Origin of the sequence: Tistrella bauzanensis, assembly GCF_014636235.1 — a bacterium.
GTDB classification, from domain to species: domain Bacteria; phylum Pseudomonadota; class Alphaproteobacteria; order Tistrellales; family Tistrellaceae; genus Tistrella; species Tistrella bauzanensis.
In genome coordinates this window covers 1-53,685 of sequence record NZ_BMDZ01000038.1, presented here as the reverse complement: position 1 = coordinate 53,685, position 53,685 = coordinate 1, and the positions used below count along the sequence as shown (strand labels likewise).

Here is a 53,685-nt window from a genome sequence, read left to right as displayed (position 1 = left end):
CCCCGTCTGCGAGGCTGCATAGCCTCATCAACCAGCGACGTCCGCCGAGCCCTTTTCAACATCGGGCGGGACATCCCCTATATGGCGGAGAGGCATGAATGTGCCGCTGCAGAACATGCCCTCCCGCTCAAGCATTTTGAAGGTCGGCGATATTCACGCCCTGCGCACGGAATGATGCTTCCACGTCAGCAAAGAATGCCGCGGCCCCAGGCTCCACAGCCGATGGCAGGACCGCCGTCACCTTTGCCGACGTTGTCCGCTTCAAACTGACCAGCGCAGTACTATAGAATGACACGAACTCACCGGCATCCAGGCTGCCAACCAGATCTTCAATGGGCATCGTTCGCGGCAACTCCTGAACATCGAATCCCAGCGCCGAAGAAACCATTGCCACGCGCGACAAGCCCTTGGGATGAGGTTTATAGAACACGGTCTGCGGCGCCTGTCGACGAAGATACGCCATGGCATGGTCCCGCAATCTGCGTTCCGCATTCCCCCCCAGCAATTCAGATACTTCCTGATCGAGAAAGACGATGCGTCGAGGATCGCCCGCCGGCGCCGGATCGGCGGATATGGCATCAAGAACAACAACGGCGCCAGCACGAGTGACGAGGCCCTTCTCACTGAATGTGAAGGTGGCATCATACGGGACACGCTCGAAGGCCGTGATGTGATTGAGGTATAGATACGGCCGGTAGGGCACGCCGTAGCGCAATCCGACGAACGTCTTCGCCAGATTCTTCAGTGTCTCGGCCGCCGCCGGCCGTCGGGCCGCATAGTTGATCATTCCATCGGGCAGCAATGCGAGCCAGGCATGCCTTCTGCGAGGTAGGAAGAAACTGGCGGCGAAATGCATGACGTGGGGTACAAATACCGCGCAGTTTCGCTGAACGAGAGGATGGCGTCGCAAGAAATCGCGAAACTGTCGCAGACCCGCGCTATACGACGCCTGGTCTCGTCCCGGAAAACACTCGACATGCACCCCTTCGGCGACCGGAAGATATCTCGGCTCACCCCCACCGAACCACATGACATAGGCAGGGGTCCCAGGTCGACGCATAGGCAAGAGGATGGCGGTTGCCTTGAGCGATTCAAACCCTGTGCAGACATAGACATGTGCATTAACGTCATCAGGGATGCTGCGGAAATCGTTCACGCCTCATTCTCCTCCGAGATCAAACGTGCCCGCCAGCAATTGATCCGCCATTCCGCGATCATTCTAAGAACAAAGGCCTGTACAAACATAGTAAGAGCAGATGACCACAACAGCCCCGACACACCTTCGTCGATCAGCAGAATCAGCAGAGACAAATATGCTCCAATGCCACAGAGAGACGTCAGTATCAGCCACCAGGTTTCTTTCAGCCCGCCGAACAACCAGACGCTGTGGTTTAACAGCGCAGCGGCTAAACAATACACCAACGCCGGAAGCAGCCAAACGAGCTCCATGTGATAACCAAGAGGCAACAGATTCTCTTTGAACACAACCACGATCGCGCCGACGGCGAATGCAACGCCGACAATCGCGAAGTTTCGGCGGGCAATCGTCTTCATGATCTTGAGGGCGTCGTCCACACGATCAGATGCGAATGCCTCTAGAAATGGGATGCGGTGGCTCTCTGAGTAGGCGTTGACCATCACGCCCAACACGACCATGCCATAGGAGACCAACGTATAGCCGGCCGACATCGCATCAGGCAACGTCACGCCGCCGACCCATCGCCCCCCCTGCCCGATGACCCAGATCGAGACCACATAGATCATTGTTCCGGCCGAATACGCGAAACCCGACCTCAGATGCACCATCCGCACCTTGCCGTGCTTGATCCCGTAGCGGTAGAGGGACCATGTCACCGCAGCGGCCAGAAACTGAGCGGCAAGATATGCGTAGACCAGGGCCTGCATATTATCAGACAGAACGCCCTGGAGGACGACGTATCCCAGCAAAAGACCGGCGCCGGAGACGGTCGATGACAACGCGTACAGGTGGTTGCGGTCTCTTGTGCGGGCAAGAATACTTCCTCCTTGCATCGCGACTAGCAACAGTGCGCAGGCAAGAATTTCCACCTGAAGCCCCAGATCGCCCTCGGTCATGGGATCTGTGACGCCTGAGGCTTGCAGGAAGAGAAGTAACGCACCACCTCCGACAAGAATACCAATCGCACCGGCAAGAATATTTGTAATAAAAGCGGATGCCTTACCCTCATCGGTCGCGTGATCAAAATAGATTCGCCCGATGGCAAGATGCAGGTTCATCGTAAGAATGGGAACAGCGATCGCAATCGTACTTGTAAACAGACCAAACCGGGTGAACTCGGAAGAAGACATGGTCGCAACAACGAACGGCAACAGAATGACGTTGCCAAGTCTTTGAGCGATGGTGCCACCGACAATCATCAACGTCCTGTTGAAGGCCATCTCACATGTCCCGGCGAGGCGAATGTGCAACCACTCCCGTGCCCCGGATCGTCACGGGGCGCGAGATTCCCGGTATGACAGTCCGCTTGTCGGCCATGCGGCTACGCGTTCTCTCAAGGCTTGCGATGACAGTTATCCAAATCACGCTGTAAAACGCTTCATTGATTGTACTATAAAACATAGAGGAAAGAACGAGTCCGCCCAAGAAAGCGAATACGTCGAACCTCTTCAGATACAAACTCAGGATTGTATAATATAAAATGACCATCAAAATTATTAGGAATGCGACAATATTAAGCTCGACGAAGATGGAAGCCCAGACCGAATGCGTTGGCATATAACCTACATAGAGATTCTGCAACAGAGACTTGTATTGAATGACATAAACCACCCCTCCGGTATCAAGAATAGAGTGCTGAAAATTACCGAGACCGACGCCGAAGAGCATGTTCCAGACGTTGAAGACCTTGACCTCAGCGGCGAGTCGGATCAGCATCACATGAGATGCGAAAGAGTTATCCTCCATCAGGGCGCTCAGTCGCCCAAGCCGCTGGAAGAAGGAACTATCAATCTCATCGAATCCACCGGTCACCCATGCCAGAAATATCAACATACTCCCGGGCAACAACAACAGCAGGATGGACAAAATACGTGACTGTCTAGATCCAACCACTACTCCGAGATTCAAACGAATAAGCTGATAGAGAATGACCCCGATCATGGGGAAGAAGAGCGCCCCCAAGCGTGAAAGCGTGGTCGTCGACATAAAGAGAGCGATGCCCATGATCACAAATGCGCCCACGCTTATGGCCCATCGACGCAGCTTCCCCCACTGCTCTTCTGAAGAGCGCTCCACACATAAATCGAGCCCACAACCCAGGATGAATAGAAAAAGACCAATGTAGACACTGAAATGAGACTTATCATCAAAGAAAAATGAATATCGAAAATCCACAAACATTGCAGGGCTATTAAGAAAGAACAAAAAATAGTGAGCCATCGACATGAGAAGACACACGCTCATGCCAATAATGCAATACATTATATATCGCGAATATCGAAAATATGGCGATCTAGCCAGAACAATATAAAAAGCGAGGCAGATAAACATCCCAGCATAATACGCGTTAAAGACAAGCTCGCTGATGCCAGCGGCAAAAAAGCAGGAGATGACGACGCTTAAGAGGAGAACAACGAGCACTCTTTCGACTTTGGGGGCACGAAATATCTGCAACCAAAATGGAAGTATAAGCCACGCCATTATCACGATGATTGGGATCGTCAAAGGCGCTTCCGACACGAACCCCGTCAGGGGATTGACGAAGAGGATAAGCGGCGGCAGAAGATGCAGAAGCTTCAGCATCCGTGGATATTTTGCCTCGAACATCTTCGTGTCGCGACCGTCTACCATCACTTATCTCCGAAGGACTTTTGAATCTCTGCTCGACAAATTTTGATGAACTGAAGCGAATAGTAGGTAAAGACACCAACCATGATCGAGATGATCAGCATGATTACCGGAGACATGTTGACGGCTTCACGCGGGGCATAAACCTGATCGATGACCCGAAGACCATAGGACAAATCGGCCCGAACAATCACTTCCCTGGTCATGAGTCGAACTAGCTGACCAGAAATAGCATTCGAAACCTGGGCCGTAGCCAGATGCTCCAGGTCTGTGGCCAATGCATCCATTTGGCCTTTAATCAAAGTGACCTCATTACTCCGACGCCAGTCGGTATAGTAATTCAAGATCTCCTTAATGATCCTGATGCCCGTCTCCCGATCCGACGTGGTCAGAGCGAATTTGACAATGCCACCCTGATCCAATGTATCCAGACTAACTGATTTCATGATGAAGTTGCGAACATCTTCAATTTGAACTGGTTCTAACTGGGCCTTCAACACTCGGGCCGCAAGCCGGCCGTGTCGCCACTTATCGACTTCATCCTGAACAAAATCGGATTGGAGCAGATGCTCTGCGATCGAGATTCCATTGACCACTTCGAAGAACTCGGTGATCCGCTTACTCTGTCCACTACCAAACAATGGCATCGCCGCTTGCTGCTGCAGTTCGCTGCCGGGCTGTTCAACGGAAACGATCGTGGAGGCCGTGTATATATCGTAGGGTAATCTTGACATAAAAATACCCGCAAAGCAAATAATACCTAGAAAAATAGACACTATGAAATTGAGATTGCGGCGGATCATCCGGATACTCCAAACCTTGCACGAATTTCGGGTTCAAACGAAGAAATTAGGCGCGGCCGAATTCATCGGCAATCCGCACGATGTCATCCTCGCCAAGATAACCGCCGGACTGCACTTCGATCAGATGCAGCGGAATCTTGCCGGGGTTACCCAGACGGTGAACGGCGCCCTGCGGAATATAGGTCGACTGGTTCTCGTTCAGCAGGAAGGTCTTGTCGTCGCAGGTCACCTCGGCCGTGCCGCTGACCACGATCCAGTGTTCGGCGCGGTGGTGATGCATCTGCAACGACAGCTTCCGGCCCGGCTTGACCACGATCCGCTTCACCTGGAACCGCTCGCCCAGATCGATGCCCTGATAGCTGCCCCAGGGGCGATAGGTGAGCGATCCGGTCTCGGCTTCGGGCCGTCGCGCCGCGCGCAGCCGCTCGACGATCGTCTTCACGGCCTGCGCCTGGTGCTTTGGCGCCACCAGCACGGCATCGTTGGTGGCAACGACGATCAGGTCGCGGACGCCGATCGCTGCCACCAATGGACCTTCGCTGCGCAGATAGCTGTCGGCCACATCCTCGGCAACCACATCGCCGAAGGTGACGGTGCCATGGGCGTCCTTGTCGCCGATCGACCACAGCGCGTCCCAGGCACCGACATCCGACCACCCCAGATCGGCCGGCACCACGGCGCCACGGCTGGTCTTCTCCATCACGCCGACATCGATCGACAGATCCGGGGCGCCGGCAAAGATCTCGCGCGGCAGGCGGACGAAATCCAGATCGGCGGTGCGGCCGGCATAGGCGGCGGCCACGGCCTCGGCAACCGCCGGGGCATTCGCCTCCAGTTCGGACAGCACGATCTTGGCCGGAAACAGGAACATGCCACTGTTCCAATAGAAACGACCCTCGGCCAGATAGCGCTCCGCCGTCTCGCGCCCGGGTTTCTCGTGGAAGCGGCGGATGCGCGCGGCACGCCCGTCCAGCGCATCGCCGGCCTCGATATAGCCATAGCCGCTCTCGGGGCGGGTCGGCTGAATGCCGAAGGTCACCAGATCGCCGGCGGTCGCCCGCACGGCCGCTGCCGCCACCGCATCACGGAAGGCCGCGACGTCGCCGATCACATGATCCGACGGCAACACCAGGATCAGGGCATCCGGATCATGGGCCAGCGCCGCATGGGCCGCCGCCGCCACCGCCGGGGCGGTGTTGCGCCCCACCGGCTCCAGCAGGATCGCCGCCGGCTCGATGCCCGCCGCGCGTGCCTGTTCGGCCACCAGGAAGCGGTGGTCCTCGTTGCACACCAGGATCGGTGCGCCGAAACCTGCCTCCGGGTCGACCCGCTTCAGCGTGGCCTGCAGCATGGTATCGGTGCCGGCAAGCGCCAGGAACTGCTTGGGCAGCGCCTTGCGCGACAGCGGCCACAGGCGGGTGCCGCCGCCGCCGCACAGGATCACAGGCGTAATGATGCTGGTGGTCATGGGGATGATGTCTCGCATCTCTGCCGGCGCGGGCCGGCCGTCAGGGGCGGCTGTGGCGATGGACGTCGCGGCCGGTCAGGCCGCGAATGCCTTCTCCAGGCGTTCCAGAGCGATCCAGAAGCCTTCGCCGTCGTTCTTGTGACCCTGCCAGATTTCAGGGATGAAACTGGCGCCGGGCTGGGTGCGGTCCAGCACGTGCCCGAAGGCGCGGAAGTCGATATCGCCATCCCCCACCTGCAGTCCCTCGCCGTCGACGCCCTTGCTGTCGGCGATGTGCATATGGGCGGTCACCGCGGCCACCGCCTCGCAGAAGCCCTCGAACGACCATTTGTAGTGGTTGCAGGCCAGCTTCGAATGCGAGATATCGAGGCAGATCCGCATGTTCTCGGCGGCACAGAAGCTGTTGATGGTCTCGGCATCCACGAACAGATTGTGGAAGCTCTGCCCGCCGAAATGCCACGGGAAGGGTGGCATGGTCTGCGGGATGATCTCAACCCCGTCGCGGGCAAGCAGCTTCAGGCTGTCCGACAGCCGCTCGTACAGGGCGGTGCATTCACGTGGATGCAGATGCCGGTCGGTGGTGAAACCACCGACATTGGTCACGATCAGCGGATCGGTCGGCTGGTCGAAATAGTCGCGCAGGCGCCGGGTCACGTCGATCACCCGCTGCATCTCCTTCACGGAATGCGCGCGGTACTCGGCATCGTCGGAAACAAGATTCATGGTGTGATCGTTGGCGAACAGCTCGGGCGCATGCACCACATAGCCGATCGGATAGCGACCCTCCAGATACTTGGCCAGCTCGATGTCCAGATCCTTGTAGCTGAGGTGGAATTCCACCAGCGACAGGTTTGTCTTGTCCAGCAGGCGCTGGAAATCGTGATAGCGCACCGGCACGCCCCAGGGGCGCTTGAAGGCATAGGGCCGGGGCTCGATCGCGCCGTCCGCCAGATCGCTCGGATAGAAGAAATCGCCGGCCGGAACTTCACGGCGCATGGTCCGGCCGACCAGATCGGCCAGCCGGTTGGGCTGGATGCCCTTGCCGGGGCTCTTGACATCAACCATGTCGGCCGTGATCACCGTGCCGATAGCGATCTGCTGTTTCGCGACCAGGCTCTTGGCCAGGATCTCGCGGTTCATCAGCTCGCCCTGCGACAACTGGCGCGACCCGCCCTCGCCCATCGCTTCCTCGACCTGACGGATACCGTCGACCAGGCGGCGGAACTCGTCGGGCAGCAGGCTGACCTTGTGGTCGTTGCCTTCAAGACCCTTGTCGACCGTGAAATGCTTCTCGACCACTTTGGCACCCAGCGCGATCGCCGCCATCGAGACGTTGATGTCGCGCTCATGGCCAGAATAGCCAACGACGCAATCGCCGATCTCGGCCAACCGCTTCATATAGCGCAGGTTCACGTCCTTGAACGGCGCCGGATAGGTCGAATTGCAGTGCAGCAGCACGAAGGGCGCACCCAGGCGGTGCAGCAGGCCTGACGACTGCTTGATCTCGGCATCTGTCGACATGCCGGTCGACACGATCAGCGGCTTGCCGGTGGCAGCCAGTGCCGTCAGCAGGTCCAGATTGGTCATGTCGGCCGAGGCGACCTTGAAGCCTTCCAGGCCGTAACTGTTCAGCAGCTCGACGCTCTCATGATCCCAGGGCGTGCACAGTGGCGTCATGCCGCGGGCACGGACGTGATCGAAAGCGCGGAACAGATCGTCGTTCGACAGCGAGAACTTGGCCAGCAGGTCCAGTGTGTACTGCGAGCCCAGATCCTCGGCGGCATCGTTGTTGTTGCCGGCATTGCGGTACAGCTTGTCGAGCTGGCGCATCTGGAATTTGGCGCTGTCGGCGCCGGCATCGGCCGCCAGGTCGATCAGCCGTCTGGCCAGGCTCAGATCGCCCTGATGGTTGTTGCCGATCTCGGCAATGATATAGGCCGGATGATCGGGGCCGATCTCGCGATCGCCGATCCGGACGACCGCTGCACCCACGCGGGCGACGGCGATGATCCGCCCCTGGTCGTCGACCAGCGGCAGGGCCGTGATCCGCTCCGACAATTCGGCCGCGATCCGTTCAGGCGCCGCATCGCGCGGCAGCGACCGGAAGGTCCGGTTCATGGCCTCAGATACGGGCCGCTCCAGGTCGATGGCCGGCTGCTCGACCACCCAGCGGCGGAAGTCGCCGTCGGTCAGAACGCCTTCCAGCCGTCCGGCTTCGGACACGGCGAACACGATGCCGTGCTTGTTCTCGCTGATCTTGCGAAGCGCGGTGGCGATCGTCTCCTCGACGAAGGTGAGGTAGGGAACGATCTTGGTTTCGATGATCATCGGTGTCCGATCGGCTCTAGCTGGGGGTCGGCGGTACATGGGGGCGGTCCCGCCGGACCGTCGTCAACATCACGGGAGCGCGCGCCCTGCCCCCATTGGCCCTGATGATACCGCCACTTACCGCGTCTGCGTAAGCAGCGTCTCGATCACGACCATATCGACTTCGCTGTCGATCTCATAGGCCGTCTCTTCCGCCATCTCGTGCAAAGCGATCTTGCCACCCAGGCGGTTGTTCCGGGTGCGCAGGATTTCTGGCGGGAACAGATAGATCGACCCGTTTTCGACATATTGCGGCGTCATATCCTGTCGCCGCGGCCGGTTGGCGGGATCATAATTGATTGCTGTGGCACCGGTGTCACCGCGCTTCCACAAGAAGCGGTGCGACACCACCACCGACAGCAGACTGTCCGCGCCATCGGCACGCAGGGTCGTGATGGCCCGATCGATGTCATCGGCCGCCCGGATCGGTGAGGTGCACTGCAGGAACACCACCAGATCGACCGGCCCGTCGCGGACCTCGATCTCGTCCACCGCATGGATCAGGGCCGCTTCCGAGCTGGCGGTGTCCGAGGCCAGTGCATCGGGACGCCGCACCACCTTCGCACCGAACCGCTCCGAGACGGCGGCGATCTCGTCGTCATCGGTGGACACATAGACCGCGTCGACCAGGCCACTGTTCAGCGCCTGTTCGATGGAATGCGCGATCAGCGGCTTGCCTGCCACCATGCGCACGTTCTTGCGCGGGATGCCCTTCGATCCCCCGCGTGCGGGGATGATCGCTACCGTCGAACCCATGTCTGTCTCCGGGAAGGGCCGCCCGAAAGGCGGCCCGCTTCAAATATCGTCAGCCGGCGGTACGCGGGCTGGCCGTGCCCCATTCGCGGCCCTCGCGCAGATCGAAGGCCTCGCTGGTCCAATAGAAATCCTGCCCGCTGATCCTGGGGATCCACGAGCGCGGCAGCCGGTGGGCGTTAAAGCCGATCTTGTAGCCCAGATATTTGGCACCAGTCTGAAGGATCGCATAGGGAACAAGCTGTGGCTTTTCGCGCATCAGCTTGCCCAGCATCGCCTTCACATAGCTGCCGCCGCGCTTCTCGTCGCGCACACCGTCAAGCAGCAGATCCTTCTGGCGCCGGCGCTCATAGCCCACATCGAACATGCGCCGGAATTCCTGTTCCAGGCTGTAGGTGTGCGAATGATGCACCACCGCCTCGGCGACATAGGCGATGCGGTGACCGCGCCTCAGCATCTTGGCGGCGTTGATCGCATCTTCCATGGTCAATGTCGGGCCGATGCCGCCGATCGCCTCCAGCGCCGGGTTGGACCAGGCCGCACAGCTGTCGGAGCAGAAATAGAGGAAGCTGCCCCATTTCGCCTTCTCATCATAGCTGCGGATGTGGCTCTCGGGGGGGTAGTTGAAGTCGCGTGCAAAGCCTTCGAAGAAGCCGGCACCATGATGTGGGATCTGACGGGCATAGGTCACCGCCGCGCGGCCGTCGATGATCGGCTGGACAAGATGGCCGATCATGTCGGGCGATGTCGCATAGGCGTCGGGCGTGATCATCACCACAATGTCGGTGCCCAGTGCCTGACGCGCACGTTCACGGGTCATGCCATGATTGAATGACCGGCGCGGCACCACCAGGGTTTCGGCGCCCATCTCTTCCGCCATTTCCACCGTTCCGTCATTGGACGACGAGTTCATCACAAGAACCCGCGGCTTCAGGGGCGAAGCCAGCAGCGGTGGCAGGCAGTGCGGCAGCATCTTCTTGGCGGTATAGGTGATCACGGCGACGCCGATGGTCGGGGCACGGCCCTCGGCGATCCAGGGGGCCGCTTCGCGGATCACGGTCTCAGGCAGGCTCTGGCTCATGGCCGGTCTCCCTCTGTGGCAGCCCCGCGGCGAGGCAGGTTCAGGCGCTCGGCATAAAAATCGGCAATCGCATCCCAGGCGGCGGCCTCGTCCCACCCCAGCCGGTCGGCATCCACCCGATCCGTGTTGATCCGGATCGGCGGTTCCGGAAAATCGGTCTGACGGGCCAGATCCAGCGGGCACGCGATCAAAAGCCGGGCCTGCATCTCGCGCGCGAATCTGCGGGCGAAGTCGCCCTGACTTTCGACATAGCCACTCGGGCGGCTGACATGGAAGCCCCCGTCCACGGGGATCCGGCCGACGAAGTCGGCATAGGCCGCCGCCAGCAGCGCCGCATGGATGTTGTCGCGGACATAGGCCGGTGTCGCCACGCCGGGCCGCCTGCCTTCGGCCCAGCTGCGCATCAGATAGGCGGTGAAGCGCGGCTCCTCCAACGGCCCGAAGGGGTTGGGGATCACCACCTTGCCAAGCGTGACGCCTTCCCGGGCCGCATAATAGGCATAGAGGTCGGCCGTCAGCCCCTTGGACAGACCGTATGGGCTGAACGCGGTCGCCGGCTGGGTGCCGGCCCCTTCGCGCTGCTCGAACACCGACCCGGTCAATACCAGCCGCAGGCAGCCCGCAGCCTTCATTGTCCTCAACGTGCCGACCAGCCCGCGGGCATTGTCGGCCAGCGCCCGCACCGGATCGAAGTCGGGGCTCTTATAGTCGCGGACATCGGCCGCATGGTGGCACAGCACATCAAAGGGGTGGCCAGCGGCGGCGGCTTCAGCGAACAGCGAGCGGAAGCGGTCGGTGCCGAATGTCACCCGCTCGATCAGCGCAAGATGCGGCACCAACGCCTCAAGCCGCCGGACCCGCAGCTCACGCAGCGGATCGGCGGCATAATCGGCCCGGGCACGATACAGCGTCGCGGTCACGTGGTGGCCCGCCGCAACCAGCGCCTCGGCATACCAGAGACCGGTGAAGGAACTGGCGCCCGTCAGCAGGATGCGCATGGCCGGACGTCCTTAGCGGAGGTGAAGGTCTGGATCGAAATCAGGATGGCCCTGATCGCGCGCCGACACCACCGTTGGTTCAATCGGCCAGCCGACGGCGAAGCGCGGATCGTTCCAGCGCACGCCACGTTCCCGCGCCTTGTCGTAGAAATCCGACACCATATAGACCAGTTCGGTATCGTCCCGCAGCGTGATGAAGCCATGGGCAAAGCCACGGGGCACATACATCGCGCGCCGGTTCTCGGCGGTGATCTCGGCGCCGAACCATTGACCGAAGGTCGGCTGATCCTCACGCAGATCCAGAATGACATCCCAGGCGGCGCCACGGATGCAGCGCACCACCTTCACCTCGGCCGAGGGGGCCAGCTGATAATGCAGGCCGCGCAGCGTGCCCTTGTTGGCGCTGTAGCTGTCGTTCATCTGCACAAAGCGGGTTTCAAGCCCCGCCTTGCCGAACTCGGTTTCACAGAACATGCGGCTGAAGAAGCCACGTTCGTCGCCAATCGGCTCAAGATCGATGACGAAGCCACCAGGGATCGGTGCGGGGGTGAACTTCATGCGGCCTCCGGTGCATTGGCAACGCGTGCAGCCTGCTCGTAAGCGGCAATCTGCTCAAGTGTCAGATCCCAGACATCGGCGCCGCCGGCCCAGGCCTTGTACCAGCCGACCGTCTCGCGCATCGTGTCCTCGAAGCGCCAGGCCGGCCACCAGCCCAGAATATTGTTCGCCTTGTCGCAATTCAGGCGCAGCAGATGCGCCTCGTGCTTGGCGGCGCCATCGGTGGCCGGAGCCACTTCCACGGCGCCCTTCCCCCAATGCTTCACCACCGCTTCCGCCAGACGGACGACTGGCTGGCAGTCGCGCGCGGACGGTCCGAAATTCCAGCCCTCGCCGGTCCCGATCTGCGGCGCGCCGGTCATCAGCTTCGCCGCGATCATCATGTAGCCGCCGAGCGGTTCCAGGACATGCTGCCAGGGGCGCACGGCGGTCGGGTTGCGCAGGAACACCGGCTCGCCACGCTCGATCGCGCGGATGCAGTCGGGGATGATCCGGTCCGCCGCCCAATCACCACCACCCACGACATTGCCCGCGCGCACCGATGCCGACTTGATGCCAAGCGGGGTCAGGAAGGACTGGGCATAGGCGTGGAAGACCAGTTCGGCGGCACCTTTCGACGCGCTGTACGGATCGCGGCCACCCATGGCATCGCTTTCGCGATAGCCCCAGATCCACTCTTTATTGTCATAGGCCTTGTCGGAGGTGATGTTGATCACCGCCTGAACGCCACCGACGCGGCGGACCGCATCCAGCACGTGGACCGTGCCCATGACATTGGTGTCGAAGGTCTCGATCGGCTCGTCATACGAGTAGCGAACCAGAGCCTGTGCCGCCAGATGGAAGACGACCTCGGGCTTCGCCGTGGCAACCGCGTCGTAAACCGCCGCTGGATCACGCAGATCGCCGACGATGTGGCGCATGCGGCCTTCCAGCCCCAGCAGGTCGAAATGACAGGGGCTGGTCGCCGGCGGCAGCGCGAAGCCGGTCACCTCGGCACCAAGCTTCAACAGCCAGGCGCACAGCCAGCTGCCCTTGAAGCCGGTATGACCGGTCACCAGCACCCGGCGGCCGGCAAAAACGTTCTTGAACGGCAGTTCGCTGCTCATATCGCTTCCATCGCCTGCAAGCCGGCCAACGGCGGCGCGCCACCCTTGGCCGATACGCGGATTGCGGCCGTCCGGTCAGGTCGGACGGCCGCAATGCCGATCACTTGTCGTCGCTATACGCCCAAGGCGCCTTGCCCTGTTCCCACAGCGCGGTCAGGTGTTCGCGGTCGCGCTGGGTGTCCATGCACTGCCAGAAGCCTGGGTGCTTGTACACATGCAGCCCGCCATCCGCGGCCAGCTTCGACAGCGGGGCCTGCTCCAGCACCAGCGCCGGGTCGTGCGACAGGTAATCGCGAAAGCCGCGATTGAAGAAGAAGAAGCCGCCATTGATCCAGGCATGGGTGATCTCGGGCTTCTCGGCAAAGGCGAGCAGCCTGTCTTCATCCATCCGGAATTCACCGAAACGCGAGGGCGGGTTGACGCCCAGCACGGTACCGGTTTTGCCATGTGCCTGATGAAAGGCCAGTTCCGCGGCAAGGTCGACATCGGTCACGCCATCGCCATAGGTCACGGCGAAGGTGCCCGCATCGCCAATATAGCGATCGAAGGCCATGGCGATACGCGCGCCCGTCATCGTCTTCTCGCCGGTGTAGGCGAGCGTCACTTCCCAATCACAATCATGATTGATCTGATGGTAAGTGACGCTGTTGTCGACGAGGTGGACCGTCGCGTCGCTGTTCATGGAATAGAAGTTCAGGAAGTAATTGCGAATCACCTCCGACTTGTAACCCATGCAGAGGACGAATTTCTTGAAGCCGAAATGCGAATAGGTCCGCATGATGTGCCAGATGATGGGCTTGTCGCCCACTGGCACCATCGGCTTGGGACGAAATTCGGTTTCTTCCTTGATGCGCGTGCCAAGCCCGCCACAGAGGATGAAAACAGGAACCGAAGAAGGAGTCATGATAGCGGTCTTGTCGCCTCTTGCAGGCCGCGATACAGGCCACCCACGCCACCCGGCGTCGGGCACAGCCGCATCAGCGGTCGTTCGCTCCGATCGTACCTGATCCGTATACCATGGCATCGCCGATGTCACAAGCGGCCTACGCATATCGCATGCGCGGGATGTCATTGATATTACGGAGAGTTCCACCCCACCCCGTCGAAGGGGGAGGAATTGCACCGACCACCGTCGATGCTCAGACGCGTGGCTGGCGTCAGCATATGATTGAGAATGTGTTAATGCCAGCCTTAACCGCTCTCAGTCCATCAATCCCGGCCAATTGCGCGCCACACCGTTGACGTCATAGCTGTCGACGCGCCCAATCAATGCGCTGGATCGGTTCAACTGCTGACCGCCGTCTCTGGTCACCGGGCGATAGGTGATACCGAAGCGGGTCTTGGTTGGCTTGGTGGCATAAAGATCCAGCGGCACGCTCAGGAAGAAGCCTTTGTCGAAGCTGCCTTCACCGAACTCCTCGGCCGAAACATCTGTCACCGTTGCGAACACACCGGCCCGGATTCCGCTTTCGAACTCCCGCGCCAATTCAAAAGTGGCGCCCCAGTCTTTGGCGAGATACCGGCCGGCGCGGACCGAGCCGTGGAGATCCCAGAACGGCAGGTCGTAGTATGCGCCCAGATGTCCCGTCACAGTGCTATAGTCGCTGAAGCCGAGCATGCCGTCAAAATCGCGTTGTTTGACCCAGTTGACATCAAGGCCGAATGCCCAGGGCGACCCGACAGATTTATAGAGAACCTCACCGCCGACACCACCGAACATTTCTTCCAGGAGCCCGGCATAGGCCGTCGCGTATATTCCCGGCGCCACAGTTCCATAATAGGCACCTTGGAGGCGACCGATCCAGGTCTCACCCTGCTTGAGGTATTCTTTAATATCGCTTCGCACGCGTGGCAGTTGGCTATCTGATTCGAGCGTCAATTCGTCATAGTTATTAACGATGTTCAAACCAACATAGCCGTCAATTTCAGTATTGGGTGTGGGGCGAACCGATGCGAGCGCACGCAGATACACCTGATACAGGAAGAAGTTGTCAGGACCACCAACCTGTTGGCGCAGTCGCGGCGCAATCGACCAGTCAAAGGCCGGAAAGCGGTCGCCATTGACAATCGCGTCATCGCCCGGCGGCCTCGCCTGCCGTATGTCGATCTGATGCCACAACTCGTCAAGAGTGCTCTGATCCTTCGACAGGCGCTCCAGATGGGTCCGCAGAACAGTCAGCTCCGCGACGTCCAGCCCATCCTCACCAAGAACAAGCGTAAACCGCTCAACTTCTGGGGGCATAACCTGCGTTGCGACGCGGGCCGCGCGCCCGGCAGACGTGATGAAATTCCGGAAGGGCATGTTGCCGATATGAATGCGGACCGTATCGCCGGCAATCTCCATACGATCGAGCACGACGTCGTTCTTGGCCGCAGCCGTAAACAGACGCAGGGCAATCTCTTTCTGATCCTGGTGCGTTTGAACATGTGCCATATGCACGCCTGCCGACGCCTGTGCGGCGATGTCCTGCGCATCCACAGTGGTCGTGTCTAGCTGCAGATCCTCGGCCGCCATGTCCTTTCGGGGCAGCCGCCAGCTCATCACGCGGCGACCAGACTGCCCAAGAAGCCTCACCTCCACGATGTCCACCGTGGTGGGAACAGCACGGGCAGCCTGCGCCGCAACAAGCAGTGCATCATTCATCTCCCAGCCTGGCATGCCACCGGTCAGATCAATTTCGGCATGTGTCTCGGAAACGTCGAAGCGACGCACCTCCAGGGCGCGGTCAGCCGCCGCAGCGCGCACACTTGCCTCCGCAAGCTCGGGCAACCAAGCAGCCTCCGCTGGGCGCGGCTCGATGGGCAACGCATCCGGACGTCCCTGAGGTCCATTGCGACCCCGAATCGCAATTTCAGGCGGAACCCCCTTGTCAAGCAGCGGGTTAAAGCCGTTGTTGAAGTCGGCGAAAAGGGAGACGCGAGCCATCGCCGTATCGCCCCGCTCAAAACCGGCTGAAAGCTGGACCCAGCTCGACGGTTGATAGGTGATGCCGACGTTGAACGGCGATTTCGGCGTAAGATCTGACGCAGCCGGATCGTCCTTATAATTGTTTGAATCGTATTCAATTATAAAGAGCAGGTCATCATTGATAAGCGGGATGTCTTCCCATCGATAGCTAAGGCTGCCAAACAGCGCCATGGGCCCCGAAAAAAAAGCCGTTCCCAGGCCGCCGGCCGCGTCAGCACCGTCGCCGCGATTCTTGAACCGATCGATGAACTGCCCCAGCGGATTGTCGAAGTGCGCGCGCGACCCCAGGGCGCCGAAACCCAAGCCTGCCGTCACGTCGACATTGCCGAAGCGCTTGCTGGCCACGATGTATTCACTGCCAAACAGATTTGTGCCGCCCAAGTCCCGTGCGCCGATTGCGATTTCGGGCCAGTTCTCACCTTCTTCACTGAGACGGATTTTTACGTCGACACTTCGGTCTTTATAGTCCTGGTCAGAGAAGCCGGCCACATTGCTATAGGCGCGATCGGTAATCCGGGTATAGCGGAACGTACCTTCCAGCCATGGCAGCGCCTGGAGGTTGATGAAATAGCGGTGGTACGGCGAGGCAATGGAGATCCCCGCAAGGAACTGGCCATCTTTACCGAATCTGGCCGTGGGGGTCTGTAGTGCGCCGACACCGCCATAGTCAGACACATTGGGCAAGACGCTCCGCTCCCAGGGCCGGTACTCACCCGGCGCCTGTTGCGCGAAGCTGGCAGACACCGTCGTACCGACCCCGACGGCAGCCAGTATGACTCCGGCTGCCGTCTTACACCTACGCCACCCGTTCACCAGGTTGTCCGCCTCAGTCTCTGCTCACGACACTGAGCGACGCCGCCGTGAGGGCGAGGCCACTCAAAATGCGCGTTACGTCACCGGTCACGGCCAGGAAGTCAAACGGAGCCAAATCACGTGGAATGACGATCATCGCGCCGGGCGGGATACTCGCATCAGTCGTGCCCCATGAATTGAGTGCCAACATTTCGGCAGCCCCATTGGGTAGAACGACGAAGGCACGGCCCTCGTCAGCATCCATCGAAGATCCACCGGCCGACTTAATGTAATCTTCGGGCTTCCGACCACTGATAAACTGTTGCGCGCCGGGATTCAGAACCTCGCCCACAACGAGGACGAAGTTTGGCCGCTTGGGAATGACGATCTCGTCTCCGCCTTCCAGCACGGTGTCGAGTTCCGGCCGCGCTCCCAATACCGCGGGATCAGCCTCAACAACCACCCGTCCGTAGGGCTCGACCGACGAAATATCCGTCACGAGTTCCCGCATGACACCCATCGCATCAGCGACACCCGCAGAGGATGAACGCTGCGCCTGGCGGGCCAGCAAAGAAACGATGCCACGCTGCAACTCATCAGCCGTACGACGATTGGCCTGGCGCTCCAGACTGCGCACGCGGTCCCGGGTAAAGATGGCGCCGAACGGATAGGCCTCTGCCGTAAGCCCTCCCGCCCTTATCAACAGGTCCGACAAGCGGTCACCGCGACGAATATCGTATGAGCCGGGCCGAAGCACTTCGCCCCGCAGGACCACCACGCCACTCTCGCGTGTCGTCACCCGCGTCGCGACGCGAACCATATCGCCCGGCCGGACCACGACGCTGTCGAGGCTGATCTTGGTCAGATCCAGAACTTCACGGCGGATGTCGGTGGTCGTTGCGCCGACGGATGCATCGTAGCGCGTGACCTCGACCTGCGAGATGTCCGCCGACCGCCCAAGACCACCGGCGGCATTCAACAGCAGACGCAGCGGCACCGGATGCACGATCGGATAGAGACCGGGACGACGAACGTCGCCCGTGATCGCCGATACGTTTTCAAGCATCAGTGGCAAAAGGGCCGGATACTGATCGATAACCGGGGGGCAATCAACCCTCGACGGCGCATTGGCGGGCGTGCCGCTCTGGGCCAGGAACTGGCGCGCACTCACGAAGCTGTCGGCCCGTGTCCGACGCGCCACGCCTTGAAGATAGTTGATCGCGCCGCAGGACGACACGCCCCCTCCGGCCAACGCTTCGGCAATTGGCGAAGACGAGAGGAAAGAAACATCGCCCGCCCCCAAAACGATGAACCGGTCACCGGAATTGAGTGTCATGTCGCTGACATCGCTAAGAACCCCAACCAGATCAACAGGTATCAAGGTCGGCAGCAATGTGGTCGGATCACGGGTCTGGACCACGGCAAACGGCAGATAGGGCGACCCACTCAGGAGATCGAGATTGGTCAGCAGCGACTTCAGGCTGCCCCGGCTATCCAGAGCACGGGCACCAGGCGTTGATACGGCACCTTCCACGACAATCGTTCCGCCAACGACGTTGCGGTCGATGAACACCTGAAGGATTTCACCCCGCTGCAGCGTGCCATTGCGACCACTGACCGTGGAGACAGACTGCACACCTTCATTGTCGAAGGCGACATGCATTATACGGTTGCCTGCAGGCCGAAGCGGCCCGCCCGCCATGTTCATCGCCGCCGACATGGGCATGCTCGACCGCCCGGGCGCCGTTTCAAAAATACCCGGACGGGCAACATCACCATCGACGGCAACCGTCGGTCCCAGGAGAGGAACCACGATACGGTCGCCTTCGCGAAGCACGGTTGTTCCCGCACCTGCCGCGCCTTCCAGATAGCTGTAGAGATCGATCGGGATTCGTTCGCCATCCGCCCGCACCAGATCGACACGCCGCAACGAGCCCGAGCGCCTGATGCCACCCGCGGCGTTCAGTGCGTCGACCACTGTCGCGAAACTGTTGACGGAACGGGTTCCCGGCCGCACCACCTCGCCCAGCACCGCAACACTGATCGATCGAATGCTGCCCACCGAGATGTAGACACTGGTGCCGACCATGCTGCGTTCGGTGATCTCATTCACGCGACTCCGCAGGTCGCCGACGGTCGTGCCGACCGCCTTGATCGGCGGCGTCTCAGGCAGAACGATGTCGCCGTCACGATTGACCACGACACTGACCGTGCGGGAAATCTGGCCGCGATACGTCACGACCAGTTCGTCACCAATGCCCAGAACATAGTCCGGGCTGATTTCACCCGACGTCAGCGGAGCACGACTGCCTTGCCCGAACACGCGGTATCCATACTGCGAGATCGCGCGACCGGTTCGAAGCGCGTAATCGCGCTCGATCGAAGACGGATCGCCAAACATCCCCAGGCGCTGCTCGTCCTGCTCGGAGACCTTCTTACGCTCATCATCATCGTCATCGTCGTCGGCACGATCAGGGGCGTCAGGATCAAGCGCAGTGTCGGCGCTGCCGTCTCGCACATCGACATTATTCTGCAGCGTCTGGGTCGCGGCTTCAATCTGACTTTGCAGATCAAGCAGGGTCTGCGCCCTCGCATTCGGTGCATCCACCAGAAGAACTGCCGCCAACCCCAGCGTCAGAGCCAGGCCGACCAGACGTCGGGCAGCACTGCGTGATCTCACACGGAGGGATTCGCGGAGCGAAGCGTTATCGAGGATCATGCTGCGTCCCGTAGCCTGTTCGATGCGATGCTCTTGCTTAAGAGCCCCACGCAATCTGGTATGCGGGCGAAGCGCGTAGCAATGCGCGACGGTACGCCCGGACACATAGCCCTCGTGGAGCGATCCACACCCTACCACAAGCCGGCCGATCGGCAATGCTCGAAAAACACCGTCATTGTGCAGCGCAAAATGCGCCACATTGGACACGTTTTTGCACGCCCGGGGCGGGGCTCAAAGTGTCCAGTACGCGGGATTCGGACCGACCGCCATCCCCCGCCAGACACCCTTTATATCTGCAATAAGGCCAGGGCATTTGATCATGCCCGCAATGTGATCAAGAGAGCGGTGCAGGAAGACCTGATGTCCCACCGCAAGCACCAGCAGATCATACCGCGCCGGGCTGTTCTCAGGCCATGCCACGACGTCAAGTCCATATTGCCGGCACAGATCCAACCGATCTGCCAGTGGATCGTGCAGATCCACCTGAAATCCGTGCCGGCTAAGCCGCGCCGCCAGCTGCGGAACCTTGGAGTTCCGCAGGTCCGGCACATTTTCCTTGAAGGTGACCCCCAGAATCAACGCCCGCGGTCGCACCACATCGGGCGCCACCTCGCGGAACCGGAACGCGATACGGTCGGCCAGCTCGTCCGCCATATGATCGTTCAACCGACGGCCTGCCAGGATGACGTCGGGCTCATGGCCGACCGCCTGCGACAGGTGGCTGAGGTAATAGGGGTCGACGCCGATGCAGTGGCCGCCCACCAGCCCCGGCTTGAAGTCGAGGAAATTCCATTTGGTGCGCGCCGCATCCAGCACGTCATGCACCGACAGGCCGATGCGCTCGAAGATCAGGGCGATCTCGTTGACGAAGGCGATGTTGATGTCGCGCTGCGCATTCTCGATCGCCTTCGCCGCCTCGGCCACCCGGATCGATGGCGTCACATGAACCTGGCCGCCATTGAGCGCACCGTAAAGCCGCGCCAGCGCATCGGTGAGCGCCGGTGTCTGGCCCGCGACCACTTTGACGATCGTATCCAGCCGATGCAGACGGTCACCGGGATTGATCCGCTCCGGCGCATAGCCCAGCAGCAGGTCACGGCCGACGACCAGTCCGGATGCCACCGCGAGCGCCGGACCGCAGACATCCTCGGTGACGCCGGGATAGACCGTGCTCTCGAACACCACCACGCTGCCCGGCCGCAGCCGCGGGCCGATCGTGGCGCAGGCGGACAGCAAGGGGCCGAGATCGGGCCGCCGGTCGCCGGTGATCGGCGTTGGCACGCACACGATCACCACCCCTGCGCCGGCAAGCGCATCGGGATCGGATGCCGGCCGGAACCCGGCGGCAAGTGCCGCCGAAAGCCCGCCGCCATCCACTTCGCCGGTGTCATCGCGGCCGGCGGCGATCCGCCCGACACGCGCGGCATCGATATCGAAGCCGATCACCCGGCGGCCGCTTGCGGCGAGCGCCACCGCCAGCGGCAGACCGACATAACCAAGTCCGACCACGGCGAGAACCGCATCATCAATACCGGCTGTGAAGGGCGGCGCCAGGAATGGGTCGATACCGGCAGCAGGCGACATGGAGGTGCATCCGTTCAGCATGAAATCCGGTGCGCGGCACGCTTCGGCGCGCCTGCGGCGATCAGAGCCCGTGGTAATCGCGATACCAGTCCACGAAACGCGGGATGCCGGTCGCGATCGGTGTCGTCGGGCTGAAGCCCAGCAGGTCGTGCGCCGGTGCGATGTCGGCATAGGTGGCCGGCACGTCGCCTGGCTGCATGGGCTCCAGGATCTTCACGGCGTCGCGGCCGAGTGCTGCCTCGATCGCCCTGATGAAATCGCCGAGCGCCACCGGCGCATTGTTGCCCAGGTTGAACACCCGGTGACTGACCGCGCCGGGCGCGCCGCCTGCCGCGGGTGGCGCGTCCAGTGCGGCGACGACACCATTGGTGATGTCGTCGATATAGGTGAAATCGCGCTGCATCCGGCCCTGGTTGAACACCCGGATCGGCTGGCCGGACAGGATGGCACGGGTGAAGATCCAAGCCGACATATCCGGCCGCCCCCAGGGGCCATACACGGTGAAGAAGCGCAAGCCCGTCAGCGGCAGCCCATAAAGATGGGCATAGGTATAGGCCATCAGTTCCCCTGCCCGCTTGGTGGCTGCATAAAGCGACAGCGGCGTGTCCACCCGGTCGGCCTCGGAAAACGGCAGATCCTGGTTGGCACCATAGACCGACGAGGAGCTGGCATAGACCATGTGCCTGAGGCCGGGCAGATGACGCGCCAGTTCCAGCAGGCACAGATGGCCTTCGACATTGGCGCGGGTATAGCTGTGCGGGGCTTCAATCGAATAGCGCACGCCGGCCTGCGCCGCCAGGTGCACGATCCGGTCGATCCGGGGCATATGGCCGGCCAGGGCCTGCACCGCCTGCCTGTCGGCGATATCGATCCGGCGGAAACTGAAGCCGCGCCTGCCCTCCAGCCGGGCCAGCCGCGCCCGTTTCAATGCCGGATCGTAGTAGTCGTTCAGGTCGTCTATCCCCAGAACGGCCTCGCCGCGGTCGAGCAGAGACAGGGCGACATGCGATCCGATAAATCCGGCAACACCGGTAACGAGGACGGTCATGGTCAGCGGATCCGCGATGCGATGAGGAACGAGGCGTGGGTGAAGGTAGCTGCGCCGCGCGCGGATGTGAAGCATTGCCCGGGAAAGGTTTCAGGTCCGCGCCATGGCGCTTGACGCAAGTGGCCGGACAGATAGGCTCTGCGCGGATACCGAGCCTCCGCCCAACGCCGCCGCATCCGGAGACAGTCGTCATCATGCAGCCCCCGGCTCCCGATATCTCCTCCGGCGCCCCGACCCGGCCCCCCGCACCATCGCGCCGCGCGCAGGCCGCTTGCGATGCCATGCGGCTGGCGGCACGGATACTGGTCGTTCTGATGCCGGTCCTGCTGGTCGTCGGGCGTGCGCCGGCCGATATCGCACTCAGTCTGGTGGTGCTGCTGTTTCTTGTCGCCATGGCCATCGCGCGCGACGCGGCACCGTTCCGGACGCCATGGATGAAGGTGGCGCTCGTGTTCTGGGTGTGGCTGCTGGCCAGCGCGCCTTTTGCCCTGGCCGATATCGGCAGCGCCTTCGGCGTGTCGGCAAGCTTCATCCGCTTTCCGCTGTTCGCGGCCGCGCTCAGCTATTGGCTGATCGACGACGTGACGTGGCGCCAGCGGCTGCTGCTGTGCCTGGGCGTGGTATTGGGCGCATCCGCGGTCTGGGCGGTGATTGAATGGATCGATATCGCCCTGTTGATCAATGACGGGCGGCCGGTGATCCGGCTGACCGGGCCGTTCGAGGATAACAAGGTCGGTATCTTCATCCTGAAACTGATGTTCCCGGTGCTGGGATTTCTGGCCTGGCGGGCGCTGCTGCCGGCCGACCGGCTCGCCGACGGTCCGGCACGGGCATCGACGCGCGGCACCGGTCTGGTTCTTGGATACGCCGCACTGTTGCTGGTGGCGATCCTGCTGTCGGGCGAACGGATGGCGCTGCTGATGGCGCTGGCCGGCATGCTGATCATGGGCCTGCTGGTGCGCGCGCGCCTGTTGCGGCGTCTGACGCTGGCACTGCTTGCCGCCGCCGTCGTCCTGGGCGGGCTGACGGCCGTGCTGGCGCCGCGTCTGTATGACCGGCAGATCGCCTCGACGGTGGAGACCGTGTCGGCGATCGGTGACAGCATTCACGGCCGATACTGGCAGTCGGGGCTGGATGTCGGGGCATTGGCGCCGTGGACCGGTGTCGGCGGCAAGAACTTCCGGCTGCTATGTCCAGAGATCAAGGCTGCGGAGATCGCAGCGTTCGAAGATCCGCAGGAGATTCAGTTCTGTGCCACCCATCCGCACAACATCTATATCGAGGCCTATACCGAACACGGCATTCCCGGCCTCATTCTGTTCTGCATGATGATCATTGCCCTCATTCTGGCCCTGCGCGGCGCCGGCCGCGATGATCGTGTCACTGGCGCCGCTATAGGCGTGCTGTTGACATTGTGGCCGCTGGCCACCCATGGCAGCTTCTACAACAATTGGAATGGCGCGGTTTTCTGGCTCGCCACGGGCCTGATGCTCGCCCTGCGCAATGCGGCGGCAATCGAACGGAAAGGACGGCCGGCATGACGATCAAGACGCAACTTCGCGTAATGGTGACAGGCGGTGCCGGGTTCATCGGATCCCACCTGTGTGCCCGGCTGCTGAATGACGGCCATGACGTGCTGTGCGTCGACAACTATTACACCGGGCGGCGCGCCAATATCGCGCCGCTGTTGAACAATCTACGGTTCGAGGCGATGCGCCACGACGTGACCTTCCCGCTGTTCGTCGAGGTCGACCGCATCTTCAACCTCGCCTGCCCGGCATCGCCGGTGCACTATCAGTTCGACCCGGTGCAGACCACCAAGACATCCGTGCATGGCGCGATCAACGTGCTGGGCCTGGCCAAGCGCACGCATGCCCGCGTCCTGCAGGCATCGACCTCCGAGGTCTATGGCGATCCGGAGGTCCATCCGCAGCGTGAGGATTATCGCGGCAGCGTCAACACCATCGGCCCGCGCGCCTGTTACGACGAAGGCAAGCGCTGCGCCGAGACCCTGTTCTTCGACTATCACCGCCAGCATGGCCTGGAAATCAAGGTCGCCCGGATCTTCAACACCTATGGCCCCCGGATGCTGCCGAATGACGGGCGGGTGGTGTCGAATTTCATCGTTCAGGCATTGGCTGGTGAAGACATCACCATCTATGGCGACGGCCAGCAGACACGCAGCTTCTGCTTCGTCGACGATCTGGTGGACGGATTGATCCGGCTGATGGACAGCCCGGCCGACGTCACCGGGCCGATGAACCTGGGCAATCCGCACGAGATCACCATTCTGGAGCTGGCGGAACGGGTGATCGCGATGACCGGTTCGTCATCGCGGCTGATCCGCAAGCCGCTGCCGGCCGATGATCCGGTCCGGCGGTGCCCCGATATCGGCTTTGCCGAGCGCACGCTTGGCTGGCGCCCACAGGTGCCTCTGGAACAGGGGCTGGACAAGGCGATCGGCTATTTCCGAAGCCTCATGGCCGGCTGACACCGGCATCACGTCGCATCGCGGTCGCTGCGGTGTAGTGTGGTGTGATGGAAAAGGGCACGCGAAAAAGGGGCTGCCGTCGCAGATCGACGGCAGCCCCTTTTTCGCGGCAGATCGCCTGGACGGTCAGTACGCGCCGCTGTTCGGCGAGAAGACCACACGCACCGTCTGGACCAGCAGCTTCAGGTCCAGAAGCAGCGACCAGTTTTCAAGATAGGTGCGATTGAACGAGATCCGCGACCCGTAATCGCTGTCGGTCCGACCGTTCACCTGCCACATGCCGGTGATGCCCGGGCGCATCGAGGTGTACTCCACCAGGCTGGCACCCCAGCGCGAGGTCTCATGCAGCGCCATCGGCCGGGGACCGACCAGGCTCATATCGCCACGCAGCACGTTCCACAGCTGCGGAAGCTCATCCAGGCTGGTCTTGCGCAGCACACGGCCGATGCGGGTGATGCGCGGGTCATTGCGCAGCTTTTCGAACTGCTCCCATTCCGCGCGTGCCTCAGCGTCCCGCGCCAGCAGATCCTTCAGCAGCTTGTCGGCATTCGGCACCATCGAGCGGAATTTATAGCACTTGAAATGGTTGCCGCGAAAACCCAGCCGCTCGTGGCCGTAGAAGATCGGCCCCTTGGTCATTGCGACAAAAATGCCAAGGATGAGGAAAAACGGCGACAAAAGAACCAGCAGCACCGAAGCGCCGACAATGTCGAAAAGCCGCTTGAGAATGCGTGCACCGACCGTCGTGGCCGGCACCACGCCGCGTTCAAGGCTTGCCTCGAACACATGGCTGGTGTTGACGTCCGTCATGATGCTGCTGCCCACTTGACGTTTCTGCCCACCCGGCCGCCAGTGTGTCGCACGGACAATATAGGTCCATGCGTCCAGACAGGGGTGCATTCGGTCGGGGCGACGCCAGCCGCCGCGCTGTCAAAGCAGCATGTTCTGGTCGGCCGGGCGTCGCTTCAGGTTTAAGTTTATACCTTGCCCATCTTCTGCCGCCAACCCGCTTTCCGCACTGCACAAATCCCCCGAACAGGGGGCGTTTCTGCGACGGTCCGTGGTAGAGGTGGCAAGAATGATGGCCGGTCATGACGTTAGCAGATCGTTAACCATGTTCCAAGGCGCCCACTGCGCAACTTGCGGGGCGAAATTTCATCCACACCGTGTGCTTGCGGCCACACTCCCGTCTCCCGTCATCCGTTTTTGGATTGGAGGCGGGCATCTGGAATGCTAATCATGGGGCCGGCTTCATCGACAACGGCCTGAAGGGCGGGAGCAGACGCCTCCTATGCGGATTCTTGTTTTCGGCGGCAACAGCCTGCTGGCGCGGGCCTTTTCGGACATCGCGCGGGAACAGGTCGAGCTCAGGGTCGCCGGCCATGCCGAGATCGATCGCCCCGACCTGCTCGACGGTGTGGATGTGGTGGTGAACTTTGCCCGCCACCCCGATGATATGCGGCTGCCGCACGACCCGGCCCGCGATGTCGACGTCCGACTGGCGGTTCGCGTCGCAGAGACATCGGCACGCTTCGTCATGCTCAGTTCCCGCAAGGTCTATGATCAGGCGGCCCAATGGGGTGCTGCCGAGACATCACCTCTGGCGGGCCTGGACATCTATGGCCGGAACAAGGTCGCGGCCGAAGCCGCCGTGGCCGCGCTGATTGCGCCCGAACGCCTGCTGGTGCTGCGGATCGGCAACGTCATCGGGCCTGAACGTATTCCCGGACGGCGCAGTTTCATGGGGTTCATGCTGAACACGCTTGCCGAGACCGGTGAAATCGTGTTCGACATGAGTCCGTTCGTGGCCCGTGACTTCGTCACCGCCGGGCATTTCGCCCGGCAGCTTCTGGCCGCGATCACGAACGGCTTGTCCGGCATCTACAATCTGTCGTCGGGTGTCGGGCTGATGTGCGGTGAACTTGCGCTCGCCGTCATCCGCGGTCATGGCCGCGGTCAGCTGCGGATCATCGATCCGCGCCATGCCGACGCATTCCATCTGGACGTATCGCGTCTGGTTCAGACCACCGGCCTTCGAGAGACGGCCGACGACATCATCACCTACTGCCACAATCTGGGAAGGGCTCTGGGATAATGCCGAAGATCGTCATCACCGGCGGCGCAGGCTTCATCGGGTCACACATCACCGACCACATCTGCGAGCAGTTCCCGGATTACGACGTGGTCGTCTTCGACAAGATGACCTATGCCGCCGACATCCGAAACATTCAGCATCTGGTCGCGAACGAGCGCATCGAGCTGGTCGTGGGTGACATCTGCGACTTCGACCTGGCCTGCCGGGTCGTCGACGGTGCCGACTACGTCGTGCATGCCGCAGCCGAAAGCCATGTCGACAATTCGTTCGGCAATTCGCTGCTGTTCACCATGACCAACGTCTATGGCACCCATGCGATGATGGAGGCCTGCCGCCGCATGGGCGTCAAGCGCATCGTCCATGTGTCGACCGACGAGGTCTATGGCGAGGTTCTGGACGGTGCCGCCGACGAAAGCACGGTGCTGAACCCCACCAACCCCTATTCGGCATCGAAGGCCGGCGCCGAGATGATCATCTCGGGCTATCTGCATTCCTACCGGATGCCGATCGTGACCGTCCGCGGCAACAACATCTATGGCATCCGCCAGTACCCTGAAAAGATCATTCCGCGCTTCTCGCTGCTGCTGGAATGCGGCAAGAAGCTGACCATTCACGGTGCCGGCAACAACCGCCGTCATTTCCTGGCCGCCGAAGATTTCGCCGCCGCCATCGTCCTGCTGATGCGCAAGGGCGAGATCGGCGAGATCTACAACATCGGGTCGGAAGACGAATTCGAGAACATCATCGTCGCTGGTATGATCGCACAAACTTTCGGCTATGCGCTGGATGATGTGGTCGAATACGTCCCCGACCGGCCGTTCAACGACCGGCGCTATGCCATCGACAGCCGCAAGATCCGCGAACTGGGCTGGGCGCCCGAGCGGCATCTTCTGGACGATCTGCCGCGCGTGGTGGGCTGGTATCGCGAGAACGCGCCGCGGTTCCGCCGTCTGATGGCGACGTTCGAAGGCCATGGCAGCGACATCGACCTCGATCTGCGCGCCATCACCCACAGCGCCTGATCTGGCGCGAAGGGCGGATAACCCGACCGACAGCAGAAATGCCGCCCCCGATTCGTCGGTTGGGCGGCATTTCTTTGAGCAAAAAATACATTAATATGTTGTATGAAATAAAATTTCACCTTTTATTTATTAAAATAATATTGATTCACATAAAAATTTGGGTCTTCATGATGGAAAGAACACAAAATTTGACGGTTGCGGTTTCTGCCCTGCATGACCCAGAGAGGTTCTTCCATGCCTGCAACGGTTTCCGTCATCGCCACCCATTGGCGCCGCTTTGCCCCGTCGCCAGCCAGGCTGCTCGGCGCCCTGGCCTTGTCGGCCCTCGTATCGGCTCCGACCGCGATCATCACGCCCGCATCCGCGGCCGAGGTCACCCTGCTGAACGTGAGTTACGACCCGACCCGTGAATTGTACAAGGACGTCAACGCCCGGTTCGCTGCCGTCTGGAAACAGCAGACGGGCGACACGCTGACCATCCGCCAGAGCCATGGTGGATCGGGCAAGCAGGCACGCAGCGTCATCGACGGGCTGGAAGCGGATGTCGTCACCCTGGCGCTGGCCTATGACATCGACGCCATCGCCGACCATAGCGGCGCTCTGAAGGCGGACTGGCAGTCGGCCCTGCCCGACAACAGCGCGCCTTACACCTCGACGATCGTATTCCTCGTCCGCAAGGGCAATCCAAAGGCGGTCCGGGACTGGAACGATCTGGTCAGGCCCGGCCTTCAGGTGATCACACCCAATCCGAAGACCTCGGGCGGCGCGCGCTGGAACTACCTGGCTGCCTGGGCCTATGCGCTCGATCAGGGCAAGGATGCGGCCGGCGCCAAGGCCTTCGTACAGGCGCTGTTCGCCAACGTGCCGGTCCTCGACAGCGGCGCGCGCGGGTCCACCACCACCTTCGTGCAGCGCGGTATCGGAGACGTGCTGCTTGCCTGGGAGAACGAGGCCCTGCTGGCCGTGAACGAACTGGGCCCCGATGCCTTCGACATCGTCGTGCCGTCGCTGTCGATTCTGGCGGAGCCGCCGGTTGCGGTGGTCGACAAAGTGGTCGATGCCCATGGCACGCGTGCCGTAGCCGAGGCCTATCTCAGATTTCTCTACACGCCTGAGGGGCAGGAACTTGCTGCCCGGCACTATTACCGGCCCCGCGACGCCACCGTCGCCGGCCGCCATGCCGACCGCTATCCCGATATCCGGCTGGTGACGATCGACGATGTGTTCGGCGGCTGGCGCAAGGCTCAGGCCGAGCATTTCAACGATGGCGGCATCTTCGACCAGATCGTCACCGGGAAATGATCCTGATGCGCAAAATCGGTCCGCCCAACCGGCCCACACCGCAGAACCGGTCCGCATCACGCAGCCAGGCCGGGCCGCTGCCGGGCTTCGGGCCGGCACTCGGCCTGACGGTGTTCTGGCTGTCGGCGATCATTCTGATCCCGCTGTCCGCAGTCTTTCTGCGGGCGGCGGGACTCAGCCTCGACGAGATCGCCGCGCGCGCCTTCTCGGGCCGTGCGCTCGCGGCCTATCGGCTCAGCTTCGGCGGATCGCTGGCCGCGGCGATGATATCGAGCCTTCTGGGGCTCGTGGTCGCCTGGGTGCTGGTGCGCTATGACTTTCCTGGCAAACGGCTGGCCGATGCCATCGTCGACCTGCCTTTCGCGCTGCCGACCGCCGTCGCCGGCATTGCACTCACCGCGCTCACGGCACCAAACGGATGGATCGGCGCGCCATTGGCGGCGCTCGGCCTGCATATCGCCTTCACACCCGCAGGCGTGATCGTCGCCATGGTGTTCATCGGCCTGCCCTTCGTGGTCCGCACCATCCAGCCCGTGCTCGAAGATCTGGATCGCGAGATTGAAGAGGCGGCGGCATCGCTGGGCGCCGGGCGCTGGCAGACACTGCGGCGGGTGATCATGCCGGTCCTGGCGCCGGCGATCAGCGCGGGGTTCGCCCTGGCATTCGCGCGTGGCGTCGGTGAATACGGCTCCGTGATTTTCATCGCCGGCAACATGCCCGGCATCAGCGAGATCGCCCCCTTGCTGATCGTCATCAGCCTGGAACAATATGATTATGCTGGCGCCAGTGCGATTGCGGCCGTGATGCTGGTCGCCTCGTTCATTCTGCTGCTGCTGGTGAACGGCCTGGACGCGCGCCGCCGCAACGCCATGGAAAGGTAGAACCCCATGGCCCTTTTCCGATCATCCCCCCATCCCGGCGTCCGCATCACCGAGTCTCCCGCGGCCCGCGTGGCGCTGACCATAACCGGCCTGCTCATCCTGGCACTGTTCCTGGTCTTGCCGCTGATCAGCGTTTTTGCGCAGGCCCTGGCGAAAGGCGCCATGCCGTTTCTGGAGGCGCTGCGCGAACCCGACGCCTTGGCGGCCATCCGTCTGACGCTGCTCGTCGCGGCCATTGCCGTACCGGCCAATCTCGTCTTTGGTATCGCCGCGGCCTGGGCCATCACCCGTTTCCGCTTTCCTGGCCGCAGCCTGCTGATGTCGCTGATCGACCTGCCCTTCTCGGTGTCGCCGGTCATCTCGGGGCTGGTCTGGGTGCTGCTGTTCGGCGCCCATGGCTGGCTTGGCCCCTGGGCCGCAGATCACGGCCTGAAGATCATCTTCGCGGTCCCCGGGCTGGTGCTGGCCACGATCTTCGTGACCTTCCCCTTCGTGGCCCGCGAACTGATCCCGCTGATGCTGGCCCAGGGCCCCGACGAGGAGGAAGCGGCGCTCACTCTGGGGGCGGGCTGGTTCACCATCATGCGCCGGGTGACCCTGCCCAATGTCCGCAACGGCCTGCTGGCCGGCGTTCTGTTGTGCAATGCGCGTGCGATGGGGGAATTCGGCGCGGTATCGGTGGTGTCCGGACATATCCGCGGCCTCACCAATACCATGCCTCTGCATGTCGAAATTCTGTACAACGAGTATGACTATGTCGGCGCCTTCGCGGTCGCCTCGCTGCTTGCGGTGCTGGCACTCGTGACACTGATCGCCAAAACCCTGCTGGCGCACGGCCGCGCTGGCGCCTGACGAATGCCGCAACGGCACCGCCCGCACGGCCATGACCCCGTGCGGGCGGCAGGATTGCCGTCGGAGTCGGAGGTGGCGCGGGTCAGACCCGGTTGTTGGTCAGGATCACCGCCGAACTGGCTTCGACCTCGCGGCGGTCGAGCAGATCGGCACAACCACCACGGTGAAAGCAGATATCGCGGCAACAAAGGTCGATATGAGATTTCGCATAATTCGAGATCTCCTTCCTGTGCTGTTGGTGGTTTGGCCCGCGGCGCTCATCGCCTCCGGCTCTGTCGGGCGAACGCATGTCTGCCGCGACGGTTCCAAGGCGGGCGAACAAAAAATGCCCCGGCCTGCGAACCGGCCGGGGCATCGCCATGGCGACCATGCCAGGGCTGTCTGATCGTCTCAGAGCACCCGGCTGATCGCGAAGGTCCGCTCGATATAGCTCATCACCAGTTGCACCGCGTCATCGATTCCGAGCGCGCCGGTATCGACCGTCAGCTCAGGCGCCTCCGGCGCCTCATAAGGCGCATCAATGCCGGTGAAGTCGCGGATCTCGCCGCGCCGCGCCTTGGCATATAGCCCCTTCGGGTCGCGGCCCTCGCAGACATCCAGCCCCGCGCGGATATGCACTTCATGGAAACCGGCGCCGGCGGCGACACGCGCCCGGTCGCGGTCGGCGCGATAGGGTGAGATGAAGGCGGTGACCACCAGGAATCCGGCTTCGGCGAACAAGGCCGCGACCTCGCCGACCCGGCGGATATTCTCGGTGCGGTCCTCGGGGCTGAAGCCCAGATTGGCGTTCAGCCCATGGCGGACATTGTCGCCATCCAGCACGAAGACCTGATAGCCCTTGGCGAACAGCCGCTGTTCCAACTCGATCGCCAGCGTCGACTTGCCCGCCCCCGACAGACCGGTCAGCCACAGCACGCCACCGGTATGACCATTGCGGCGCGCGCGGGCATCGGGCGTCACCCGATGTTCCACCGCCGTGATGTTGGTGGATTTGCGGGTCACGGCATCGCGCTGGTCCGGATAGCCGTCCATCGAGATGATGCCGCCACCGACCGTGTCGTAATCCTCGATCAGAACGAAGCGACCGGTGTTCGGCAACTGGTTGAAGGCATCCAGCGCCAGCAGGCCGCGCGACCGCAGCACCACCTCGGCAACCGCATTGCGCTCCACCTGCACCGGGACCGTGCCATCATCGGCGCCCGACAGGCTGCCGGCATCGATGACCTTCTCGATCCGGTCCACCGTCACCCGGACCTGGCGGGTGGCAAGCTTCATCACATAGCTGCTGCCCACCGCGAGCGGCGTCCGGCCCAGCCAGAACAGCCGGGCCCGGAACACGTCGGTCAGCACCGGCGGCTGGTCCACATGGCTGATCACGTCGCCGCGCTCGATGAAGATCTGGTCGTCGAAGGTGATGCCGACGCTGCGGCCGGTGCCGGCCACCACCGGCTGCGTACCGCGCCCCCAATGCTCGATGCTCCGCACCCGCACGGTCTTGTTGGATGGCGATACCATCACCGTATCGCCCACCGCCAGACGGCCGCTTTCGATCCGGCCGGCGATGATCCGGCGCTCGTCGAATTTATAGACATCCTGCACCGGCAGGCGCAGTGCGCGATCGTCCAGCACCGGGGCGGGCGTGAAACCGTCCAGCGCGCCGATCACCGTCGGCCCGTCATACCACGGCATCGTATCGGTGGCGCGGTCGACGATATTGCCGCCCTCGCGCGCCGCCACCGGCACGAAATGGGTCGCGGTCACGCCGATACCAGACAGATAGGCGCTGTATTCGGCGACCACCGCGTCATAGCGGGCCTGATCGAAGCCAACCAGATCCATCTTGTTGACCACCACGGCGATCTGCCGCAGACCCAGAAGATGCAGCAGATAGCCATGGCGGCGCGATTGTTCGCGCACACCTTCGGCGGCATCGATCACCAGCACGGCCGCTTCGGCGGCGGCGGCACCGGTGATCATGTTCTTCAGGAATTCCTTATGGCCCGGCGCATCGATGATCACATAGTCGCGCCGCGCCGATTTGAACCAGATCTGGGCTGAATCGATGGTGATGCCCTGGTCGCGCTCGGCCTTCAGCGCGTCCATCACGAACGACCATTCGAACGGCATGCCACGGCGTTCGCTCATCGCGCGGATCGACTCGACCCGCCCCTCGGGCAGCGAACCGCTGTCATTCAGCAGGCGGCCGACCAGGGTCGACTTGCCATGATCGACATGGCCGACGATCACGATCCGCATCAGCGCGCGTTCGACGGCGGCCGTATCGGATGCGGATGACGGGTCGGGGGCGGCGATCTGGTCCTGGATCGGAGCAGTCTGTGCAGTCATCGTGAAAACATCCCGTCCCGGATCACATATAGCCTTCGGCGCGCAGGCGCTCGAAGGCATCTTCGGATTCCTTGTCCTGAGCGCGACCGGCGCGTTCGGACGTGCGGCTGCCCTCAAGCTCGGTCACGATCTCGGCGACAGTGGCGGCCCGGCTGGTGATTGGCAGCGTGCACGGCGCGCAGCCCAGCGAGCGATAGCGCTGGCCGTGCCCGTTCGCGAAATACAGGCTGACCACCGGGATCTCCTCACGCTGGATATAGCGCCAGATATCGACCTCGGTCCAATGGAGCAGCGGGTGAATGCGCACCGAGGTTCCGGCCGGAAATTCGGTCTTGAATTGGTCCCAGAACTCCGGCGGCTGATCCTTGACGTTCCAGGCATTGTCCTGGCCACGCGGGCTGAACACCCGTTCCTTGGCGCGGGTGCCTTCCTCGTCGCGGCGGATGCCGGCGATCACTCCGGTGAAGCCGTGGGTGTCGAGCAGCGCCTTCAGACCATCGGTCTTCAGGGCCGAGCAGCATGTCACCCGGCCACGCGTGTGGTTCATGCCCGCATCCAGCGCCGCGCGGTTCTGCCCGACGATCAGGTTCAACCCCCATTCCGCTGCCATGCGGTCGCGGAATTCGATCATCTCGGGGATCTTGTATGATGTATCGACATGCAGCACGGGAAACGGCACATGGCCGAAAAAGGCCTTGCGGGCCAGCCATACCATGACGTTGCTGTCCTTGCCGATCGACCACAGCATTGCCAGCTTGTCGATGCGGTTGAACGCCTCGCGCAGGATATAGACGCTCTGCGCCTCAAGACGGTCGAGATGGTCCATGGATCAATCGCTCCTCAGGCCCTGGCTGGCGCGCCCTTACTGGCGCATGAGTGGGCAGGCGGGCTGGGTTCAGGATGCCGATGGCCGACAGAAAACATGATCCACACCGATTGTCCAGACACTAAACGGATATTATTTTAATTAACGATCATTATTTGTGTTATTTGCGCCAGCCCGGTTGCTGCAATGCCGTGCCGATTGTTGTAGCTTTGCCCGGCTGACCGATGACAAAGGGGCCGCATTCGCGATGACATTCGCCCGTTTCCGTTTCACCGCCATATTGCTGCCAGCCCTTCTGCTCGGCGCCTGCACTGACACCACCGACCTTCCGGCGCCCTTCGACACGCTGAACGCGGTGTTCTTTCCGCCATCGGCGCCAACGGCCCAGGAAATCGATGTCGACAAGCTGCCGGTCGCGGCCATCCTGGTCGGCTTCGGCAGGGGCTCGGCGCGGGTGGCCTATGCCGGAACCCGCGACGGCACGCTGATCTGGCGGGCGGCCGACCGTGCGGAAATCCATACCCGGCAGGGCGTGCTGGTGCGCACCGTCGGCCTGCCCGACAACCTGCGCATCGTGCGGATCGATGGCCTGCCGGACGGGGCCTCGGCGCCCGTGCCCGCGGCTGCGGGCGCGCGGCCTTACGTCCGGATCTTCGACCTGCCGAACCGCCGGCTCTATGGTGCGCGCGCCGATTGCAGCCTGGCCGAGGTGGGGCAGGAGCCGTTGCAGATCGGTCCGTACCGCTTCGACACCGTGGTCTATGACGAGACCTGCACGGTCGAGGCAATGCGCTGGCAGTATACCAACCGCTATTGGTACGAGCCGGACAGCACCCGCGTCTGGCGCAGCATTCAGCATATCTCGCCCGAGATGGGCGATATGGACATCACTCTGCTGCGCTCCGCCCCCATTCCCTGACCTCACGCATCCCCCTGACCCCCACGCAACCCCCTGACTCCCACGCAACCAAAGTCGCCCACACAACCAAAAAGGGCGGCCCCGTTTCCGGGACCGCCCTTCCTGTCGGCCGACAGACGTTCGATCAGCGGGTGCTGGTCGAGGTCGAGGTCGAGGTCGAGGTCGACGAACCGCTGTCGTCGTCGTCCGAGGCGATGATTGCAATCGCCACGGCCGCGGCGGCACCGCCGCCGACGGCCAGGCCGGTGAGCTCGTCGTCGAACAGGTAGCCGGCTTCGTCGTCATTGCTGCTCGACGCAGGCGGCGGGGTCTGGGCGCTGGCAACGCTCGCCATGCCCGCCAGGGCGAGCACGACAGCGAGAGCGCTGATCATGGTCTTGATCATGGTATGATCTCCGATATTCCCCATGGGGTAGGTGCTAGCGTTAACAGTTATACGGCACGCAGGTGCCGTCGGGCAACCCCGATACCGTGACGCAATAGGTATGCTGCGCTGCAATGCGTACTCTGTCCACCCCTGGTATCTGGTATACAACGACGGATGGCACGAATTGGTGGCGTGGTTGGCATCATGGCAACAGATGCGGTAAAGCGCCGCTTGTCGCAGCAAGAAGTAAGGCATGGCGAAGCCGATTCCAGACCTTGACGGAAACAATCTGAACCTGCGCAGCAGAGTCCGGGGGTATCAGCCGATGTGCGGAATGACTTTCATGTCGAACAACAGGAGCAGAAGATGATCGTCGTGACCGGCGGAGCCGGGTTCATCGGTTCCAACATCCTGGCCGGGCTGGAAGCCGATGGCCGGACGGACCTGGTCGTGGTCGACACGCTCGGATCCGACGATAAATGGCGCAACATCGCCGGCCGCGGACTGGCCGACGTGGTGCGGCCCGATCTCCTGTTCAGCTTTCTCGACGCGCGGGCCGATGCGATCGAGGCCGTGATCCATATGGGTGCGATCTCGTCCACCGAGGAACGTGACAGCGATGTGATCGTCGAGAACAACATCCGCCTGACCCTCGACCTCACCGGCTGGTGCACCCGCCATGGTGTGCGGCTGATCTATGCCTCATCCGCCGCCACCTATGGCGACGGCGCGCTGGGTTTCGACGACGACGCCGAGCCTGGGGCCCTCGCACGGCTGCGGCCGCTCAATGCCTATGGCTGGTCGAAGCACATGGTCGACCGCCGGATCGTCGATCTTTCCCGCCGGGGTGCGACATTGCCGCCACAGTGGGCGGGGCTGAAGTTCTTCAACGTCTATGGGCCGAACGAATATCACAAGGGCGGCCAGCGCAGCGTCGCCCATCAGGTGTTCGAGCGGATCCGCGATGGCGGCGAGGCGCGGCTGTTCCGCAGCCATCGGCCCGATTATCCGCATGGCGGCCAACTGCGCGATTTCGTCTGGATCGGCGATTGCGTGGCGGTGGTCCGGTGGCTGCTCGACACTCCCGCCGCCAGCGGTCTGTTCAATGTCGGGTCCGGCAAGGCGCGCAGCTTCGCCGACATGGCCCGCGCGGTCTATGCGGCGATGAACCGGCCGCCGGCGATCGAGTTCGTCGACATGCCGGTCCATCTGCGCGAGAAATATCAGTACTTTACCGAGGCGAAGATCGACCGGCTGCGGCAGGCCGGCTTCACCGCGCCGATGACCGAACTGGAAGATGGCATCGCCGCCTATGTGCGCGGCCATCTCCTGTCCGAAGACCCTTATGTCTGAATCCGCGTCACTGCCATCTGGGCCGCCGCCACGGTGGCGGCCCGCGTGTCAAACCGCCGCCTGCCGGGCCAGCGCCTCTTCCACGAAATCCAGCCGGTCCTGACCGAAATAGAGCGTGTCGCCTACAAAGAAGCTGGGGGCACCAAACACGCCGCGCGCAACCGCCTCTTCGGTTTCGGCCTTCAGCCGGTCCTTGACCTCAGGCGTGGCGCAGGCCGCGATCAGCGCTGCGGCATCGAAGCCGGCCGCTTCCAGCACCGCGCCCAGCACCTCCCGATTGCCCATGTCGCGGCCATCGGCCCACAGCGCCGGGAAGATCGCCGCCAGATAGGCCTCGATCCGGCCATCGGCCAGGGCAGCCGCCGCACCGCGCTGCATGGTCAGGGTGTTGATCGGAAAATGCGGATTGAAACGGAAGGGCGTGCCCGCCTTCTCGGCAAAGCGCGTCAGATCCGCCATCAGATAGCGGCCCTTGGCCTTCACCGCCGCGGGGCTGGTGTTACCGGTGGCCTGAAACACGGCACCCAGCAGAATTGGCCGCCAGCGGATCTCGGCGCCGGTGCGCGCAGCAATGGCGGGCAGCCGCGCCCAGGCGAGATAGGTGGCGGGGCTGCCGACATCGAACAGGAAATCAACGACAGGACGGGCAACGACAGGACGGGCAACGACAGGACGGGTCATAAGGGGCATCTCCTCGGATGGGACCGGCGCTCTTCGGCGGCGCCGTGGGTTCAGCGTCCGGTGGCTGGCGGGGCCGCGACCGGATCGGTGCCGAAATCGGCCGGCGAGGTGATCTCCAGCATCTCCAGATCGTCGGATCCCGCCTGAAGCTCATGCGCGATGCCCGGCGGCTGATAGACGCAGTCGCCGGCGCGCAGGTCCACCAACCCGGTGCCGTCATACCAGAACCGCACCCAGCCTTTCAGGATATAGACCATCTGGAAATCCAGCCGGTGGGCATGGCGGCCGGTGCCGGCGGTCACCGCCTCTTCGGCGCGGATCACATGGGCATGGAACCGCCCCTGGGTCGCCGTGCCGATATCGAGGTCGCGATAGCTGAAAAAGGCGCGCAGGCCGTCGCCGGCGAAACCGGCCCCGTCGGCACGGGCGATGGTGACCCGGGCTGGCGGTTCGGTTGCTGGCGTCTGCACGGTCTGGTGGGTTGTGGTGGTCATGGCTTCTGCTCCTTCTCGGTTGTCGGGCGGCCAGAAGGCCGGCTCGCGGCTTCTTGGTCCGGCGCGCGGATGTCTGCGACGATCATCCGTCGGCGCGGCCGGCAGGTCAAACAAGCGCTCGAGTTGCCCGTGGCGACTTGTCACCGGCAACGCCGCCTCCTATCGTTGCCGGCGCACACGCGCCGTACCGGCAGATCGGACCTGGGCCATGGATATCGACAGCTTCTTCGAGGCCGAACTGGATGAACACGCGGCGGTTTTCGCCCGCACCCGTGCCGTGCTGAAGCAGCCCTTCGGACAATGGGTGGCGATGGCGCTTGCCACCATCCGCGCCGGCGGCAAGATCATGTTCTTCGGCAATGGCGGTTCGGCCTCGGACGCTCAGCATCTGGCGACCGAACTGGCGGTGCGCTATCGCCGCGATCGCGCGCCCATTGCCGGGCTCGCCCTCACCACCGACAGTTCGGCGCTGACCGCGATCGGCAATGACATGGGCTTCGATCAGCTCTTCGCCCGCCAGATCGCCGCACTCGGCCGACCGGGTGACATGGCGGTCGGCATCACCACCTCGGGCCGCAGCCCGAATGTGCTGCTGGGGCTCGATGCGGCGCGGGCCGCCGGCATCACCGCCGTGGCCTTGACCGGCCGCGATGGCGGCGACACGCCAGGGCGCGCCGATCTGGCACTGGTGGTGCCAAGCGATACCACCGCCCGGATTCAGGAAATGCACATCATGCTGGGCCAGATGCTGTGCGGGGCGCTGGAAATCGCCCTGGGCCTGGTTCCCGACGAGCGCCCCTCCGGCGACTGACCAACAGATCTTTGGCCACCCGTCCCTCTCCCAACAGCCCGGACCCGCCATGTCGACCAGTTCTGTCCGTGCCGCCGGCGCCGCCCGTGTGGATTTCCTCGATCTCGACCGGCGTTTCGGCGCGGTGACGGTCGCGGTCATCGGCGACGTCATGCTCGACCGCTTCGTCTATGGCAAGGTGGAGCGGATCTCGCCCGAGGCACCGATCCCGGTGCTCAGGGTCGAGCGCCGCCGCACCATGATCGGCGGCGCCGGCAATGCCGCGCGCAATGTGGCCTCGCTCGGCGCCCATGCCAGGCTGGTCGCCGTGGTCGGTCCCGATGCCGCGGCCGCCGAGTTGCGCGACCTGCTGGCGGCGGAAGACCGCGTCACCGGCGATCTCGCGGTTGATATCGATGGCAGCACCATCGTCAAGACCCGCTATGTGGCGCAGAGCCAGCAATTGCTGCGCTCCGACGAGGACGGCCCCGGCGGCCTGTCATTGACCGCCCATGCCGGGCTGATGGCAGCGGTGGCCGAGGCGGTGGCTGCCGCCGACATCGTGCTGCTGTCGGATTACGGCAAGGGTGTTCTGGCACCCGATATCCTCACCGATATCATGGCCTGCTGCCTCGCCGCCGGCCGGCCGGTGGTGGTCGACCCCAAGGCGCGCGACCTCAGCCGCTATCGCGGCGCCATGGTTCTCACCCCCAATGCCGCCGAACTGGCGATGGCTTCAGGCGAGACGATCGATCCCGCCGATGACGCCGCCGTCACCCGCGCGGCCCTGGCGCTGGTTCGGGCGCATGGCTTTCAGCATCTGGTCGCCACCCGTGGCGCCCATGGTGTCACCGTGGTCGGTGCCGATGGCAGCGCCGTGCATCTGCCGGCCCGCGCCCGCGAGGTTTTCGACGTCTCAGGTGCCGGCGATACGCTGGTCGCGGCGCTGGCCTGCGGGCTTGCCGCCGGCGGATCGCTGGTCGACGCCGTGCAATATGCCAATGCGGCGGCTGGTGTTGTGGTCGGCAAGCTCGGCACCGCCACCGTCACCCCCACCGAGATCCGGGCCGCCGCCGCCGGCGACGCCGAGGCGCGCTCGGTCGCGGCAGGCGCCCCGCCCCGCCATGCCCGTGTGGTCGACACGGCCGCCGATGCCGCCCGCATCACCGCCGGCTGGCAGGCCGAGGGATTGCGCGTCGGGGTCACCAATGGCTGTTTCGACCTGCTGCATCGCGGCCACCTGGACGTGATCGGCAAGGCGCGTGCCGCCTGTGACCGGCTGGTGGTGGCGGTGAATGCCGATGCCTCGGTCCGCCGGCTGAAGGGGCCGTCGCGGCCGGTGCAGGATCAGGACACCCGTGCCGCGGTGCTGGCGGCCCTGGCCGATGTCGATCTGGTGCTGATCTTCGCCGAGGACACCCCGGCCGAGTTGATCGCGGCCATTCAGCCCGACCTGCTGGTCAAGGGCGGCGATTACAGCCCCGACACTGTGGTCGGCGCCGATGTCGTCACCGCCCGGGGCGGCCGGGTGATGATCGTGCCGATCCTGCCCGGCCATTCCACCACCGCCACTGTTGCCCGCATCAACCAGAGCGGCGATTGATCGGGCAGCCTCCCCCGGTCAGTCGTCCGTGCCCAGCAGGCGGAGCGTGGCGCGCATCAGCGGGTGATCGTCTTCGCCCAACGCCTCGACCGCGCTCATGTGATGCCGGCCCGGCAGATCGATCATGTCGATCCGGGCACCGGCGGCCTGCCAGCGGCGCCCGAAATCGCGGCTCTGGCGGTGAAACTCAGACGATTCATCCCCGCCCACCGCCAGCACCAGCCGTGTGCATGGCTGCGGTGCCAGCCTGTGCGGGCTGGCGGCGCGGGCACCGGCCACGTCAAGGCCCAGTTTCGCGTTGATGCTGGTCGCGATCAGCGGCTCCAGATCGAATACGCCGCTGATCGCCACGCCGCCCGCGATCAGTGGCGCCGCCACCGCCAGTGCCGGATCACGCGCCGCCCAGTCTGTGGCCGCCAGCATGCCGACGATCTGACCGCCGGCGGAATGTCCCGCGACCACGATGCGCCGGCGATCGAGGCCGAGCGCCGGCGCCAGCCGCCACAGCAGCGCCACGGCCTCGCGCGCTTCCTCGACGATGCCGGCAACCGTGGTCGCGGGTGCAAGTGTATAGTCGACCAACGCCACCGCGACGCCTCTGGCGACATATCCCCGCGCCAGTTGCGTGAAACTCTCGCGGCTCATGGCCTGCCAATAGCCGCCATGAAAGAACACCAGCACCGGCACGCCGCCGCCGGCCCCGGGCCCGGTTTCGGGCATCACCAGATCCAGCACCTGATCGCCGCGCCGGCCATAGACGATCGCCGGCCGGAAGCGGCCGCTGCGGGTGAAGTCCGCCCGGGCCGCCGCCGCCTCGGCCGCCCAGCGCGCGAAGATCGCCGGGTGGTCGGGCACGGCGGCACGGGCGTTATAGGCCCGCTCCGCATCGCCGGTGGCCATGGTCGTGCCGGCCGGGTCTGCGGCCGGGGCGGAAGGCGAGGCGTGGTAATCGGTCATCAGCAGCGTGTTTCCGGATAAGAAACGGGGTGGGCCGGATACGAAACGGGGGGAGCGCGTGGCGATTCCCCCAGAATACCCTCCCGCGCGGCAAATGGCTGCGGCGAACTGTCACGGAGCCCGCCCCGATCGGCCATTCCGGAACAAGCGGCCCGCTTCGGCATTGGTCCATTGCCGATCATGCTTACCTCATCCCACGACCGCAGCCTGCGGCCATGGGTCACTGCCAGTGGAGCCGGAATGTTCGAATGGATCGTGGGTGTCGTCTCATCCGCAGGCTATATCGGTGTCGCCGCATTGATGGCGCTGGAAAACCTGTTCCCGCCGATCCCGTCGGAGCTGATCATGCCGGTGGCGGGCTTTGCCGCCGCACGCGGTGACCTCACCATCATCGGCGTCATTCTGGCCGGTACGGCGGGGTCGGTCATCGGCACCCTGCCCTGGTACTGGCTGGGGCGGCGGCTGGGGCGGCGGCGCATCCGTCATCTGGCCGAACGCCATGGCCGCTGGCTGACGATTTCACCCGACGAGGTCGATCAGGCCCATGGCTGGTTTGAGCGTCACGGCGGCAAGGCCGTGTTCTTCGGGCGTCTGATCCCCGCCATCCGCACACTCATCTCGGTGCCGGCTGGCATCGCCGCGATGCCGATGGGGCGGTATCTGGCCTGGTCCACCCTGGGCTCGGTAATCTGGACCAGCCTGCTCGCCCTTGCCGGCTATGCGCTGGAAAGCCAGTACGATCTGGTTGCCGCCTATATGGATCCGGTGTCGAAGGGCGTCATCGCGCTGATGGTGCTGACCTATCTGTACCGGGTGGTGCGCCGCAAGGGATAGCCATGGTCGCCTTCTGATTGGACCAGCCATCTTGGTGAAAATCGGCCCTGGACGGCAGACCATTCGGCCGCGACATTGACGCTGCCCCCGCGCCCGCCGCCGAGAGAATGCCGTCCGATGTACCAGCCCAGGATCTTTCAGGAACAGCGCCCAGCGGTGCTGCATGCGCTGATGCGCGACCATCCGCTTGCCACCCTGATCACCGCCGGTTCAGGCGGATTGATGGCCAATCTGCTGCCTTTCGACCTGATCGAGACGGCTGGCGGCGACCACCTGTTGCGCGCCCATCTTGCCCGCGCCAACCCGCAGATCGGTGACCTCCGCGACGCCGCCGAGGCGCTGGTGGTGTTCCAGGGGCCGGCCGCCTATGTCACGCCCTCGTGGTATGCGTCCAAGGCGGCGCACGGCAAAGTTGTCCCTACTTGGAATTATGCCACTGTCCAGGTGCGGGGTCGGCCGCGGATCACCGAAGATCCGGCCTGGCTGTCGGCGCAACTGGCCGCACTGACCGCCGCACAGGAAGCCGGGCGCCCTCGGCCCTGGGCGATGACCGATGCCCCGGCCGGTTTCATCGCCGCCCAGATGAAGGGCATTGTCGGCCTGGACATTCCGATCGCCCGCATCGATGGCAAATGGAAGGTGAGCCAGAACCGCGACCGGGCCGACCGCCAGGGTGTCGTCGCGGGGCTTGCGGCCGAGCCCGGCGATGATGCCGCGGCCATCGCCGCACTGATCGATGCGGCATCCTGAAAGAGCGGCCACATCCCGGAAGAGCGAATGGGCACGCGGCGGAGTAGCGTCCGGCGGCTGTCGCCGCTAGGCTTCCCCAATGACAAGGGCAGATCCACCAGGGGCGTGGATCATGCCGATGCATGTGGAGGAATGACCGATGGGCAGTGTCGAGGGGCGCTTCGTCGCCAATGGCGATGTGCGGCTGCATGTGATCGAGGCCGGGCATGGCGAGGCGATCGTGTTCGTGCACGAATTTGCCGGCGACCGGCGGAGCTGGGAACCGCAGATGCGGCGCTTCGCGCGCAGCCATCGCTGTGTCGCCTATGATGCCCGCGGCTATCCGCCATCGGATGTGCCGGCGACGGTGGACGAATACGGCCAGGCGCAGGCGACCGACGACATCCGCGCGGTGATGGACGGTCTGGGCATCGACCGCGCGCATCTTGTGGGATGCAGCATGGGCGGCTTCGCCGTGCTGCATTTCGGCCTGCGTCATCCCGATCGCGCCCGATCGATCACCGCGATCGGCGCCGGCTATGGCGCGCGGCCGGAGCAGCGCGCCGATTTCGCCGCCAATTGCGAGGCCACGGCCGCCCGTATCCTGGAGGACGGCCTGGAGGCCGCCGGGCGCAGTTATATGTCATCGGCCGGCCGGCTGCCCTTCGCCGCCAAGGATCCGCGCGGCGCCGACGAGGCGATGGCGGTGTTTCTGGATCATTCACCGCTGGGCGCGGCGCTGACCCTGCGCGGCTATCAGGCAAGACGGCCGTCGCTGTTCGCGCTGGAAGACGAATTCCGCACGATGAACCTGCCGGTCCTGTTGATCGTGGGCGACAGCGACGCGCCGGCGATCGAGGCCAATCTGTTCCTGAAGGCCACCCTGCCCGCGGCCGGCCTGGCCGTGCTGCCGATGACCGGCCATGCCGCCAATCTCGAAGAGCCCGACCCCGTCAACCGCCTGCTCGCCGATTTCTTCACCGCCGTCGAGCATGGACGCTGGGCGAAGACCGGCGGCGACGATCGCCAGAATGGCGACCTGCTGGGCATGGGCGCCACACCCTGACCAGCCGCACCACGTCGGAAACATCGATTGCATTTGCGTACCATTTGGTCAAAATTCGCCCAATCGGTCACGCCGCCTGCACAAGTCTGAGGCATTCGGCGGCAACCGGCGGGCAGCGCAGGTTTTCTGCCCGTGGATTTGGCGGATCTTGAGGCATTGGCGCAGTCCTTGCGTTATCATGAAAGTTCCGCGACACCCATCGGAGATCGCTCATCCATGCTGCTCGCAAAGCTCAGGGCCGCAGCCCTCGCCGCCACCGTCGCCGTCTCGGCGCTGATGGCCGGCAACGCTGACGCCGCCGACAAGATCAAGGTTGCCAGCGTCTACACCGTGCCGATCGAGCAGCAGTGGGTCAGCCGCATCCACATTGCCCTCGACGCCGCCGCCAAACGCGGCGACATCGACTATGAATGGTCGGAATCGGTGACCAATGCCGATTATGAGCGCGTGATGCGCGAATACGCCGAGAAGGGCGCCGACATGGTCGTCGGCGAGGCCTTCGCGGTCGAGCAGGCGGCCCGCCGCGTGGCCCGCGACTATCCCGAAACCGCCTTCCTGATGGGTTCGTCGTTCAAGCCGCAGGATCCGAATTTCTCGGTGTTCGACAACTACATCCAGGAACCTGCCTATCTGACCGGCATGATCGCCGGCGGCATGACCAAATCGAACGTCATCGGCGTGGTCGGCGGTTTCCCGATCCCTGAGGTCAACCGGCTGATGAACGCCTTCATGGCCGGCGCGCTTGAGGTGAACCCCGAGGCCAAGTTCATGGTGAGCTTCATCGGCTCGTGGTTCGATCCGCCGAAGGCCAAGGAGAGCGCCTTCGCCATGATCGAGCGCGGCGCCGACGTGCTGTATGCCGAACGCTTCGGCGTGTCGGATGCCGCCAAGGAGCGTGGCGTTCTGGCGATCGGCAATGTCATCGACACCCAGGCCCAGTATCCTGAAACGGTCGTCGCCTCGGCGCTGTGGCACATGGAGCCCACGATCGACAAGGCGATCGCGGCCGTGAAGGACGGCAGCTTCAAGGCCGAGGATTACGGCAGCTATTCCAACATGAAGCCGGGCGGTGCCTCGCTTGCCCCCTATGGCACCTTCGACGACAAGATCCCGGCCGACCTGAAGGCCAAGGTCGAGGCGAAGAAGGCCGCCATCCTGGATGGCAGCACCACCGTCACCGTCGACGACACCGAGCCCAAATCCACGATGTAAGCGGTCTGCGCAGATAAACTGTCGGCCATGGATGCGGCCACTTCAGGCTGTATCCTCCACGACGCCGCATCCGCATCGGGGCGCTTGCATCCATGACCACATCCGCTGAACCCGCGGTGGTGGCGACGAGCCGGGCGCCGGAGATCGTTCTCCGGCTTTCGGGCGTTACCAAGCGCTTCGGCGCGCTCACGGCCAACGACGCCATCGACCTGGACCTGCGCCGGGGCGAGATCCTGGCGCTGCTGGGCGAGAACGGCGCCGGCAAAACCACCTTGATGAGCATCCTGTTCGGCCATTATGTGGCCGACGCGGGCGATATCGAGGTCTTCGGCCGGCCGCTGCCCGGCGGTTCGCCCAAGGCCGCGATCGCGGCCGGCCTCGGCATGGTGCATCAGCACTTCACCCTGGCCGAGAATCTGAGCGTCATCGACAACGTCACCATCGGCACCGAGCCGCTGTGGGCGTGGCGGCGGGACCGGGCGAAAGCGCGCCGGCGGCTGGCCGAGCTGGGGGCCCGTTTCGGCCTGACGGTCGACCCTGATGCCCGCGTCGGCGCCTTGTCGGTGGGCGAGCGCCAGAAGGTCGAGATCCTGAAGGCGCTGTATCGCGACGCCCGGATCCTGATCCTGGACGAACCCACCGCCGTTCTGACCCCGCAGGAAAGCGAGCGGCTGTTCGTCACGCTCCGCGCCATGGTCGCCGACGGGCTGTCGATCATCTTCATCAGCCACAAGCTGCCGGAAGTGATGACGGTCAGCAACCGGGTGGCGGTGCTGCGGGCCGGCCGGCTGATCGAACAGCGCGACGCGGCCGGGCTCGACCGCGCGATGCTGGCCGAGCTGATGGTCGGGCGCAAGGTCACCGGGCCGATGCGCACGCCCGTGGCGGCCGGCGCGCCGGCCCTGATCCTGGACCGCGTCTCGGCGACCGGCCCCGGCGGCAAGCCCCGGCTGCATGACGTGCAGCTTTCGGTAAATGCGCGTGAAATCGTCGGCATCGCAGGCGTCTCGGGCAATGGCCAGTCGCTGCTGGCCGATCTGATCGCCGGCATGGCCCATCCCGAGGCCGGCCGCATCACCATTCTGGGCCAGCCGATCACGCGTCCCGATCCGGCACGGATGGTGCGCATGGGGGTTGGCCGCATCCCGGAAGACCGCCACAGCGAAGGCCTGATCGGCGACATGACGGTGTGGGAGAACGTCATCGCCGAACGCCGCAACCGGCCCGATTTCTCCCGCGCGGGATTTCTGCGCCGGGGGCCGGCGCGCGCCCATGCGGCCGATCTGGTCAGGGCCTATGAGGTGCGCTGCCCGTCGGTGGATGCCACCGTCCGCCAGCTTTCCGGCGGCAACATGCAGAAACTGATCCTGGGCCGGGCGCTGGCCCTGCATCCGGGGCTGATCCTGGCCAACCAGCCCACCCGTGGCCTGGATATCGGCGCGGTCGCCTATGTCCATGAACGTCTGCTGGAGGCCCGCGACGGCGGCGCCGCCATCCTGCTGATTTCCGAGGATCTGGACGAGATCCTGGCCCTGTCCGACCGGGTGGCGGTGATCCATGACGGTCATCTGACCACGCCTGCCCGACGCGAGGCGGTCACCGTGGCCGGTCTCGGCCTGCTGATGGCCGGTGCCGGCGACACCGCATCCGCCACCGAGGCTGCCCATGCGACTTGAACGCCGCACCGAAACCCCCGCCTGGCTGTCTCTGCTGGTGCCGGTGGCGGCGCTTGCCGCCGCCTTCGCCATCTCGGCGGTTCTGATCCTGATATCCGGCGCCTCGGTGCCGGCTGCCTATGGCGCGATGGCCGACGGCGCCTTCGGCAGCCGCTTCGCCATCACCGAAACCCTCACCCGCGCGGCACCGCTGATGCTGACCGGGCTTGCCGCTGCCGTCGCCTTCCGCGCCCGGCTGTGGAATATCGGCGGCGAGGGCCAGCTTTACGGCGGGGCGCTGGCCGCGGTCTGGATCGGCACCGCGCCGCTGGGCCTGCCCGATGCACTGCTGCTGCCAGCCGTGATCCTGGCCGGCGCCATCGCCGGCGGTCTGCTGCTGCTGGGCCCGGCGGTGCTGAAAACCCGCTTCGGCGTCGACGAGGTGGTGACCACCCTGCTGCTGAACTTCATCGTGCTGCTGTTCGTGTCGATGATGATCGAAGGGCCGATGAAGGATCCGATGGCCATGGGCTGGCCGCAAAGCGACACCCTGCCGATGGCCGCCGAACTGCCACGGCTGATCCCGCGCACCCGCCTGCATGGCGGGCTGATCCTGGCACTGGTCGCGGCGGTGCTGATCTACATCATGATGACCCGCACGGTGCTTGGCTTCGAGATGCGCGCGGTCGGCGCCAGCCCGCGCGCGGCCCGGTTCTCAGGGATGAGTACCGGTCGGGTGATGCTGCTGGTGGCGCTGATCTCAGGCGGCCTCGCCGGCCTCGCCGGTGTCAGCGAGGTGGCCGGCCGCACCGGCTATCTCACCCTCGACATGTCGCCCGGCTATGGCACCGGCGGCGTGGTGGTCGCCATGCTGGCCCAGTTGCACCCGCTGGGGGTGATCCTGGGCGCGTTGATGGTCGCCAGCATCTTCGTCGGTGCCGATGCCATGAGCCGTGCGGTGGGCGTGCCCACCTATATTGCCGACGTTCTGGTCGCGGTGTCGCTGCTGTGCATGCTGACCGCGATGCTGTTTGCCCGCTATCGCCTGCGCCGCGGCTGATCCCGGCCGTTCTTCCGGAGCTGACCCGTCATGGACATCATCGAGCTTCTGATTTCGGCCGGCCTGTGGGCAACCGTGCTGCGCATCGCCACACCGCTGATCTTCGGCACGCTCGGCGAATTGATCTGCGAGCGTGCCGGCGTTCTGAACCTGGGCATTGAGGGGATCATGACGCTGGGCGCCATGGTCGGCTGGATGACGGTCTATCAGGGCGGCGATCTGTGGGTCGGCATCGCCGCCGCCGCCGTGGCCGGCATGCTGGTCGGGCTGCTGCACGGCGCGCTGACCGTGCCGCTCGGCCTGTCGCAGCATGTCACCGGCCTTGGCATCACCATGCTGGCCACCAGCCTGTCCTATTTCGCCTATCGCCTGTTGCTGCCACAGATCAGCACCCCGCCATCCGTCGACCCCTTCGCGCCGCTCGGCGATGGCTGGTGGTCGTCCCTGCCCTGGCTGGGCCAGGTGATCGGCCAGCAGACCGCCCCCACCATCCTGGCCCTGGTGCTGGTGCTGGCAGTGGCCTGGGTGCTGTACCGCACGCCCGCCGGGCTGGCGGTGCGGATGGTCGGTGAAAATCCGGCCGCCGCCGATGCCCAGGGCATTTCGGTCACCGGCGTGCGGATGCTGGCGGTGATGGTGGGATCGGCCTTCATGGCGGTTGGCGGCGCCTTCCTCACCCTCTCGGCGTTCAACGCCTTCTTCTTCAACATGATTGGCGGGCGCGGCTGGATCTGCATCGCGCTGGTGGTGTTCGCGTCATGGCGGCCGGGCAAGGCCCTGCTCGGCGCGCTGCTCTTCGCCTTCTTCGATGCGCTTCAGACCCGCCTGCAACAGATGACGGGCGGCGCCCTGCCCTATCAACTGTTCCTGATGCTGCCTTATGTGCTCAGCATTCTGGCACTTGTGGTCATGTCCAGGCGGGCCGCCTATCCTCAGGCGCTGATGGTGCCGTTCCGCAAGGGAGAACGCTGAACCCATGGCCCTCGATCTTCTGGTTCTGAACGCCCGCCGCGCACTCGACGCCGACATGACGCCCGCCGGCGCCACACCCGTCGACATCGCCATAGACGGCGGGCGGATCGTCGAGGTGGCGCCGGGCATCGCCGCGCGCGGCGCCACCGCCACTGACACCATCGATGCCGCGGGCTGCCTGGTCACCCCGCCTTTCGTCGACGCCCATTTCCACATGGACTCGACCCTGTCCTATGGCATGCCGCGGGTGAACCGGTCGGGCACGCTGCTGGAAGGCATCGCGCTGTGGAACGAACTCAAGCCCGCGCTGACCCACCAGGCACTGGTCGACCGCGCGCTCGCCTATTGCGACTGGGCGGTGGCCCGTGGCCTTCTGGCGATCCGCAGCCATGTCGATGTCTGCGATCCCCGGCTGCTGGCGGTGGATGCGCTGCTGGAGGTGAAGGCGCGGGTCAAGCCCTGGCTGGATCTGCAACTGGTGGCCTTCCCGCAAGACGGTCTCTATCGCCGCCCAGGCACAGAAGCCCTGCTGATCGAGGCGCTGGACCGTGGCGTCGACGTGGTCGGCGGCATCCCGCATTTCGAGCGGACAATGACCGATGGCGCCCGCAGCGTGGCGCGGCTGTGCGAGATCGCTGCCGAACGGGGCCTGCGGGTCGATTTGCACTGCGATGAAAGCGACGACCCGCTGTCGCGCCATGTGGAAACGCTCGCCGCCGAGGTTCATCGCCTGGGGCTGCACGGTCGGGCCACAGGCTCGCATCTCACCTCGATGCATTCCATGGACAACTACTATGTCTCCAAGCTGATCCCGCTGATGGCCGAGGCCGATCTGGGCGTGATCGCCAACCCGCTGATCAACATCACCCTTCAGGGCCGCCACGACACCTATCCCAAGCGCCGCGGCATGACCCGGGTGCCCGAGCTGATGGCGGCGGGGCTGACGGTTGCCTTCGGCCAGGATTGTGCCATGGACCCGTGGTATCCGCTGGGCTCGGGCGACATGCTCGATGTCGCATCGATGGGCCTGCATGTGGCGCAGATGACCGGCATCGACGACATGCGCCGCTGCTTTCAGGCGGTGACCACCAACCCCGCCCGCCTGCTGGGCCTGGATGGCTATGGGCTCGATGCCGGATGCCAGGCCGATATCGTGATCCTGGATGCCGGCGACGAGGTCGAGGCCCTGCGCCTGCGCGCGACCCGGCTGTCGGTCATCCGCGCCGGCCGGCTGATCGCGCGCACCGCCCCGTCCGAGACCACCCTGCTGCTGGATGGCGGCACCCGCCTGACCCGCTGCCGCATCGGGGCCTGAGCGGCCGCGCGTTGCCTGACCGGGCGCCGCACCCCCTCAGGTGGCGGCGCTGCGGTTCTGGGCCGCACGCGTCCTGGCAATGGTCTCGAACTTGTGCAGCAGGGTCTCGTCGCCGCCGATCAGGCGCCGGAAGTCGCCGGCATCCAGAAACAACAACTGGCAATAGCCGAGGGCGGCGATCTCGGCGCTGCGCGGACGGTGGTCGAGCAGCGCCATCTCGCCGAAAAAGTCGCCACGGCCCAGCCTGATACGCCGGTCCTCGATCCGCACCTCGACCGCGCCCGACGAGATGAAATACACCCCGTCGCCCTTGTCGCCAGCCCGGAAGATCACCGATCGCGGCAGCACGAAGACCGGCCGCAGCAACTGGCGGACACGGGCGCGCATGTCGTCGCCCAGTTCCACGAACAGCGGCAGGCGGCGCATCAGCTCGTTGGTGTCCAGGCCCAGATCCAGCCGCGGCAGGGCGTCGCGGCGGGCTTCAGCCGCCGTCACGCCCCGGCGCAGATCGTCATGCAGTTCCGCATCCAGCAGGCCTTCCTCGGCCAGTGCGTCATAACGGGCCAGTTCGTGGCGTTCGGCCATCCGCGCCAGGAACCGTCGTTCCAGCGCCTCGGCATAATCGGGATATTGCAGCCGCATGGCATCCAGCGCACCGGCCACCTGGCGGGCGCGGCCATCAAGCATGTCGGCGATCAGCTCGGCGATGCGCCGGCCCAGCATCGGCCGGATCCGCTCGTCGACATAGGGCCTGAGTTCCTGGATCGCCAGCCGGAAGGCCAGCAGCATCTCGAACCGGTTGGCCAGCCGGCGCGCCAGCGGCCGGTCGATGCGCATCCGCCGGTGCAGCCAATAGGCGACCCGGAATCCGTGCTCGAAATCGAGTGCGGTGCGCACCACGCGCATATAGCCCAGGCGGCCTTCATTGCGGCCGCCTTCCAGCAGCGCTTCGGTCAGGCGCAGCAGCCGGTCGACGGTGGCGGTCGACAGGGTACGACGCTCATGCAGATCCAGAATCAGTCCGCGCTCACGCACCGCCAGTGCCACCAGCCCCACGCCCAGCCGTTCACGATCGGCGATCTCGGTCTCGATATCGGTATCGCTCGACACCTGATCGGCGCGGCGGGCGTAAGACTGGGCCACCTCGCGCACCACGGTCGGGCTCACGTCATAGCGTCGTCCGGCATCCTCGACCGCCCCCCTGACATCGGTCAGCGACAGCGCCAGCACCTGGCGGCGCAGCACCTCGCCCACCGGTGACAGCCGGTCCAGCCCCAGCCAGGAAATCAGCGGCCGAAGCGTGGTGCCATTGATGAACAGCGTGAACAGCACATAGCCGGTCGCGGTCACCGCCACGAAGCGCTTCAGGCCGTCGGACAGGCCCGGCGCCTCGACCACGCCCAGCGCCAGCACCAGTGTCACCGCGCCGCGCAGGCCACCCCACAGGATCACCGCCCGATAGCTGTGCGACACCCTGGCCGACAGCCTCAACATGCTCAGCACCGGCAGCAGCAGCCACAGGGTCAGCGCCCGGCCGATCAGCGCCAGCAGCGCCAGCGTGGCGATGGTCAGGATGTCATAGATATCGACGTCCTCCATCAGCCGCGGCACGATCAGCGCCGCCAGCACGAAAATCATCGACCCGGCCCAGAAGGCGATCTGCTCCCACACGTTCAGCAGATGCCGCCAGTTCTCAGGCGCCACATGCGACCGGCCCAGCGCCGAGACCACCAGCCCGGCCACCACCGCCGCCACCACGCCCGACACGCCCAGGCTGTATTCGCCGACCACGAAGATGATATAGGCGCCGGCCAGGGTCAGCGTCGCTTCCGCCGCCTTGATATCGTCCAGCAGCAGCAGCCCGGCGACCACCAGCCGGCCGACCACCAGACCGAACACCGCGCCGCCGATCAGTCCCACGGCCAGATCGTTGGCGGCATCCAGCAGCATGGCGGAGCCCGGCTCTTCCACGCCGGTCGCGCGCGCGGTGACCAGTGCGGCCATCAGCACCGAGAACAGGGCAATGGCGGTGGCATCGTTCAGCAGGCTTTCGCCCTCGACCAGCCGGGTCAACCGGCCCGGCGCGCCGATGTCGCGGAAGATCGCCACCACCGCTGCCGGATCGGTGGTCGCCACGATCGCGCCCAGCAGCAGGCAGCCCAGGAGCGGCACGCCGAAGATCGCCGACAGCCCTAACCCGATGGCGGCCGTCGTCACCACCACCGCCACCACCGCCAGCAACAGAATCGGCGCTATATCGTCCAACAGCCGGCGGACATCAATGGTCAGCGCGGTCTGGAACAGCAGCAGCGGCAGGAAGACGGTGATGATGGTCTGGCTGTCGATCCTCAGATAGACAACGGCCCGTGCTGCCTCGTTGAACACATCGGTGAACGAGGTGAACAGCAGGAAAGCAGCCAGGGCGCCGATGGCGACCCCCACCGCCGCCAGCAGCACGTTCGATGCCAGACCCAGCCGCCGGGCAAGTGGCTGTATGGCGGCAATGACGACAAGAAGCAGGGCGAGTGTCAGAACCAGTCCGGTAATACCGCCCGTCGTCACGCGTCCATCTCCTCTGACCCCTTGCCGAAAGCGGCCAGATCATAGCAGACGCTGCGGCTGACGGTGAGAACAGCTCTGTGACCTGACGCAATTCTCAACAGCCGCCGCAGCGGTTCACCCGGCTCTCAACCCGGGCGGCCATGGCGCTGGATACCGAAGGCAACCATACCGCCCATGGTCAGCAGCGCCGAGGCGCCGATCATCCTGCCGGCCAACGCGCCGGGGCCGGGCGGCGCCAGATCGGGAATGATGATGTCGATCCGCCCAGGTTCGGCGTCAATGACGTCGACCATCATGCCCGGCGCCAGAACCACACCCTGGCCGCGCAGGGTCGCGACCGGTGCCGCCCGCAGATCTTCGCGGAATGCCGGCTCGCGCGCGGCACGCAGCATCGCCTCGGCCATCGGCCGCAGTGCCGGATCATTGGGCAGGATGTCCGGATCCCGCCGATCCCCGGACAGCATCGGCGGCAAGGTCAGCAGCAGCCGCCCGGGCCGCGACTGGTGGACGCGGATATCGGCATCCGCCGGCACCGCCACCCCTGCCTGCGCCAGTGCCTGCGCAGGGTTCTGAACCAGGCTGTTCAGAAAGGCCGCATCCGTGCAGGCACGCTCGATCGCCGCATACAGCGCCGGATAGGTCGGAAAGCCGGATATACGGGACGCCATGGCGACCTCGTCGAGAGGACCGGCCGCACGATGGCGGGGATGCCCGGCCGGCAACAGAGGAAAAGGCTTGTGGGTATGACCATGCCATCGACGCTCTGTCCGGTGCCAGCCACGCCCGACCGGCGATCAATCATGGTTGACGGCGCCCCTCCCGCGCATCGGCCAGGGTCGACGGCACGGGGTCATGTCCCCGGCGCATGTCGTGACAGGCAGAGTATGGCTTGCGGCGCTGCACGAAGCGCGGCATCGTCTCCCCTGATCACCCTGCCCAGTCCGCGCCTGAGGATACCCTCTTATGCCGAGCCCCCGTCGCTATTCCGAAGCCCGCCTCACGCGCTATGTCGACCATGGCCTGCATGGCGTTCAGGGCTGGCTGGATGATTTCAGCGCGGCGGCGATCGCGAAACTCGGCGACAGCCAGAGCGACCATGGTGTGACGGGCGCCGTGGCGGAAGTTGGCGTGCATCACGGCAAGCTGTTCCTGGGGGATGTCCCGCCCGATGTTGAAAAGGGCTCGGCGGACGTCGCTGGTTGATGAGGCTATGCAGCCTCGCAGACGGGG

The 53,685-nt window shown here is 64.1% G+C and carries 46 protein-coding genes; 20 read left to right on the top strand and 26 right to left on the bottom strand.

Annotated elements, in window-relative coordinates; genetic code table 11:
- Positions 1–127 precede the first annotated feature (127 nt).
- The 16 genes from IEW15_RS15675 to IEW15_RS15600 all read right to left on the bottom strand — a co-directional run bounded on the left by IEW15_RS15675 (position 128) and on the right by IEW15_RS15600 (position 22,071).
- Positions 128–1,156, bottom strand: a complete 1,029-nt coding sequence (locus IEW15_RS15675) for a hypothetical protein (protein ID WP_188579605.1) — start codon at positions 1,154–1,156, stop codon at positions 128–130.
- Positions 1,153–2,418 carry a lipopolysaccharide biosynthesis protein gene (locus IEW15_RS15670; RefSeq protein ID WP_188579602.1) on the bottom strand — a complete coding sequence of 422 codons (1,266 nt, stop codon included), beginning with the start codon at positions 2,416–2,418 and terminating at the stop codon, positions 1,153–1,155. Before IEW15_RS15670 ends, IEW15_RS15675 begins: the two co-directional genes overlap by 4 nt.
- Before the next feature lies 1 nt (position 2,419).
- The gene (locus IEW15_RS15665; RefSeq protein ID WP_188579601.1) at positions 2,420–3,829 is read right to left on the bottom strand and encodes a hypothetical protein; all 1,410 of its coding nucleotides are present in this window, start codon (positions 3,827–3,829) and stop codon (positions 2,420–2,422) included.
- Complete coding sequence (locus IEW15_RS15660; RefSeq protein ID WP_188579599.1) at positions 3,829–4,629, bottom strand: GumC domain-containing protein; 801 nt, start codon at positions 4,627–4,629, stop codon at positions 3,829–3,831. Before IEW15_RS15660 ends, IEW15_RS15665 begins: the two co-directional genes overlap by 1 nt.
- A 46-nt stretch (positions 4,630–4,675) precedes the next feature.
- Positions 4,676–6,097, bottom strand: a complete 1,422-nt coding sequence (locus IEW15_RS15655; protein ID WP_188579597.1) for a mannose-1-phosphate guanylyltransferase/mannose-6-phosphate isomerase — start codon at positions 6,095–6,097, stop codon at positions 4,676–4,678.
- Positions 6,098–6,172: 75 nt separating this feature from the next.
- A complete protein-coding gene (locus IEW15_RS15650) occupies positions 6,173–8,425 on the bottom strand; it encodes an N-acetylneuraminate synthase family protein (RefSeq protein WP_188579595.1) in 2,253 nt (750 codons plus the stop codon).
- A 117-nt stretch (positions 8,426–8,542) separates the two neighbouring features.
- Positions 8,543–9,220 (bottom strand): acylneuraminate cytidylyltransferase family protein, encoded by a 678-nt coding sequence (locus tag IEW15_RS15645; protein ID WP_188579593.1) that lies wholly within the window; start codon positions 9,218–9,220, stop codon positions 8,543–8,545.
- Between the two features lie 49 nt (positions 9,221–9,269).
- The gene (locus tag IEW15_RS15640; protein ID WP_188579591.1) at positions 9,270–10,298 is read right to left on the bottom strand and encodes a glycosyltransferase family 2 protein; all 1,029 of its coding nucleotides are present in this window, start codon (positions 10,296–10,298) and stop codon (positions 9,270–9,272) included.
- Positions 10,295–11,296 (bottom strand): NAD-dependent epimerase/dehydratase family protein, encoded by a 1,002-nt coding sequence (locus IEW15_RS15635; protein WP_188579589.1) that lies wholly within the window; start codon positions 11,294–11,296, stop codon positions 10,295–10,297. Before IEW15_RS15635 ends, IEW15_RS15640 begins: the two co-directional genes overlap by 4 nt.
- A 12-nt stretch (positions 11,297–11,308) precedes the next feature.
- Positions 11,309–11,854, bottom strand: a complete 546-nt coding sequence (rfbC, locus tag IEW15_RS15630) for a dTDP-4-dehydrorhamnose 3,5-epimerase (RefSeq protein WP_188579587.1) — start codon at positions 11,852–11,854, stop codon at positions 11,309–11,311.
- Positions 11,851–12,960, bottom strand: coding sequence for a CDP-glucose 4,6-dehydratase (rfbG, locus tag IEW15_RS15625; RefSeq protein WP_229708153.1), 1,110 nt, complete (start codon positions 12,958–12,960; stop codon positions 11,851–11,853). The genes rfbC and rfbG overlap by 4 nt, the downstream gene beginning before the upstream one ends.
- Before the next feature lie 100 nt (positions 12,961–13,060).
- A complete protein-coding gene (gene rfbF, locus IEW15_RS15620) occupies positions 13,061–13,864 on the bottom strand; it encodes a glucose-1-phosphate cytidylyltransferase (RefSeq protein WP_188579585.1) in 804 nt (267 codons plus the stop codon).
- Positions 13,865–14,161: 297 nt separating this feature from the next.
- Positions 14,162–16,672, bottom strand: a complete 2,511-nt coding sequence (locus IEW15_RS15615; RefSeq protein ID WP_188579583.1) for a YjbH domain-containing protein — start codon at positions 16,670–16,672, stop codon at positions 14,162–14,164.
- 82 nt (positions 16,673–16,754) lie between these two features.
- Positions 16,755–19,439: an SLBB domain-containing protein gene (locus IEW15_RS15610; protein ID WP_188579581.1), complete on the bottom strand. Its 2,685-nt coding sequence runs from the start codon at positions 19,437–19,439 to the stop codon at positions 16,755–16,757.
- Positions 19,440–19,670: 231 nt separating this feature from the next.
- Positions 19,671–21,023, bottom strand: coding sequence for a nucleotide sugar dehydrogenase (locus IEW15_RS15605; protein WP_188579579.1), 1,353 nt, complete (start codon positions 21,021–21,023; stop codon positions 19,671–19,673).
- A gap of 61 nt (positions 21,024–21,084) precedes the next feature.
- Positions 21,085–22,071, bottom strand: coding sequence for an NAD-dependent epimerase/dehydratase family protein (locus IEW15_RS15600; RefSeq protein ID WP_188579577.1), 987 nt, complete (start codon positions 22,069–22,071; stop codon positions 21,085–21,087).
- A gap of 194 nt (positions 22,072–22,265) precedes the next feature.
- Here IEW15_RS15600 and IEW15_RS15595 point away from each other — a divergent pair, with 194 nt between their 5' ends.
- Complete coding sequence (locus IEW15_RS15595; RefSeq protein ID WP_188579575.1) at positions 22,266–23,612, top strand: O-antigen ligase family protein; 1,347 nt, start codon at positions 22,266–22,268, stop codon at positions 23,610–23,612.
- The gene (locus tag IEW15_RS15590) at positions 23,609–24,562 is read left to right on the top strand and encodes a UDP-glucuronic acid decarboxylase family protein (RefSeq protein WP_188579573.1); all 954 of its coding nucleotides are present in this window, start codon (positions 23,609–23,611) and stop codon (positions 24,560–24,562) included. The genes IEW15_RS15595 and IEW15_RS15590 overlap by 4 nt, the downstream gene beginning before the upstream one ends.
- 126 nt (positions 24,563–24,688) lie before the next feature.
- On the opposite strand, the gene IEW15_RS15585 is transcribed toward IEW15_RS15590, so the two are convergent.
- Complete coding sequence (locus IEW15_RS15585) at positions 24,689–25,462, bottom strand: sugar transferase (protein WP_229708152.1); 774 nt, start codon at positions 25,460–25,462, stop codon at positions 24,689–24,691.
- Positions 25,463–25,853: 391 nt separating this feature from the next.
- On the opposite strand from IEW15_RS15585, the gene IEW15_RS15580 reads away from it, so the two are divergent.
- The 5 genes from IEW15_RS15580 (at position 25,854) to cysW (ending at position 30,714) form a co-directional block, all read left to right on the top strand.
- Positions 25,854–26,657 (top strand): NAD-dependent epimerase/dehydratase family protein, encoded by an 804-nt coding sequence (locus tag IEW15_RS15580; protein WP_188579571.1) that lies wholly within the window; start codon positions 25,854–25,856, stop codon positions 26,655–26,657.
- A complete protein-coding gene (locus tag IEW15_RS15575; RefSeq protein ID WP_188579569.1) occupies positions 26,657–27,679 on the top strand; it encodes a dTDP-glucose 4,6-dehydratase in 1,023 nt (340 codons plus the stop codon). Before IEW15_RS15580 ends, IEW15_RS15575 begins: the two co-directional genes overlap by 1 nt.
- 234 nt (positions 27,680–27,913) lie before the next feature.
- The gene (locus IEW15_RS15570; protein WP_188579567.1) at positions 27,914–28,981 is read left to right on the top strand and encodes a sulfate ABC transporter substrate-binding protein; all 1,068 of its coding nucleotides are present in this window, start codon (positions 27,914–27,916) and stop codon (positions 28,979–28,981) included.
- Positions 28,982–28,986: 5 nt separating this feature from the next.
- Complete coding sequence (cysT, locus tag IEW15_RS15565; RefSeq protein ID WP_188579565.1) at positions 28,987–29,862, top strand: sulfate ABC transporter permease subunit CysT; 876 nt, start codon at positions 28,987–28,989, stop codon at positions 29,860–29,862.
- A 6-nt stretch (positions 29,863–29,868) separates the two neighbouring features.
- The gene (gene cysW / locus IEW15_RS15560; RefSeq protein ID WP_188579563.1) at positions 29,869–30,714 is read left to right on the top strand and encodes a sulfate ABC transporter permease subunit CysW; all 846 of its coding nucleotides are present in this window, start codon (positions 29,869–29,871) and stop codon (positions 30,712–30,714) included.
- Positions 30,715–30,796: 82 nt separating this feature from the next.
- Here cysW and IEW15_RS15555 read toward each other — a convergent pair whose 3' ends face one another.
- The 3 genes from IEW15_RS15555 to cysD form a co-directional block, all read right to left on the bottom strand.
- Positions 30,797–31,084 carry a hypothetical protein gene (locus IEW15_RS15555; protein ID WP_188579561.1) on the bottom strand — a complete coding sequence of 96 codons (288 nt, stop codon included), beginning with the start codon at positions 31,082–31,084 and terminating at the stop codon, positions 30,797–30,799.
- Positions 31,085–31,104: 20 nt separating this feature from the next.
- The gene (gene cysC, locus IEW15_RS15550) at positions 31,105–32,970 is read right to left on the bottom strand and encodes an adenylyl-sulfate kinase (RefSeq protein WP_188579608.1); all 1,866 of its coding nucleotides are present in this window, start codon (positions 32,968–32,970) and stop codon (positions 31,105–31,107) included.
- Positions 32,971–33,082: 112 nt separating this feature from the next.
- Positions 33,083–33,886 (bottom strand): sulfate adenylyltransferase subunit CysD, encoded by an 804-nt coding sequence (cysD, locus tag IEW15_RS15545; protein WP_188579559.1) that lies wholly within the window; start codon positions 33,884–33,886, stop codon positions 33,083–33,085.
- Positions 33,887–34,133: 247 nt separating this feature from the next.
- Between cysD and IEW15_RS15540 the strand changes: the two genes are divergently transcribed.
- Positions 34,134–34,805, top strand: coding sequence for a YjbF family lipoprotein (locus tag IEW15_RS15540; RefSeq protein ID WP_188579557.1), 672 nt, complete (start codon positions 34,134–34,136; stop codon positions 34,803–34,805).
- Between the two features lie 124 nt (positions 34,806–34,929).
- Here IEW15_RS15540 and IEW15_RS15535 read toward each other — a convergent pair whose 3' ends face one another.
- Positions 34,930–35,190 (bottom strand): hypothetical protein, encoded by a 261-nt coding sequence (locus IEW15_RS15535; RefSeq protein WP_229708151.1) that lies wholly within the window; start codon positions 35,188–35,190, stop codon positions 34,930–34,932.
- 348 nt (positions 35,191–35,538) lie between these two features.
- Between IEW15_RS15535 and rfaD the strand changes: the two genes are divergently transcribed.
- Positions 35,539–36,525 (top strand): ADP-glyceromanno-heptose 6-epimerase, encoded by a 987-nt coding sequence (gene rfaD / locus IEW15_RS15530; protein WP_188579555.1) that lies wholly within the window; start codon positions 35,539–35,541, stop codon positions 36,523–36,525.
- Between the two features lie 48 nt (positions 36,526–36,573).
- Here rfaD and IEW15_RS15525 read toward each other — a convergent pair whose 3' ends face one another.
- Both IEW15_RS15525 and IEW15_RS15520 read right to left on the bottom strand, forming a co-directional pair.
- Entirely contained in the window at positions 36,574–37,206 is a 633-nt protein-coding gene (locus IEW15_RS15525; protein ID WP_188579553.1) for a 2-hydroxychromene-2-carboxylate isomerase, read from the bottom strand.
- Positions 37,207–37,256: 50 nt separating this feature from the next.
- Positions 37,257–37,700, bottom strand: coding sequence for a cupin domain-containing protein (locus IEW15_RS15520; RefSeq protein ID WP_188579551.1), 444 nt, complete (start codon positions 37,698–37,700; stop codon positions 37,257–37,259).
- A gap of 208 nt (positions 37,701–37,908) precedes the next feature.
- Here IEW15_RS15520 and IEW15_RS15515 point away from each other — a divergent pair, with 208 nt between their 5' ends.
- Complete coding sequence (locus IEW15_RS15515) at positions 37,909–38,511, top strand: SIS domain-containing protein (protein ID WP_188579549.1); 603 nt, start codon at positions 37,909–37,911, stop codon at positions 38,509–38,511.
- A 49-nt stretch (positions 38,512–38,560) separates the two neighbouring features.
- Complete coding sequence (rfaE1, locus tag IEW15_RS15510; protein WP_188579547.1) at positions 38,561–40,093, top strand: D-glycero-beta-D-manno-heptose-7-phosphate kinase; 1,533 nt, start codon at positions 38,561–38,563, stop codon at positions 40,091–40,093.
- Positions 40,094–40,111: 18 nt separating this feature from the next.
- On the opposite strand, the gene IEW15_RS15505 is transcribed toward rfaE1, so the two are convergent.
- Complete coding sequence (locus IEW15_RS15505; protein WP_188579545.1) at positions 40,112–41,050, bottom strand: alpha/beta hydrolase; 939 nt, start codon at positions 41,048–41,050, stop codon at positions 40,112–40,114.
- Between the two features lie 240 nt (positions 41,051–41,290).
- On the opposite strand from IEW15_RS15505, the gene IEW15_RS15500 reads away from it, so the two are divergent.
- The 8 genes from IEW15_RS15500 to IEW15_RS15465 all read left to right on the top strand — a co-directional run bounded on the left by IEW15_RS15500 (position 41,291) and on the right by IEW15_RS15465 (position 49,893).
- The gene (locus IEW15_RS15500; RefSeq protein ID WP_188579543.1) at positions 41,291–41,884 is read left to right on the top strand and encodes a DedA family protein; all 594 of its coding nucleotides are present in this window, start codon (positions 41,291–41,293) and stop codon (positions 41,882–41,884) included.
- Between the two features lie 117 nt (positions 41,885–42,001).
- On the top strand, positions 42,002–42,634 hold the full coding sequence (locus IEW15_RS15495) for an FMN-binding negative transcriptional regulator (protein WP_188579541.1): 633 nt from the start codon (positions 42,002–42,004) through the stop codon (positions 42,632–42,634).
- 139 nt (positions 42,635–42,773) lie between these two features.
- Positions 42,774–43,679, top strand: coding sequence for an alpha/beta fold hydrolase (locus tag IEW15_RS15490; RefSeq protein WP_188579539.1), 906 nt, complete (start codon positions 42,774–42,776; stop codon positions 43,677–43,679).
- 216 nt (positions 43,680–43,895) lie between these two features.
- Positions 43,896–44,891, top strand: coding sequence for a BMP family protein (locus tag IEW15_RS15485; RefSeq protein WP_188579537.1), 996 nt, complete (start codon positions 43,896–43,898; stop codon positions 44,889–44,891).
- A gap of 92 nt (positions 44,892–44,983) precedes the next feature.
- On the top strand, positions 44,984–46,567 hold the full coding sequence (locus IEW15_RS15480; protein WP_188579535.1) for an ABC transporter ATP-binding protein: 1,584 nt from the start codon (positions 44,984–44,986) through the stop codon (positions 46,565–46,567).
- Positions 46,557–47,606, top strand: a complete 1,050-nt coding sequence (locus tag IEW15_RS15475) for an ABC transporter permease (protein ID WP_188579533.1) — start codon at positions 46,557–46,559, stop codon at positions 47,604–47,606. Before IEW15_RS15480 ends, IEW15_RS15475 begins: the two co-directional genes overlap by 11 nt.
- A gap of 30 nt (positions 47,607–47,636) precedes the next feature.
- Entirely contained in the window at positions 47,637–48,578 is a 942-nt protein-coding gene (locus IEW15_RS15470) for an ABC transporter permease (RefSeq protein ID WP_188579531.1), read from the top strand.
- Positions 48,579–48,582: 4 nt separating this feature from the next.
- Positions 48,583–49,893 (top strand): amidohydrolase family protein, encoded by a 1,311-nt coding sequence (locus IEW15_RS15465; protein WP_188579529.1) that lies wholly within the window; start codon positions 48,583–48,585, stop codon positions 49,891–49,893.
- Positions 49,894–49,929: 36 nt separating this feature from the next.
- Here the strand turns inward: IEW15_RS15465 and IEW15_RS15460 are convergent, their stop codons facing one another.
- Positions 49,930–52,455 carry a cation:proton antiporter gene (locus IEW15_RS15460; RefSeq protein WP_188579527.1) on the bottom strand — a complete coding sequence of 842 codons (2,526 nt, stop codon included), beginning with the start codon at positions 52,453–52,455 and terminating at the stop codon, positions 49,930–49,932.
- Between the two features lie 125 nt (positions 52,456–52,580).
- Entirely contained in the window at positions 52,581–53,123 is a 543-nt protein-coding gene (locus tag IEW15_RS15455; protein WP_188579525.1) for a hypothetical protein, read from the bottom strand.
- Positions 53,124–53,418: 295 nt separating this feature from the next.
- Between IEW15_RS15455 and IEW15_RS15450 the strand changes: the two genes are divergently transcribed.
- On the top strand, positions 53,419–53,658 hold the full coding sequence (locus IEW15_RS15450; RefSeq protein WP_188579523.1) for a hypothetical protein: 240 nt from the start codon (positions 53,419–53,421) through the stop codon (positions 53,656–53,658).
- The last annotated feature ends 27 nt before the right edge of the window (positions 53,659–53,685 follow it).

What these genes read in the sequence shown, in the direction of transcription:
- IEW15_RS15670 (WP_188579602.1), bottom strand. Translation starts at nt 2,418, where the DNA reads ATGGCCTTCAACAGGACGTTGATGATTGTCGGTGGCACCATCGCTCAA.
- IEW15_RS15665 (WP_188579601.1), bottom strand. Translation starts at nt 3,829, where the DNA reads ATGGTAGACGGTCGCGACACGAAGATGTTCGAGGCAAAATATCCACGG.
- IEW15_RS15660 (WP_188579599.1), bottom strand. Translation starts at nt 4,629, where the DNA reads ATGATCCGCCGCAATCTCAATTTCATAGTGTCTATTTTTCTAGGTATT.
- IEW15_RS15655 (WP_188579597.1), bottom strand. Translation starts at nt 6,097, where the DNA reads ATGACCACCAGCATCATTACGCCTGTGATCCTGTGCGGCGGCGGCGGC.
- IEW15_RS15650 (WP_188579595.1), bottom strand. Translation starts at nt 8,425, where the DNA reads ATGATCATCGAAACCAAGATCGTTCCCTACCTCACCTTCGTCGAGGAG.
- IEW15_RS15645 (WP_188579593.1), bottom strand. Translation starts at nt 9,220, where the DNA reads ATGGGTTCGACGGTAGCGATCATCCCCGCACGCGGGGGATCGAAGGGC.
- IEW15_RS15640 (WP_188579591.1), bottom strand. Translation starts at nt 10,298, where the DNA reads ATGAGCCAGAGCCTGCCTGAGACCGTGATCCGCGAAGCGGCCCCCTGG.
- IEW15_RS15635 (WP_188579589.1), bottom strand. Translation starts at nt 11,296, where the DNA reads ATGCGCATCCTGCTGACGGGCGCCAGTTCCTTCACCGGTCTCTGGTAT.
- rfbC (WP_188579587.1), bottom strand. Translation starts at nt 11,854, where the DNA reads ATGAAGTTCACCCCCGCACCGATCCCTGGTGGCTTCGTCATCGATCTT.
- rfbG (WP_229708153.1), bottom strand. Translation starts at nt 12,960, where the DNA reads ATGAGCAGCGAACTGCCGTTCAAGAACGTTTTTGCCGGCCGCCGGGTG.
- rfbF (WP_188579585.1), bottom strand. Translation starts at nt 13,864, where the DNA reads ATGACTCCTTCTTCGGTTCCTGTTTTCATCCTCTGTGGCGGGCTTGGC.
- IEW15_RS15610 (WP_188579581.1), bottom strand. Translation starts at nt 19,439, where the DNA reads ATGATCCTCGATAACGCTTCGCTCCGCGAATCCCTCCGTGTGAGATCA.
- IEW15_RS15605 (WP_188579579.1), bottom strand. Translation starts at nt 21,023, where the DNA reads ATGTCGCCTGCTGCCGGTATCGACCCATTCCTGGCGCCGCCCTTCACA.
- IEW15_RS15600 (WP_188579577.1), bottom strand. Translation starts at nt 22,071, where the DNA reads ATGACCGTCCTCGTTACCGGTGTTGCCGGATTTATCGGATCGCATGTC.
- IEW15_RS15595 (WP_188579575.1), top strand. Translation starts at nt 22,266, where the DNA reads ATGCAGCCCCCGGCTCCCGATATCTCCTCCGGCGCCCCGACCCGGCCC.
- IEW15_RS15590 (WP_188579573.1), top strand. Translation starts at nt 23,609, where the DNA reads ATGACGATCAAGACGCAACTTCGCGTAATGGTGACAGGCGGTGCCGGG.
- IEW15_RS15585 (WP_229708152.1), bottom strand. Translation starts at nt 25,462, where the DNA reads ATGCACCCCTGTCTGGACGCATGGACCTATATTGTCCGTGCGACACAC.
- IEW15_RS15580 (WP_188579571.1), top strand. Translation starts at nt 25,854, where the DNA reads ATGCGGATTCTTGTTTTCGGCGGCAACAGCCTGCTGGCGCGGGCCTTT.
- IEW15_RS15575 (WP_188579569.1), top strand. Translation starts at nt 26,657, where the DNA reads ATGCCGAAGATCGTCATCACCGGCGGCGCAGGCTTCATCGGGTCACAC.
- IEW15_RS15570 (WP_188579567.1), top strand. Translation starts at nt 27,914, where the DNA reads ATGCCTGCAACGGTTTCCGTCATCGCCACCCATTGGCGCCGCTTTGCC.
- cysT (WP_188579565.1), top strand. Translation starts at nt 28,987, where the DNA reads ATGCGCAAAATCGGTCCGCCCAACCGGCCCACACCGCAGAACCGGTCC.
- cysW (WP_188579563.1), top strand. Translation starts at nt 29,869, where the DNA reads ATGGCCCTTTTCCGATCATCCCCCCATCCCGGCGTCCGCATCACCGAG.
- IEW15_RS15555 (WP_188579561.1), bottom strand. Translation starts at nt 31,084, where the DNA reads ATGGTCGCCATGGCGATGCCCCGGCCGGTTCGCAGGCCGGGGCATTTT.
- cysC (WP_188579608.1), bottom strand. Translation starts at nt 32,970, where the DNA reads ATGCGGATCGTGATCGTCGGCCATGTCGATCATGGCAAGTCGACCCTG.
- cysD (WP_188579559.1), bottom strand. Translation starts at nt 33,886, where the DNA reads ATGGACCATCTCGACCGTCTTGAGGCGCAGAGCGTCTATATCCTGCGC.
- IEW15_RS15540 (WP_188579557.1), top strand. Translation starts at nt 34,134, where the DNA reads ATGACATTCGCCCGTTTCCGTTTCACCGCCATATTGCTGCCAGCCCTT.
- IEW15_RS15535 (WP_229708151.1), bottom strand. Translation starts at nt 35,190, where the DNA reads ATGATCAAGACCATGATCAGCGCTCTCGCTGTCGTGCTCGCCCTGGCG.
- rfaD (WP_188579555.1), top strand. Translation starts at nt 35,539, where the DNA reads ATGATCGTCGTGACCGGCGGAGCCGGGTTCATCGGTTCCAACATCCTG.
- IEW15_RS15525 (WP_188579553.1), bottom strand. Translation starts at nt 37,206, where the DNA reads ATGACCCGTCCTGTCGTTGCCCGTCCTGTCGTTGCCCGTCCTGTCGTT.
- IEW15_RS15520 (WP_188579551.1), bottom strand. Translation starts at nt 37,700, where the DNA reads ATGACCACCACAACCCACCAGACCGTGCAGACGCCAGCAACCGAACCG.
- IEW15_RS15515 (WP_188579549.1), top strand. Translation starts at nt 37,909, where the DNA reads ATGGATATCGACAGCTTCTTCGAGGCCGAACTGGATGAACACGCGGCG.
- rfaE1 (WP_188579547.1), top strand. Translation starts at nt 38,561, where the DNA reads ATGTCGACCAGTTCTGTCCGTGCCGCCGGCGCCGCCCGTGTGGATTTC.
- IEW15_RS15505 (WP_188579545.1), bottom strand. Translation starts at nt 41,050, where the DNA reads ATGACCGATTACCACGCCTCGCCTTCCGCCCCGGCCGCAGACCCGGCC.
- IEW15_RS15500 (WP_188579543.1), top strand. Translation starts at nt 41,291, where the DNA reads ATGTTCGAATGGATCGTGGGTGTCGTCTCATCCGCAGGCTATATCGGT.
- IEW15_RS15495 (WP_188579541.1), top strand. Translation starts at nt 42,002, where the DNA reads ATGTACCAGCCCAGGATCTTTCAGGAACAGCGCCCAGCGGTGCTGCAT.
- IEW15_RS15490 (WP_188579539.1), top strand. Translation starts at nt 42,774, where the DNA reads ATGGGCAGTGTCGAGGGGCGCTTCGTCGCCAATGGCGATGTGCGGCTG.
- IEW15_RS15485 (WP_188579537.1), top strand. Translation starts at nt 43,896, where the DNA reads ATGCTGCTCGCAAAGCTCAGGGCCGCAGCCCTCGCCGCCACCGTCGCC.
- IEW15_RS15480 (WP_188579535.1), top strand. Translation starts at nt 44,984, where the DNA reads ATGACCACATCCGCTGAACCCGCGGTGGTGGCGACGAGCCGGGCGCCG.
- IEW15_RS15475 (WP_188579533.1), top strand. Translation starts at nt 46,557, where the DNA reads ATGCGACTTGAACGCCGCACCGAAACCCCCGCCTGGCTGTCTCTGCTG.
- IEW15_RS15470 (WP_188579531.1), top strand. Translation starts at nt 47,637, where the DNA reads ATGGACATCATCGAGCTTCTGATTTCGGCCGGCCTGTGGGCAACCGTG.
- IEW15_RS15465 (WP_188579529.1), top strand. Translation starts at nt 48,583, where the DNA reads ATGGCCCTCGATCTTCTGGTTCTGAACGCCCGCCGCGCACTCGACGCC.
- IEW15_RS15455 (WP_188579525.1), bottom strand. Translation starts at nt 53,123, where the DNA reads ATGGCGTCCCGTATATCCGGCTTTCCGACCTATCCGGCGCTGTATGCG.
- IEW15_RS15450 (WP_188579523.1), top strand. Translation starts at nt 53,419, where the DNA reads ATGCCGAGCCCCCGTCGCTATTCCGAAGCCCGCCTCACGCGCTATGTC.